At 60.8% G+C, this 44219-nt stretch carries 40 protein-coding genes; 16 read left to right on the top strand and 24 right to left on the bottom strand.

What is annotated here, in order from left to right; genetic code table 11:
• The 7 genes from NJC38_RS27040 to NJC38_RS27070 form a co-directional block, all read left to right on the top strand.
• On the top strand, positions 1-287 hold a 287-nt coding region (locus tag NJC38_RS27040; RefSeq protein WP_253117924.1), incomplete at its 5' end, for a transposase.
• 375 nt (positions 288-662) lie between these two features.
• The gene (fadB, locus tag NJC38_RS27045; protein ID WP_253117925.1) at positions 663-2828 is read left to right on the top strand and encodes a fatty acid oxidation complex subunit alpha FadB; all 2166 of its coding nucleotides are present in this window, start codon (positions 663-665) and stop codon (positions 2826-2828) included.
• A gap of 6 nt (positions 2829-2834) precedes the next feature.
• A complete protein-coding gene (gene fadA, locus NJC38_RS27050; RefSeq protein WP_045493312.1) occupies positions 2835-4010 on the top strand; it encodes an acetyl-CoA C-acyltransferase FadA in 1176 nt (391 codons plus the stop codon).
• A gap of 100 nt (positions 4011-4110) precedes the next feature.
• Positions 4111-4347: a DUF1653 domain-containing protein gene (locus NJC38_RS27055; RefSeq protein WP_253117926.1), complete on the top strand. Its 237-nt coding sequence runs from the start codon at positions 4111-4113 to the stop codon at positions 4345-4347.
• A 115-nt stretch (positions 4348-4462) separates the two neighbouring features.
• Positions 4463-7075 (top strand): type I DNA topoisomerase, encoded by a 2613-nt coding sequence (gene topA / locus NJC38_RS27060; RefSeq protein WP_253117927.1) that lies wholly within the window; start codon positions 4463-4465, stop codon positions 7073-7075.
• Positions 7076-7159: 84 nt separating this feature from the next.
• Entirely contained in the window at positions 7160-7687 is a 528-nt protein-coding gene (locus NJC38_RS27065; protein ID WP_253117928.1) for a DUF6586 family protein, read from the top strand.
• Positions 7688-7754: 67 nt separating this feature from the next.
• On the top strand, positions 7755-7991 hold the full coding sequence (locus NJC38_RS27070; RefSeq protein ID WP_253117929.1) for a hypothetical protein: 237 nt from the start codon (positions 7755-7757) through the stop codon (positions 7989-7991).
• 14 nt (positions 7992-8005) lie between these two features.
• On the opposite strand, the gene sulA is transcribed toward NJC38_RS27070, so the two are convergent.
• On the bottom strand, positions 8006-8476 hold the full coding sequence (gene sulA, locus NJC38_RS27075; protein WP_045493299.1) for an SOS-induced cell division inhibitor SulA: 471 nt from the start codon (positions 8474-8476) through the stop codon (positions 8006-8008).
• 11 nt (positions 8477-8487) lie between these two features.
• The gene (gene lexA / locus NJC38_RS27080) at positions 8488-9099 is read right to left on the bottom strand and encodes a transcriptional repressor LexA (RefSeq protein WP_045493296.1); all 612 of its coding nucleotides are present in this window, start codon (positions 9097-9099) and stop codon (positions 8488-8490) included.
• A gap of 229 nt (positions 9100-9328) precedes the next feature.
• On the opposite strand from lexA, the gene NJC38_RS27085 reads away from it, so the two are divergent.
• Together NJC38_RS27085 and nagZ are read left to right on the top strand one after the other, a co-directional pair.
• Positions 9329-10048 carry a TetR/AcrR family transcriptional regulator gene (locus tag NJC38_RS27085; RefSeq protein WP_253117930.1) on the top strand — a complete coding sequence of 240 codons (720 nt, stop codon included), beginning with the start codon at positions 9329-9331 and terminating at the stop codon, positions 10046-10048.
• A gap of 83 nt (positions 10049-10131) precedes the next feature.
• A complete protein-coding gene (gene nagZ, locus NJC38_RS27090; protein ID WP_253117952.1) occupies positions 10132-11127 on the top strand; it encodes a beta-N-acetylhexosaminidase in 996 nt (331 codons plus the stop codon).
• Between the two features lie 87 nt (positions 11128-11214).
• Here the strand turns inward: nagZ and pssA are convergent, their stop codons facing one another.
• Together pssA and NJC38_RS27100 are read right to left on the bottom strand one after the other, a co-directional pair.
• Positions 11215-12558: a CDP-diacylglycerol--serine O-phosphatidyltransferase gene (gene pssA, locus NJC38_RS27095; protein WP_253117931.1), complete on the bottom strand. Its 1344-nt coding sequence runs from the start codon at positions 12556-12558 to the stop codon at positions 11215-11217.
• 152 nt (positions 12559-12710) lie between these two features.
• Complete coding sequence (locus tag NJC38_RS27100) at positions 12711-13844, bottom strand: glycerophosphodiester phosphodiesterase (protein ID WP_253117932.1); 1134 nt, start codon at positions 13842-13844, stop codon at positions 12711-12713.
• Between the two features lie 169 nt (positions 13845-14013).
• On the opposite strand from NJC38_RS27100, the gene NJC38_RS27105 reads away from it, so the two are divergent.
• Positions 14014-15276, top strand: coding sequence for a GGDEF domain-containing protein (locus NJC38_RS27105; RefSeq protein ID WP_253117933.1), 1263 nt, complete (start codon positions 14014-14016; stop codon positions 15274-15276).
• Positions 15277-15348: 72 nt separating this feature from the next.
• Positions 15349-16284: a 2-hydroxyacid dehydrogenase gene (locus NJC38_RS27110; RefSeq protein ID WP_253117934.1), complete on the top strand. Its 936-nt coding sequence runs from the start codon at positions 15349-15351 to the stop codon at positions 16282-16284.
• A gap of 43 nt (positions 16285-16327) precedes the next feature.
• Here the strand turns inward: NJC38_RS27110 and NJC38_RS27115 are convergent, their stop codons facing one another.
• From NJC38_RS27115 to NJC38_RS27125, 3 genes are all read right to left on the bottom strand, one after another.
• Positions 16328-17749 carry a TIGR00366 family protein gene (locus NJC38_RS27115; RefSeq protein ID WP_253117935.1) on the bottom strand — a complete coding sequence of 474 codons (1422 nt, stop codon included), beginning with the start codon at positions 17747-17749 and terminating at the stop codon, positions 16328-16330.
• 66 nt (positions 17750-17815) lie between these two features.
• Positions 17816-18472, bottom strand: coding sequence for a CoA transferase subunit B (locus NJC38_RS27120; RefSeq protein ID WP_253117936.1), 657 nt, complete (start codon positions 18470-18472; stop codon positions 17816-17818).
• A gap of 15 nt (positions 18473-18487) precedes the next feature.
• Positions 18488-19186, bottom strand: a complete 699-nt coding sequence (locus tag NJC38_RS27125) for a CoA transferase subunit A (RefSeq protein ID WP_045493272.1) — start codon at positions 19184-19186, stop codon at positions 18488-18490.
• Between the two features lie 150 nt (positions 19187-19336).
• Here NJC38_RS27125 and NJC38_RS27130 point away from each other — a divergent pair, with 150 nt between their 5' ends.
• The 3 genes from NJC38_RS27130 to NJC38_RS27140 all read left to right on the top strand — a co-directional run bounded on the left by NJC38_RS27130 (position 19337) and on the right by NJC38_RS27140 (position 21331).
• Positions 19337-20227, top strand: coding sequence for a LysR family transcriptional regulator (locus NJC38_RS27130; protein ID WP_253117937.1), 891 nt, complete (start codon positions 19337-19339; stop codon positions 20225-20227).
• A gap of 87 nt (positions 20228-20314) precedes the next feature.
• Complete coding sequence (locus NJC38_RS27135; RefSeq protein ID WP_253117938.1) at positions 20315-20590, top strand: hypothetical protein; 276 nt, start codon at positions 20315-20317, stop codon at positions 20588-20590.
• A 138-nt stretch (positions 20591-20728) separates the two neighbouring features.
• Complete coding sequence (locus NJC38_RS27140) at positions 20729-21331, top strand: LysE family translocator (protein WP_253117939.1); 603 nt, start codon at positions 20729-20731, stop codon at positions 21329-21331.
• Positions 21332-22007: 676 nt separating this feature from the next.
• On the opposite strand, the gene ssuE is transcribed toward NJC38_RS27140, so the two are convergent.
• The 15 genes from ssuE to NJC38_RS27215 form a co-directional block, all read right to left on the bottom strand.
• A complete protein-coding gene (gene ssuE / locus NJC38_RS27145) occupies positions 22008-22589 on the bottom strand; it encodes an NADPH-dependent FMN reductase (RefSeq protein WP_045493261.1) in 582 nt (193 codons plus the stop codon).
• 196 nt (positions 22590-22785) lie between these two features.
• Positions 22786-23874, bottom strand: coding sequence for a polysaccharide biosynthesis/export family protein (locus tag NJC38_RS27150; protein WP_045493258.1), 1089 nt, complete (start codon positions 23872-23874; stop codon positions 22786-22788).
• Positions 23875-23913: 39 nt separating this feature from the next.
• The gene (locus NJC38_RS27155; RefSeq protein WP_253117940.1) at positions 23914-25317 is read right to left on the bottom strand and encodes an undecaprenyl-phosphate glucose phosphotransferase; all 1404 of its coding nucleotides are present in this window, start codon (positions 25315-25317) and stop codon (positions 23914-23916) included.
• A 10-nt stretch (positions 25318-25327) separates the two neighbouring features.
• Positions 25328-26533 carry a glycosyltransferase family 4 protein gene (locus tag NJC38_RS27160; RefSeq protein ID WP_253117941.1) on the bottom strand — a complete coding sequence of 402 codons (1206 nt, stop codon included), beginning with the start codon at positions 26531-26533 and terminating at the stop codon, positions 25328-25330.
• A 70-nt stretch (positions 26534-26603) separates the two neighbouring features.
• Positions 26604-27689, bottom strand: a complete 1086-nt coding sequence (locus NJC38_RS27165; RefSeq protein ID WP_253117942.1) for a glycosyltransferase family 1 protein — start codon at positions 27687-27689, stop codon at positions 26604-26606.
• A gap of 65 nt (positions 27690-27754) precedes the next feature.
• Positions 27755-28984 (bottom strand): glycosyltransferase family 4 protein, encoded by a 1230-nt coding sequence (locus NJC38_RS27170; protein WP_045493249.1) that lies wholly within the window; start codon positions 28982-28984, stop codon positions 27755-27757.
• Positions 28981-29982, bottom strand: a complete 1002-nt coding sequence (locus tag NJC38_RS27175) for a glycosyltransferase (protein WP_045493247.1) — start codon at positions 29980-29982, stop codon at positions 28981-28983. Before NJC38_RS27175 ends, NJC38_RS27170 begins: the two co-directional genes overlap by 4 nt.
• Before the next feature lie 162 nt (positions 29983-30144).
• A complete protein-coding gene (gene rfaH / locus NJC38_RS27180) occupies positions 30145-30630 on the bottom strand; it encodes a transcription/translation regulatory transformer protein RfaH (protein ID WP_045493245.1) in 486 nt (161 codons plus the stop codon).
• 4 nt (positions 30631-30634) lie between these two features.
• Positions 30635-31417 (bottom strand): WbqC family protein, encoded by a 783-nt coding sequence (locus NJC38_RS27185; protein WP_253117943.1) that lies wholly within the window; start codon positions 31415-31417, stop codon positions 30635-30637.
• A gap of 30 nt (positions 31418-31447) precedes the next feature.
• Entirely contained in the window at positions 31448-33664 is a 2217-nt protein-coding gene (locus tag NJC38_RS27190) for a polysaccharide biosynthesis tyrosine autokinase (protein ID WP_253117944.1), read from the bottom strand.
• Entirely contained in the window at positions 33661-34116 is a 456-nt protein-coding gene (locus NJC38_RS27195; protein ID WP_045493236.1) for a low molecular weight protein-tyrosine-phosphatase, read from the bottom strand. The genes NJC38_RS27190 and NJC38_RS27195 overlap by 4 nt, the downstream gene beginning before the upstream one ends.
• A complete protein-coding gene (locus NJC38_RS27200) occupies positions 34106-35041 on the bottom strand; it encodes a glycosyltransferase (protein ID WP_045493233.1) in 936 nt (311 codons plus the stop codon). Before NJC38_RS27200 ends, NJC38_RS27195 begins: the two co-directional genes overlap by 11 nt.
• A 3-nt stretch (positions 35042-35044) precedes the next feature.
• Positions 35045-36541: an oligosaccharide flippase family protein gene (locus NJC38_RS27205; RefSeq protein ID WP_253117945.1), complete on the bottom strand. Its 1497-nt coding sequence runs from the start codon at positions 36539-36541 to the stop codon at positions 35045-35047.
• A 5-nt stretch (positions 36542-36546) separates the two neighbouring features.
• Positions 36547-37659: a DegT/DnrJ/EryC1/StrS family aminotransferase gene (locus NJC38_RS27210; RefSeq protein ID WP_253117946.1), complete on the bottom strand. Its 1113-nt coding sequence runs from the start codon at positions 37657-37659 to the stop codon at positions 36547-36549.
• Positions 37652-38455, bottom strand: a complete 804-nt coding sequence (locus NJC38_RS27215) for a hypothetical protein (protein ID WP_253117947.1) — start codon at positions 38453-38455, stop codon at positions 37652-37654. The genes NJC38_RS27210 and NJC38_RS27215 overlap by 8 nt, the downstream gene beginning before the upstream one ends.
• Positions 38456-39250: 795 nt before the next feature.
• On the opposite strand from NJC38_RS27215, the gene NJC38_RS27220 reads away from it, so the two are divergent.
• Positions 39251-40429 (top strand): aminotransferase class V-fold PLP-dependent enzyme, encoded by a 1179-nt coding sequence (locus tag NJC38_RS27220; protein ID WP_253117948.1) that lies wholly within the window; start codon positions 39251-39253, stop codon positions 40427-40429.
• Between the two features lie 100 nt (positions 40430-40529).
• Positions 40530-42338 (top strand): aminopeptidase P family protein, encoded by a 1809-nt coding sequence (locus NJC38_RS27225; protein ID WP_253117949.1) that lies wholly within the window; start codon positions 40530-40532, stop codon positions 42336-42338.
• An 18-nt stretch (positions 42339-42356) separates the two neighbouring features.
• On the opposite strand, the gene NJC38_RS27230 is transcribed toward NJC38_RS27225, so the two are convergent.
• Both NJC38_RS27230 and rhtA read right to left on the bottom strand, forming a co-directional pair.
• Positions 42357-42647: a hypothetical protein gene (locus NJC38_RS27230; protein ID WP_253117950.1), complete on the bottom strand. Its 291-nt coding sequence runs from the start codon at positions 42645-42647 to the stop codon at positions 42357-42359.
• A gap of 162 nt (positions 42648-42809) precedes the next feature.
• The gene (gene rhtA / locus NJC38_RS27235) at positions 42810-43697 is read right to left on the bottom strand and encodes a threonine/homoserine exporter RhtA (protein WP_253117951.1); all 888 of its coding nucleotides are present in this window, start codon (positions 43695-43697) and stop codon (positions 42810-42812) included.
• Positions 43698-44219: the final 522 nt, after the last annotated feature.

Raw genomic sequence — 44219 nt, forward strand, 5'->3', positions numbered from 1 at the left:
TGGACTACAAGCTGGCGTGGCGCGGCGGCTGGCTGATTGCCGTGCCGCCGCGAGATACCAGCCGCACGTGCCCCAGTTGCGGCCATGTGTCGGCGGCCAACCGCCAGACGCAAGCGCTGTTCAGGTGCGTGGGATGTGGTTTTGAAGGCAACGCCGATGTGGTTGGCGCGATCAATGTACTAAGGGCGGGACACGCCCGGTTAGCCTGTGAAGTGAGCGCAGAGGTCATGGCGCCAGCAGCAGGAACCCACCGAAGCGACTCGGGGGCGGCTCGATGCCGCGCCTGAGCGCCGTAGGAATCTCCGGCCTTCAGGCCGGGGAGGATGTCAACCATACTTCGTCGCGCCGCCCCTCGAACAGGGGAATGCGACTGGCAGCGACTATTCTGTTTTCCAGGCAAGGCTGGCATCTGGCCGAAGCACGGTATTGATGACCGGGGCGGCGAATTGACAATTAACCGGTTTTGCATGAAGGTGTGCGTACCCAAGTCAAACGGGCGTATGAATTGAGCGTTTGGTGTCAGACGGCTCTTACAGAATTCGGACTGCCACGTCGGCGGTGAGCCTGTGATCTGGTGTGTTCATTGACGGCGACGTCGTGGTCTCGTCGGGCTGTAAGGCCCGGTGTGTATTGTTCAGCTTCCATATCGTGGAGATCAGTTGATGATTTACGAAGGTAAAGCCATCACGGTTACGGCTCTTGAAGGTGGCATCGTCGAATTGAATTTCGATCTCAAGGGTGAGTCCGTCAACAAGTTCAATCGCCTTACCCTCGACGAGTTGCGTCAGGTGGTCGATACCCTCAAGGCCGATGCGTCGGTCACCGGGGTGATCGTCACCAGCGGTAAGGATGTCTTCATTGTCGGCGCCGATATCACCGAGTTCGTCGACAATTTCCAGTTGCCCGATGCCGAGCTGATCGCCGGCAACCTGCAGGCCAACCGGATCTTCAGCGACTTTGAAGACCTGGGCGTGCCGACTGTGGCCGCGATCAATGGCATTGCGCTGGGCGGTGGCCTGGAAATGTGCCTGGCGGCCGATTATCGAGTCATGGCCAGCGGTGCCAAAGTCGGCCTGCCGGAAGTCAAGCTGGGCATCTACCCAGGGTTTGGCGGCACAGTGCGCCTGCCACGTCTGATCGGTGCCGACAACGCCATCGAATGGATTGCTTCGGGTAAGGAAAACACCGCCGAAGATGCGCTGAAAGTCGGTGCAGTCGATGCCGTGGTCGAGGCCGACAAGCTCCGTGCAGCGGCGCTGGATCTGATCAAGCGCGCGATCAGCGGCGAGTTCGATTACAAGGCCAGGCGCCAGCCCAAGCTCGAAAAGCTCAAGCTCAATGCGATCGAGCAGATGATGGCCTTCGAGACAGCCAAGGGTTTTGTGGCCGGTCAAGCCGGCCCTAACTACCCGGCGCCGGTCGAAGCGATCAAGACCATTCAGAAAGCTGCCAGTTTCGGTCGTGACAAGGCACTTGAAGTCGAGGCCGCAGGCTTCGTCAAAATGGCCAAGACCTCGGCCGCGCAGAGCCTGATTGGCCTGTTCCTCAACGATCAGGAGCTCAAGCGCAAGGCCAAGGCCTATGATGCGCAAGCCCGCGAGGTCAAGCAGGCGGCGGTGCTGGGCGCGGGCATCATGGGCGGCGGCATCGCCTACCAGTCAGCGGTCAAGGGCACACCGATCCTGATGAAGGACATTCGCGAAGAGGCCATCCAGCTGGGTCTCAACGAAGCGTCCAAGCTGCTTGGTAACCGGGTCGAGAAAGGCCGCCTGACGCCGGCAAAAATGGCCGAAGCGCTCAATGCCATTCGTCCGACCCTGTCTTACGGCGACTTCGGCCACGTCGATCTGGTGGTCGAAGCTGTGGTGGAGAATCCCAAGGTCAAGCAGGCGGTGCTGGCTGAGGTGGAAGAACAGGTTGGCGAAAACACCATCCTGGCGTCGAACACCTCGACCATCTCCATCAACCTGTTGGCCAAGGCGCTCAAACGCCCGGAAAACTTCGTCGGCATGCACTTCTTCAACCCGGTGCACATGATGCCGCTGGTGGAAGTGATTCGTGGCGAGAAGTCCAGCGAACAAGCCGTGGCAACCACCGTTGCCTATGCCAAGAAAATGGGCAAGAACCCGATTGTGGTCAATGACTGCCCGGGCTTTTTGGTCAACCGGGTGCTGTTCCCGTATTTTGGCGGTTTCGCCCGGCTGGTCAGTGCCGGTGTCGACTTCGTGCGCATTGACAAGATCATGGAAAAATTCGGCTGGCCGATGGGCCCGGCGTACCTGATGGACGTGGTCGGTATCGACACCGGTCACCATGGTCGCGACGTGATGGCTGAAGGCTTCCCGGATCGGATGAAAGACGACCGCCGCTCGGCTATCGATGTCCTGTATGACGCCAAACGTCTCGGGCAGAAGAACGGCAAGGGTTTCTATGCGTATGAAACCGACAAGAAGGGCAAGCCGAAGAAGGTCACCGACCCCGAGGTGCTCGACGTGCTCAAGCCGATTGTCTACGAGCAGCGCGAGCTGAGCGATGAGGACATCATCAACTGGATGATGATCCCGCTGTGCCTGGAGACTGTCCGCTGCCTTGAAGACGGTATCGTCGAGACGGCCGCCGAGGCTGACATGGGGCTGATCTACGGCATTGGCTTCCCTCCGTTCCGTGGCGGGGCACTGCGTTACATCGATTCGATTGGCGTAGCTGAATTCGTGGCCCTGGCTGACCGCTATGCCGAACTGGGCGCCCTGTATCAACCGACCGCGAAACTGCGTGAGATGGCCCGCACCGGCCAGCGTTTCTTCGGTCAAGCGCCAGTCAAGGAGTAACAACCCATGAGTCTGAATCCAAGAGATGTGGTGATCGTCGACTTCGCGCGCACACCCATGGGCCGCTCCAAGGGCGGCATGCACCGCAATACCCGCGCCGAGGACATGTCGGCACACCTGATCAGCAAGCTGCTGGAGCGTAACGACAAGGTCGATCCTGCAGAAGTCGAAGACGTGATCTGGGGCTGCGTCAACCAGACCCTGGAGCAGGGCTGGAACATCGCCCGCATGGCCTCGCTGCTGACCCAGATTCCGCATACCTCGGCAGCCCAGACGGTCAGCCGTCTGTGCGGCTCGTCGATGAGCGCGCTGCACACGGCCGCTCAGGCAATCATGACCGGCAACGGTGATGTCTTCGTGGTCGGCGGTGTCGAGCACATGGGCCATGTGGGGATGATGCACGGGGTGGACCCTAACCCGCACCTGTCGCTTTACGCTGCCAAGGCTTCGGGGATGATGGGGCTGACCGCCGAGTTGCTGGGCAAGATGCATGGCATCAGCCGCGAGCAGCAGGATGCATTCGCCCTGCGCTCTCACCAACTGGCCCACAAGGCCACTGTGGAGGGGCGTTTCAAGGACGAGATCATTCCGATGCAGGGCTATGACGAAGACGGTTTCCTCAAGGTGTTTGCTCAGGATGAAACCATTCGTCCTGAGACCACTCTGGAAGGCCTGGCGGCCTTGAAGCCAGCCTTCAACCCCAAGGGCGGCACCGTGACCGCCGGTACCAGTTCGCAGATTACAGACGGCGCGTCATGCATGATCGTCATGTCTGCCCAGCGTGCCAAGGACCTGGGGCTGGAGCCGTTGGCGGTGATCCGTTCGATGGCGGTGGCCGGCGTAGACCCCGCGATCATGGGCTACGGACCGGTGCCGGCGACCCAGAAGGCGCTCAAGCGTGCTGGTCTGTCGATTGCTGACATCGACTTCTTCGAGCTCAACGAAGCGTTCGCCGCGCAGGCGCTGCCGGTGCTCAAGGACCTGAAAGTGCTCGACAAGATGAACGAGAAGGTTAACCTGCATGGCGGCGCGATTGCCTTGGGTCACCCGTTCGGTTGTTCCGGTGCGCGGATTTCGGGCACCTTGCTCAACGTCATGAAACAAAATGGCGGCCGCCTGGGTGTGGCAACCATGTGTATTGGTCTGGGTCAGGGTATTTCCACCGTCTTTGAGCGGGTCTGATTCATTCTGATTGCATTGGCCGGGGCCTTGTGCCCCGGCTTTTGCGTTTTATCGACGGCATTTTTTTCAAAATATGTAATTTTTTTCCGGGGATTACAGCATGCAGTTACAACCAGGACTTTACCGTCATTACAAAGGGCCGCAGTACCGCGTTTTCAGCGTCGCGCGGCACTCTGAGACCGAAGAGTACGTGGTCTTTTATCAAGCGTTGTACGGGGACTACGGTATGTGGGTAAGACCTCTGACAATGTTTCAGGAAACTGTCGAGGTTGACGGCGAGCGCGTGCCGCGCTTTGCTTTGGTCCAGGCCGAAGAAAGTCTTTTTTCCAGGCCGTGAGGCGCAACGCTGGCATTGGCGCGGCTTGACCTCACTCTGTAGCCACTATATATAGCGATGCCTTTACAGGCTCGCGTCTGTCTTTCATTTATCGTATTCAGGAATTTTCTGATCCATGGGCAAATCGCTGGTCATCGTGGAATCCCCGGCTAAGGCCAAGACCATCAACAAGTATTTGGGCAACCAGTACGTGGTGAAGTCGAGTATCGGCCATATCCGTGACCTGCCCACCAGCGGTTCGGCCAGTGCCTCCAAGGAGCCTGCTGCCAAGCGTGGCAAGGCGGTTGCCGGCGAGGCTCCGGCGCTGAGCCCCAAGGAAAAGGCCCGTCGCCAGCTGGTGGCGCGCATGGGCGTTGATCCCGATCAGGGCTGGAAAGCCAAGTACGAGATTCTGCCGGGCAAGGAAAAGGTCATCGAAGAGCTGCGCAAGCTGGCCAAGGATGCCGACACCATTTACCTGGCAACGGACTTGGACCGCGAAGGGGAAGCCATTGCCTGGCACCTGCGCGAGGCCATCGGTGGTGATGATGAGCGCTACAAGCGCGTGGTGTTCAACGAGATCACCAAAAAAGCCATCCAGGAAGCCTTCTCCGAGCCTGGCGAGCTGGATATCGCCCGGGTCAATGCCCAGCAGGCGCGTCGCTTTCTCGACCGTGTCGTTGGCTACATGGTTTCGCCGCTGCTCTGGGCCAAGGTTGCTCGCGGCCTGTCGGCCGGCCGGGTCCAGTCGGTAGCGGTCAAACTGGTGGTCGAGCGTGAGCGCGAAATCCGCGCCTTCAACCCGGAAGAGTACTGGGAAGTGCATGCCGACCTGGGCACCGCCAAGGGCGCCAAAGTGCGCTTCGAGGTGGCCCGCGAGAACGGCGAGGCTTTCAAGCCGCTTAACGAAGCCCAGGCCATGGCGGCACTGGAGAAGCTCAAGGCCTCCAGCTACAGCATTGCCAAGCGCGAAGACAAGCCGACCAGCAGCAAGCCTTCTGCGCCATTCATCACCTCGACCCTGCAGCAGGCTGCCAGCAACCGCCTGGGCTTCGGCGTGAAGAAGACCATGATGATGGCCCAGCGTCTTTACGAAGCGGGCTACATCACCTATATGCGTACCGACTCGACCAACCTGTCGGCCGATGCGGTGAGCATGGCGCGCAGCTACATCGAGAGTGAGTTCGGCAAGAAATACCTGCCTGATGCGCCGAATGTCTATAGCAGCAAGGAAGGCGCCCAGGAGGCGCACGAAGCGATCCGCCCTTCGGACGTCAACACCCACCCCAGCAAGCTGTCGGGCATGGAGCGTGACGCCGAGCGCCTGTATGAGCTGATCTGGCGCCAGTTCGTGGCCTGCCAGATGCCACCGGCGCAATACCTGTCGACCACTGTCAGTGTGACTGCCGGTAGCTTCGAGCTGCGGGCCAAGGGGCGTATTCTCAAGTTCGACGGTTACACCAAGGTCTTGCCACAGATCGCCAAGCCGGGTGACGACGGCGTGCTGCCTGACATGGGTGAGGGCGAGAAGCTCGACTTGCTGGGTATCGACCCCAGCCAGCACTTTACCAAGCCGCCGGCACGCTTCTCTGAAGCCAGCCTGGTCAAGGAGATGGAAAAGCGCGGTATCGGTCGTCCATCGACTTATGCGGCGATCATCTCGACCATTCAGGATCGCGGCTATGTGACCCTGCACAACCGGCGTTTCTATTCCGAAAAGATGGGCGATATCGTCACCGAGCGCCTGAGCGAAAGCTTTTCCAATCTGATGGACTACGGCTTTACCGCCGGTATGGAAGAGAATCTCGACGACGTTGCCCAGGGTGAGCGGGACTGGAAAAACGTGCTGGACGAGTTCTACGAGGACTTCCAGACCAAGCTGAAAGTCGCCGAGGCGCCTGAGGGCGGCATGCGTGCCAACCAGCCGGTGATGACTGATATCCCTTGCAAGACTTGTGGCCGCCCGATGCAGATCCGCACTGCGTCCACCGGCGTGTTTCTTGGCTGTTCGGGCTACAGCCTGCCGCCTAAAGAACGCTGCAAGGCAACCGTCAACCTGACGCCGGGTGATGAGATTGCCGATGACGATGAGGGTGAGTCGGAGTCGCGGGTACTGCGTGGCAAGCACCGTTGCCCGATCTGCAGCACGGCGATGGATGCCTACCTGCTCGATGAAAAGCACAAGTTGCACATTTGCGGTAACAACCCAGATTGCACCGGCTATGAAATCGAAGAGGGCACTTACCGGATCAAGGGCTACGAAGGCCCGAGCCTGGAATGCGACAAGTGCGGCAGTGAAATGCAGCTCAAGACCGGCCGCTTCGGCAAGTTCTTCGGTTGCACCAACGCCGAGTGCAAGAACACCCGCAAGCTGCTCAAGAGCGGCGAGGCGGCGCCGCCGAAGATGGACCCGGTGAAGATGCCGGAGCTCAAGTGCGAGAAGGTCGACGACACCTACATCTTGCGCGACGGTGCTTCAGGTCTGTTTCTGGCTGCCAGCCAGTTCCCGAAAAATCGCGAAACCCGTGCGCCATTGGTGCTGGAGCTGGTGCCGCATAAACAGGAAATCGATCCGAAGTATCATTTCCTGTGTGATGCGCCGGTCAAGGACCCTGATGGCCGTCCGGCGGTTGTGCGCTACAGCCGCAAGACCAAGGAGCAGTATGTCCAGACCGAAGTGGACGGCAAGCCGACGGGCTGGCGCGCGTTCCACGATGGCAACGCCTGGAAGGTCGAAGACAAGCGTTGATCGAAATCCCCTTGCCGGCCGAGGCGGGCAAGGGGGTTATTGCTTTGATCGGTTTTTCGCCAACGCTGCAAGGGAGGCTTTGACATGGCCCAAGAACTTTACACCCGCACCAACCAGAAGATTTTCTTCGCCGGCCTGGCTCTGGAAACCCTGGGCAAAGCTGAACAAGGCCAGGCCATGAATGCCCAGGCGCAGATCCAGGCTGGCCGTGAAACCGTGCTGTTTCATCTGTACGGCGCTTTGCTGGGTCTGTGTCACGAGATCGCCGGTTACTACCGCCTGCCGCAAGCCGGGGCTCCCCGCGCCGAACTGTTGCTGGCGCCAGAGGTGCTGGAAAACGTTGCCATCCCTGAGCTGGGCGAGTTGATCGAGCTGGCGCAGAACCGGCATACCTGGCTAGGTCAATTGTTGGCGGCCTATGCAGCGTTGTTCGAGCCGCCACGTGCGCCGGTCAAGCCCAAGGGCGATGTCACCCAGCCGATCATCCAGGCCGTGAATCTGGATGATGAGCCAGAGCCGGAGCAGGGCTTGACCCGTGACGAGCTTGAAAGCTGGCGGCAATCAATCAAGTCACTGGCGGTGCGTTTTCGCCAGGGGATGAACGAGTTCTGATACAAGCTTGATGTACGCATCAGTACAGGCTGTTACACTGCCCGCCTTTCGCGGAGTATTTGTACTGATGCCTACCTCTTTTCTTGAAATTGTCGAGCTTCCTGACGGCCGTATCGAGCTGCGTCGTGCCGAGGATGAGGGCTCGCTGGTCACTCTGAACTTTTCGGAGGACGCCAAGGTGTTTCTGCAAGGTCAGCACGTTGAAGTCGCCAAGGCCATGTTGAGCGTCGGCGTGCAGATGGCCGGCCGTCTGGCCGAAGGTGTGCCGGAAAAAGAAGAAGACGGACCCCGGGTTCTGCATTGAGGCCCGTCGGGCGATCAGCCCAATCGGATATTCAGGCTTTGCGCTTCACCGATCCGGGCCGCAGCCGTCAGCTGTTGCCGTGCAGCCGCGCTGAGGGGATTGAGCCAGCTCACCACTGTGTGACTGCGCCCCAGCCGTAATGCCTCGCGAGCAAGTGCCAGAGCGGTTTGTGTGCCGCGGGGCTGCAGAATCAGGATTCTCTCCCGGTTCAGGCCCGCCTCACGTAACCATGCCTGGGTCAGGCTGGCAGGCGGAGCGATCAGGCTGAGCCAGCGGGGATCCTGCTCCTCACTCAAATCTCTAAGAATTGGCGCCAGCAGGCTCAGGCAGCTTCCGGCCGCTCCACGCAATGACACTTCGCTGAACACCTGCGGTGCCGTCTCCCGGAATGCCTGGGGCAGCTCCTGCAGGGAAGGGGCGATGGGCTGGGCCAGGAATGCTTCGAACAGTGGTAATTGGGTGTGAGGGGCCGGATGAAACTGCATGGTGTTCTCCCTTAGCGGCGCAGCACGCCGACGCTCAAGCCTTCGATGACCAGTTCCTGCTCCTTGAGATCGACCTCGATAGGCGCGAATTCAGGGTTTTCAGCAATCAGCCAGACCTTGTTGCCTTCGCGTTTGAAGCGCTTGACTGTGACTTCGTCACCGATCCGGGCTACCACGATCTGCCCGTTGCGTGCTTCGCGAGTGGTGTGTACCGCCAGCAGGTCGCCATCGAGGATGCCGACGTCCTTCATGCTCATGCCGTGGACGCGCAACAGATAGTCGGCGCTTGGATGAAAGAAGGTCGGGTTGATGTTGCATGACTCCTCGATGTGCTGTTGGGCGAGGATCGGTGCGCCGGCAGCAACCCGGCCGATGATCGGCAGGCTGCTGTCGTCGGCCTGGCGGGCTTCGAAACCTGGGATGCGGATGCCTCGCGAGGCGCCCGGCGTCATCTCGATGGCGCCTTTGCGGGCCAGGGCCTTGAGGTGTTCTTCAGCGGCATTGGGTGATTTGAAGCCGAGCTTCTGGGCTATCTCCGCCCGGGTTGGCGGGTAGCCGTTGTCTTCGAGGCAACGTTTGATGAAGTCCAGGATTTCGGCCTGGCGGGGCGTCAGTTTGATCATGTCGTGCGCTCTGTCTTTTTGTACAGTGCCTGGGATTATATACAGTGAAGGCGGCTTGGCAATCATGCTTTTGAATCTTTGTGCCGAACGGCCAGGCGCCTGGCTGGATGGATCGCTCGTCGGTCTGGCTTGAATGCGTGACTGTTCAGCCACAAAATGAACCGCCCGCTTGACAAACCGCCTCCCTGAAACGTATGTTTCAAACGATTGTTTTGTCAGGCAGAGAGCCATGGCCCAGTCGGAAACCGTAGAACGTATTCTTGATGCTGCCGAACAGTTGTTCGCCGAAAAGGGCTTCGCCGAGACGTCCTTGCGCCTGATCACCAGCAAGGCGTCGGTCAACCTCGCAGCGGTCAATTATCATTTCGGCTCCAAAAAAGCCTTGATCCAGGCAGTGTTCTCGCGCTTCCTCGGGCCGTTCTGCGCCAGCCTTGAGCGTGAGCTGGAGCGCCGTCAGGGCCAGCCGGAGCACAAGCCTGACCTTGAGGAACTGCTGGGTATCCTGGTCGAGCAGGCCATGGCGGTACAGCCGCGCAGCGGTAACGACCTGTCGATCTTCATGCGCCTGCTGGGCCTGGCGTTCAGCCAGAGCCAGGGGCATCTGCGGCGTTACCTTGAAGACATGTACGGCAAGGTGTTTCGCCGGTATATGGTGCTGGTCAATGAGGCCGCGCCACGCATTCCACCGATCGAACTGTTCTGGCGCGTGCACTTCATGCTCGGTGCTGCGGCATTCAGCATGTCGGGCATCAAGGCGCTGCGGGCCATTTCCGAGAATGACTTCGGCATCAATACCTCGATCGAGCAGGTCATGCGCCTGATGGTGCCGTTTCTGGCGGCCGGCATGCGTGCTGAAACCGGCGTCACTGATCCGCAGATGATCGCCGCCCAGCTCAGGCCACGCAGCAAGGTCGCTGCGGTAACCAACACTGCCGCGGTCAAGGCCTGAGTACGGCTGCATTGCACCGGGCTGCAGGATCAAGCACCATGCCGGCTTGATCCAAGGTAATGGTGTTTTCTATGAGTTCTGGCCTGCAAGGCTCCTTGATGGTCGATGTCGCCGGTACCTGGCTGACTGCTGAAGACCGTCATCTACTGCGCCAACCGCAAATCGGTGGCCTGATTGTTTTTGCCCGCAATATCGAGCATCCACGCCAGGTTCGTGAACTGAGTGCCTCGATTCGCGCTGTGCGCCCTGACCTGCTGTTGGCGGTGGATCAGGAAGGCGGACGCGTTCAGCGTCTGCGTCAGGGGTTCGTGCGTCTGCCGGCGATGCGCGCCATTTCTGCCTGTCCGGATGCCGAGGCACTGGCAGCCCATTGCGGCTGGCTGATGGCGACCGAGGTGCTGGCGGTGGGCCTGGACCTGAGCTTCGCCCCTGTTCTGGACCTGGATCATGAGCGCAGTGCGGTGGTCGGCACCCGCTCGTTCGAAGGTGATCCAGAGCGTGCCGCGCAACTGGCAGGTGCCTTTATCCGGGGTATGAATGAAGCGGGTATGGCGGCGACCGGCAAGCATTTTCCGGGGCATGGCTGGGCTGAGGCGGACTCGCACGTCGCGATCCCCAACGATGAACGCAGCCTGGACAGTATCCGCGCCCAGGACCTGGTGCCTTTTGCTCGCCTGAGCCGGAAATTGGCCGCGGTGATGCCCGCCCATGTGATTTATCCGCAGGTCGACAACCAGCCGGCGGGCTTTTCCCGGCGCTGGCTGCAGGACATTCTGCGCGGTGAGCTGGGCTTCGATGGGGTGATTTTCAGTGATGACCTGTCGATGGCTGGCGCCCATGTGGTGGGCGACGCTGCCAGCCGTATCGAAGCGGCGCTGAGCGCCGGTTGTGACATGGGACTGGTGTGCAACGACCGCGCCAGCGCCGAACTTGCCCTGAGCGCCGCGCAACGCCTCAAGGTCAAGCCCTCGCCCCGGCTGGCGCGCATGCGTGGCCAGAGTCATGCCAGCACCGACTACCGCAGCCAGCCACGCTGGCTGCAAGCGCTACAGGCGCTGCGTAGCGCAGGGCTGCTGTAGGAGCGGCTTCAGCCGCGATGCTCGGCACCGTTTTTCGCGGCTAAAGCCGCTCCTGCAGGATGCACGGGGCAGGCTGTACCGGATTGGTCAAAGAATCCGGTACAGCAACCGCTCGATCTTCACCCGGCTGACCCGGCGCAGGAACTTGTGCACGCCTTCGGGATACTCGGCCAGGGTCTGCAATTGCTCGAAGTTGTCGACCCGCCGGGTGTGTTGCATCAGGCTGGCCAGCTCGGCTGCGCGCGGGTCGAGCCACTGCCCCTTGGGGTCATCGATCAGCAGGCCGTTTTCAAGATCCAGATTGAACGCACGCGGGTTGAGGTTGTTGCCGGTCAGCAGGGTATAACGCTGATCGACCCACATGCCCTTGAGGTGGTAGGTGTTGTCGCCATGCTTCCACAGGTGCAGATTCAGCCGCCCCCGGGCGATTGCCGTCTGGTGCTTGCGGGCAAAACGGCGCAGGCTGATTTCGTAAAGATAGGGCAGGGCAGAGATCACCTTGAACGGCTCTTCAGGTGCAATGAAGAAGTCGTTGGCGGTCTTGTCGCCGACGATGATGTCGACCACCACGCCACGCTTGAGTGCGCGGTTGATTTCACGGGTGACGGCGACCGGCAGATTGAAGTACGGCGTGCAGATGGTCAGCTGGCTCTGGCTGCTGGCGATCAGATCGCAGATGGTGCGGTTCAGGCGGTTGCGCGGGCCGACACCCAATAGCGGGATGACGCGCATTTCGCCATTTTCCAGGCTGCCTGCATCGGTGTTGTAGCTGGCGCGTTTGAGCTGGCTGCGCAAGGTGCGGATCTCACCGCGCAGGCTTTTTGAGCTGGGCGGTTGCGGCAGGTCCAGGCGGTGCACTGCCGGCGAGCCGATGATCTCCTGTTGTACCAGCGTGACAAAACTGTCTGCCAATGGCGCGTTGCGGATCAGGTGGTAGCGGTCCAGCCGGTACTTGTCCAGCTTGTGCAGATAGACGTTATTGATGCTGGCGCCGGTATAGAGCACCTCGTCATCGATGACGCTGCCCTTGAGGTGCAGCACGCCGAACAGCTCGCGGGTCTGCACCGGTACACCATAGACCGGAACTTCGACGTCGTATTCCAGGTGCTGCGCCTGATACCAGGTGCTGTTGCCCGGCTGGCGACCGGCGCCAATCAGCCCGCGCTGGGCACGGAACCAGTCGACCAGGACCCGCACTTCAAGACCGGGGCGGGCGACCTTGGCGGCATACAGGGCATCGAGGATTTCCTGACCGGCTTCATCCTGTTGCAGATACAGGGCGATGATATAGATGCGCCGGGTAGCGGAGGCGATTTTCTCCAGCAGGCAACGACGATAGTCGGCGGCCGTGGGCAACAGAGTGATTGCCTGGTCTTGCAGGGCGAATCCGCACAGCGTGGCAAGGGTCGAGCGTCTGAAGGGGGACTGCATAAGCCTCTCGTTCGGTTGGCGACGACCTGCGAGCTTACACCAGGCTTGCCATGAAAAGTCGCTGGGTTAAAAAAAGCTGTGTGATGGTTGGGCAAGCCAGTGTCCACCTGCCGATTGCGGCAGGCAGACTACCCGGCGTGCAGGACAGTAACTCAATAGCCGTTGCGTTTGAGTAGGCTATCGACCGTCTCTTTGGCCGGGCGTGCGTAGAACTCCAGCAGTTGCGCCGGGCGATTGGTGAAAAAGCCATCGACGCCGGCAGCGCTGATAGCGTTGAAGTCCACGGCATTGTCTACGGTATAAGGATGAATGATCAGCCCCTTGGCGTGGGTCATGCTGTTCATCCACGGCTTGACCAGATCCATGTAGCTCTGCTCACCGCCGTCGGCCAGCCGGCTTGCAGGGCCGGTGCCGATTGCACCATTGGCCTTTGCCCAGTCGATCCAGGCGGCAAACTCGGCTTCTGATTTGACCTCCTGGCTGGCGTACCAGGCCGCTTTGTCCTTGAACCCCGAGTCTTTGAACGCCACGCTGGATTTCGGCGCGATGGCACCCTGGCCTATCCACAGCAGCAAGACCTTGGGCACCTGGGGCATTTCCTTGTGCAGCAGTTGCAGGCTGGTTTTGTCGAAGGTTTGCAGCACGACCCGGCCGGGCAACTGCGCGACGTTGACCTGACCGGGCGCAGCGGCGGGGCGCTCACGCAGCCAGCCGCGTTTCTCCAGCGCTTGCTTGAGGTCGGCTTCGATGCCGGGAAACTGCTGCGGCTGTTTGGTTTCGATGTACAGGCCGGGCTTGTTGGCGCCACCTTCGGCGATGTCGATCACCTCATCCAGAGTCAGGATCTTCAGGCCCGCATAACTGTCCCGCGCCCGCGCCGGGTAGGCCTTGTTGAACCACGAGCCGGCATCCAGTTGCTTGAGTTCAGCCAGGGTAAAGCTGCTCACCGGCTCCTGGGCACGGGCCGGGAACACCTCGGCGATGTTGGTGGTACGCACCAGGCTGTCGTCGTGCAGGGCAAGCAGGACCCCGTCCTTGCTGCGTTGCAGGTCCAGTTCCAGGTAGTCGGCACCCAGCTCGCGGGCCAGGATGAAGGCCGGCAGGGTTTCTTCGGGGGCATCGAATGAGGCGCCGCGATGGGCAATCACTGCCGGCCAGGGCAGGCCGGCCTTTTCGCTCAGCGCTTTGCCAGGTGATTCAGTGGCCATGGCGGTTGCTGACAGCAGCATGGCACCGGTCAGGGTGGTAACCGTCAGTAATCTGGTCAGCGAAGCAAATGAACTCATGCACGCGATTCCTTATCGGTAACTCGCCGTCCGTCACCCTCGCAGGCGGCTGATGGCAAAAAGCCTTTTAGTTGGGCACTATTGGACTGAAACAGAACAATATCGGCTGTCAGTCTGGGCAGCAAATGCGTCGCGGGTATGACCGTCCCACATCTGCGGGTATTTCCCTATGGTAAATATCGCCAACCAGGCACTGGAGGGATTCGTCGACAGGCTCATGGATGCGATTTGCGTAGTGGACACAGAGGGACGCTATGTCTACGTCAGCGCGGCATTCGAGCGGATTTTCGGCTATCACCCTCAGGAACTGATCGGTGCCCAGATGCTTGATCTGGTGCATCCCGATGATCGGGCGCGGACCCTTGAGGCCGCCGCCGACATCATGGCCGGCAATCCCCAGTTACACTTTGAAAATCGCTACCTGCACAAGAGCGGCCATGTCGTGCATGTGATGTGGTCGGCGTGCTGGTCGCCGGCGGACCGCCTGCGTATTGCTGTGGCCCGGGATATCACTGAACTCAAGCGCGCCGACAGCCTGCGCGCCACGCTGCTGGAAATTTCCGAGGCGGCCAATGGCAGTACCGACCTTGCCTGCCTGTTCGAGCGCATTCATAAGATCCTCGGTAATTTGCTCGGCGCTCGCTATCTGTCGATTGTCCTGTGTGAAGGCGAGCCTGCGCGTTACTCGTTTGTCTATCCCGACGATGAACCGCACGATGCTGCCCGCGCCCTGGCCACGGAGGTCTTCAGTCGCGGTCGGCCGGTGCTGCGTTGCGACCGGCTCGGCGTACCCCTGCAAACCGCCAGCGGGATTATCGGCGCGCTGCTGATCAAGGGTGAGCTTGATGCGCCGCTTTATACCCCGCGTGATCAGGACTTGTTGCAATTGGTGTCCAGCCACGTGGCCACGGCCATCGAGCGTCAGCAGCTCTATGAACGGCTGCATGCGATGGCCCGCTATGACCCGCTCACCCAACTGGCCAACCGCACCTTGCTCAACGAGAGTTTGCAGCATGCGGTGCAGCAGGCTGACCGGCACGGTGACCGGTTGGCGGTGCTGTATCTGGATCTGGACAAGTTCAAGCAGGTCAACGACACCCTCGGGCATGCGGCTGGCGACACCTTGCTGCAGGCAGTCGCCCGGCGCCTGAAAGCCTGTGTCCGGGCCATCGATACCGTTGCGCGGATCGGCGGCGACGAGTTTGTGGTGCTTCTTGAACGCATTCATGACGATGCTGACGCCGATCGGGTGGCGCAAGTCATTGATCGTGCGCTGAAGGCTCCGGTGCTGCTGGAAGGGCAGAGCTGGCGTATCTCATCAAGCATCGGCATCGCCCGCTACCCTGATGATGCCAGTGATCTGGCGCAGTTGTTCCGGCATGCAGATCAGGCGATGTATGCCGCGAAAAAGCGCAGTCGGCGTCCGGGCTAGCGATCCGTTGCTGTGCAGGCAGAGCCTCTCGGGTTACTGTCAGTGTTTTCTCTGGACCGAGGACTGATTCCCATGACGACCCTGCTGGTACTGGTCGAAAACCTCAACGAGTATCTGTCGATACTCGAAGACAGCGGTTTTCGGTTGATCCGTGCGCAGACCCCCGAGCTGCGTGCCGAGGCGATCGCCCGACATGGGGACGAAATCCAGGCCGTGGTGACCCGTGGGCCGCTGGGGCTGTTTGCCGAAGAAATGGACGCCCTGCCGAACCTGCGGATCATCTGCGTCAGCGGGGCGGGCTATGAAAAGGTCGATGTGGCGGCCGCCCAGGCCCGTGGCATCGTGGTCACCAACGGTGCCGGGGTCAATGCATCGACCGTGGCCGACCATGCCATGGCCCTGCTGTTGGCGGTGATGCGCGACATCCCCCAGGCCGATGCTTCGGTGCGTCGTGGCGAGTGGCGCAAGGCGATGCGCCCCTCGCTGGCTGGCAAACGCCTGGGCATCCTTGGCCTGGGCGCAGTGGGCCTGGCCATCGCCCGGCGCGCAGCCGCCTTTGACATGTCCATCGCTTATCACAATCGGCGCGCACGCAGTGATGTGGATTATGTCTGGTATCGCTCGGTGCGCGAACTGGCCGAGGCCTCGGACGTGTTGGTTCTGGCCACGCCGGGTGGCGCCAATACCCGCCATCTGGTCGATGACGAAGTGCTTCAGGCGCTTGGCCCGCAGGGTTATCTGGTGAATATCGCCAGGGCCAGCGTGGTCGACACCCAGGAACTGCTCGGCGCCTTGCGCGAACAGCGCATCGCTGGCGCTGCGCTGGACGTATTCGATGACGAACCGAACGTACCGGATGCGTTCAAGAGCCTCGCCAATGTCGTGCTCACCCCCCACGTGGCGGGCCTGTCGCCGGAGGCTTCGCATGATTCTGTGCAATTGGTACGCGATAACCTGCAGGCGTTCTTTGCCGGCCAGCCGGTGTTGACCCCGGTTTCGGCAGATTGAGGGCAACACCGCATAACTTGGTGCTTATCTCGTGCAACTGCCCTCAAGGCATGACCGGTGGGGTGTAGCTCAAGGTTGTGCCCAGCGCCCAGAGCAGAAACAGCACCACTGGCGCATGCACCAGCAACTGCACGAACGAGAAGCCAATCAGCTCCCGGGCCTTGAGGCCCAGTACGCCGAGCAGCGGCAACATGTAGAACGGGTTGATCAGGTTCGGCAATGCCTCGGCGGCGTTGTAGATCTGCACCGCCCAGCCCAGGTGGTACTGCAGTTCATTGGCCACCTGCATCACGTAGGGTGCTTCGATGATCCACTTGCCGCCACCGGAGGGGATGAAGAAGCCCAGCACGGCCGAGTAGACGCCCATCAGCACCGCATAGGTATCGTGGGTGGCGATGCTGGTGAAGAACAGCGAGATATGGTGCGCCAGGGTCTGCGCATCGCTGCCTTTGACGGTGGTCATCAGCGCGGCGATCGAGCCGTACAACGGGAACTGAATCAGCACCCCGGTGGTGGTCGGCACGGCACGCGCCACCGCATCAAGGAAGCTGCGCGGGCGCCAGTGCAGCAGGGCGCCGAGCATGATGAACAGGAAGTTGTAGGTGTTCAGGCCCGAGATGGCGGTGATCGCCGGTTTGCTGCTGAACTCGTTGATCAGCCAGCCGACTCCCAGCGCCACCATCACGATGATCAGCAGCGGGCTGTATTCCAGCCACTCGCCAGGACGGGTGCGCGGCGCCAGCGGTGGCAGGTTGAAAGCCGGGTCGACGCCACAGTCCTCGGCACTGCGGGCATTGGCCGGGCCTGGCGCGGTGGCGTAGGCGACGATGATCGACAGCACGATCAGCACCAGCAGGATCACCCCGGACTGCCAGAGGAAGATGGTTTCGGTGAACGGGATGACCCCGGTGATGGCCAGGATCGATGGCGGCAGGCTGCCGGGGTTGGCCTGCAATTGCGCAGCCGACGACGAGATGCCCAGCGCCCACACTGCGCCCAGGCCCAGATAGGCGGCGGCACCGGCGGCGCGGTAGTCCATTTTCAGGTCCTTGCGCCGTGCCAGTGCGCGTACCAGCAGGCCGCCGAATACCAGCGACAGGCCCCAGTTGAGCAAGGAGGCGAGCATCGAGATCAGCGCCACCCAGGCCACCGCACTGCGGCCATTGGACGGCAGGCGTGCCAGGCGGTCGATCAGACGCACCGCCGGTGGCGAGCTGGCGACCACGTAGCCGCTGATCACCACGAACGCCATTTGCAGGGTGAAGGGAATCAGGCTCCAGAAGCCATCGCCAAATGCCTTGGCGGTGTCGGCAGGCTTGGCGCCCATGCCCAGCACCGCAAGCGTGACGATCAGTACGGCCAGGGCGGCGAATACCCAGGCATCGGGAAACCAGCGCTCGGCCCAGGCCGAGCAGCGCAGGGCAAAGCGCGCGGAGCGGCTTTCCTGGAGGGAAGCGGACGACATAGCAATACCTCTTTATTGTTTTTTTGAAGGCACAACGTTCGAGGCCCCTGACGGGGCCTCGAAGATTCAGAAACGCATTTCAATCACATCGTCGGGCACGATCAGCCGGCCGGCGGTCTTGGCGACGATTTCCTCGACGCTGATGCCCGGCGCACGTTCGCGCAGGATGAAGGCACCGTTGTCGATCTCCAGATAAGCCAGGTCGGTCAGCACCCGGCGAATGCACCCGGCGCCGGTCAGCGGCAGTTCGCAACGATCCAGCAGTTTCGACTCGCCGTCCTTGGAGGCGTGGGTCATGGTGACGATGATGTTCTCGGCACCGGCGACCAGGTCCATGGCACCGCCCATGCCTTTGATCAGCTTGCCGGGGATCATCCAGGAGGCGATGTTGCCCTGCACATCGACTTCGAATGCGCCCAGCACCGTAAGGTCGACATGCCCGCCGCGAATCATCGCGAACGAGTCGGCGGAGTGGAAAATCGATGCGCCGCGGCGGGCTGTGACGGTCTGTTTGCCGGCATTGATCATGTCGGCGTCGACGGTCTGCTCGGTGGGAAACTCGCCCATGCCCAGCAGGCCGTTTTCCGATTGCAGCATCACGTCAATGCCGTCTGGTACGTAGTTGGCGACCAGGGTCGGGATGCCGATGCCCAGATTGACGTAGTAGCCGTCCTTGAGTTCGCGGGCGACCCGTTGTGCCATTTGTTCGCGGGAAAGTGCCATGGTGCAACTCCTTTCTCAGGCCTTGAGGGTGCGCTTTTCGATGCGTTTCTCGAAGCTGCCGAGGATCAGCCGGTCGACGTAGATACCCGGGGTGTGGATATGCGCCGGGTCGAGCTCGCCGGGCTCGACGATTTCTTCGACCTCCACCACCGTGATTTTCCCGGCGGTGGCCACCAGTGGGTTGAAGTTCTGCGCGGTATGCCGGTAGATCACATTGCCGAAGTGGTCGGCCTTCCAGCCTTTGACCAGGGCAAAATCACCGGTGATGGCTTCTTCAAGAATGTAATCGCGGCCGTTGAACTGACGGCTTTGCTTGCCCTCGGCCACCGGCGTGCCGAAGCCGGTGGCGGTGTAGAAGGCCGGAATCCCGGCACCGCCGGCACGCAGTTTCTCGGCCAGGGTGCCCTGCGGGGTGAGGTCGACTTCCAGCGCGCCACTGAGCAACTGTTGCTCGAACAGCGCGTTCTCACCGACGTAGGAAGAGATCATTTTGCGGATCTGCCGGTCTTCGAGCAGGATGCCCAGGCCAAACCCGTCGACCCCGCAGTTATTGGACACAACGGTCAGGCCACGGGTGCCCATGCGCTTGATCTGGGCAATCAGGTTTTCCGGTATGCCGCACAGCCCGAAGCCGCCACACAGCACGGTCATGTTGTCGGTCAGCCCTTCGAGGGCTTGCTCGTAGGTCGCCACTCGTTTGTCGAGTCCAGCCATGATGTCGGCCTCTGGTCATTGTTGTTGTCGTTGTCGCTGCAATGAACAGGCTAGTTGCTCTGTCACTTAATCGCGTTGTTGACATCTTCTGTCTTGGCGAATGATTTGTTAATTTTGTTTTTCTGATGGTTTGATAAGAAAGACAAAACAATGAACGTCAAACACCTGCGCGCCTTCGTGGCGGTTGCCGAATGCCTGAGCTTTGCCCAGGCCGGTGAGCGCCTGCACCTGTCACAACCGGCCCTGAGCCTGACGATCAAGGGGCTTGAAGAGTCGCTGGGAGGGCAGTTGCTGATTCGCACCACACGCAGCGTCAACCTCACCCCGGAAGGCGAAACCCTGCTGCCGCTGGCTCGCCAGTTGCTGGCTGACTGGGACAACACCGAAGAATTGCTGCACCAGCGTTTTACCCTGCAAATGGGCAAGGTTTCATTGGCGGCGATGCCTTCGTATGCCGGCAACCGTTTGCCGGGGGCCTTGAAGGTGTTCCGTGAACGTTACCCGCGGGTCAATATCGCGGTGCACGATGTGATCAACGAAGAGGTGCTGGAGATGGTCCGCCAGCGGCGGGTCGAACTGGGCATCGGTTTCGAACCGGAGCCTGGCCACTCACTGCATTTCACGCCGTTCTGCGTGGACCGTTTCGTTGCCGTGGTGCCTGCCGATTCCCCCTTGGCCGGATGTGCCGAGTTGCACTGGAGTGAATTGCTCAAAGAGGACTTCATCGCCTTGCAAAGACCTTCGGCGGTGCGCCTGCTGCTGGAGCAATCGGTGGCTGCGCAGCATGGACGGTTGGCGGTGGCCTTCGAGAGTCATCAGTTGGCGACAGTGGGACGGATGGTTGCCAGTGGTCTGGGCGTCAGCGCCGTGCCGGCACTGTGTATCGAGCAGATGCACGAACTGGGCGCCTGCTGCATCCCGCTGGTGGGGCCACGCATCGAGCGGCGCATTGGCCTGATGACCTTGGCCGACCAGCAATTGTCGGTGGCGGCCCAAGCCCTGCGTGAGGTGTTGATCGAACAGGCATCAATGCACCGATAGTCACTATCAGTTGCGGTGATTTCTGCTGGAAGCGGGGCGGGATTAACCTTTGTTCATTCCCGAATCGAACCTTCCAAGGAGGTCACCATGCACCGTTTTACTGCTCTTGCCCTGTTGTTCTCTGTTGCCGTGATCAGCGGCTGCTCGACCCACCATGCCGTCGAGCAACGGCCTTACAGCGCTGAAGAAACCCTGCAACTGGCGCTGGAAGACCTTAATCGTCGCGGCCTGTCGTTCGACGAATATCACGCTCGCAAGGCCCGGTTGCTGGCCAACCCGCAGCTGCAGCAAGTGCGCGAGTTTGACCACAGCGCCGAAGTCAATGTTGACGTGGGTGTCGTCAGCCGGGATCGTCAGGGCTAATGCGACTCTGACAGTTCCACTGATTTTCTGATTTGCGAAAACTGTACCGGTAAAACTTTCTTCTAGCTGTCCGTGTGTTTCCAGACGCCGTCTGGGTAGGGTGAGCGACCTGTCTCACTGGTTTGCACGGATTGCCGTATGTCTTTCGATCTGCTTCTGGCATTTGCCCTGTTTGCGCTGGTCTCCTCGATCACGCCGGGCCCTAATAACATGATGCTGCTGGCCTCGGGGGTGAACTTCGGTTTGCGCCGCACAGTGCCGCATATGTTCGGTATCAGTATCGGCTTTATGGTGTTGGTGCTGGCGGTAGGCTTTGGCCTGGGCAGTGTGTTCCAGAGCTGGCCATGGTTTTATACCTTGCTGCGGTATGTCGGCGGTGCGTATCTGTTGTACCTGGCCTGGAAGATCGCGACGTCCGGGCCGGTGGGTGACAACGGGCCGTCACGCGGTGAGCCCATGACGTTTTTTGCCGCTGCGCTGTTTCAGTGGGTCAACCCCAAGGCCTGGGTGATGGCAGTGGGGGCAATCACGACCTATACGCCGATGCAGGGGTATTTCACCAATGTGTTGGTGATCACTGCAGTGTTTGGTCTGATCAACCTGCCGGGGGTGGGGATCTGGGCGGGGTTTGGCAGCCTGCTGCGTAACGTATTGCGCGACCCGCGCCGGGTGCGGGTGTTCAATGGCGTGATGGCGTTGCTGCTGGTGTTGTCGTTGTATCCGTTGGTGGTGCAACACTGATCGTTTGGTGGTTTGGTGGTTTGGTGGTTTGAGTGGCGTGCATTCGCCGCAGCGGTGGTGGGTTTGAGTCACTTTCCGCTTTTACAGCGGGTCACTTTTGTCTTGGTGGCAATTAACCAAAACCGTTTGCTCCTGCCTTGGCCCCGCCCTTTGGCCGATTTGGCGGTCGGCGCGATGGGCGTCCTGCCCAGCGCACCTGCTCCTTACAGAAAGAGCAGCGGCTTCCCTGCCGGCTTTCCCACCAAATCGACACCTGCGTTCGGCCTGCGCCCAAGTCGCGTTCGGCGGCGTCTGTGAGATTGCATTTCAATTGGTCCGCGCATGACGTTGTCTCGTTGTCGTAGCTTTTGATCTTGATCTTGATCTTGATCTTCGAACGGAGATGGCACAGGCGCCGCAAATCGCGACTTGGGCGCTGGCCGAGGGTAGGCGTCGATTCGGGGGAGAAACCGACATGGATGTCGGTTTCAGGTGCGCTGGGCAGGGATGCCCATCGCGCCGGCCCCCGAATCGATGCCGGACGGAGGGAAGTTCGCCCGCAGGGCGGACCCAAGCCAGGAGCAATGCCTTTGGTTACTTTGGGCGAAACCAAAGTAACTCGCCCGTCAGGGGCGAAACCCGCAGTTCAGGCAACTGCGGCAATGATCTTTCATCGCCCGAAAGGGCAACGATCAAGCTACAGCGCCAGCTGCAAATGCGCGCCAACCGCCTTTTTGCGCGTGTGCAACCGATGCTGCAAGCCGCGTAGAAAATGCTCCAGCCCTTCATGGAGTCGCCCGGTCAGTACCTCATCCAGCACGCCGCCCTCAGGCACATCGCCGTAGCTGATCTGGCTGTCGATCGCGAAGATCCCGTGCAGGACCTCCTGGGACTTGAGCGCTGACAGCACCGGCTTGAGCGCGTAATCCACCGCCAGCATATGGGCAATACTGCCACCGGTCGCCAGCGGCAACACCACCTTGCCCAACAGCGCCCGCTCCGGCAACAGATCCAGCAGCGTCTTCAAGGCTCCGGCAAACGATGCCTTGTACACCGGGGTGGCAATCAACAACCCGTCCGCTTGGCGCACGGCCTCGATAAAGGCCTGCACCGGCGGGCTGTCAAAGCGCGCCCACAGTAGATCTTCAGCATTGAAGTCACGCACCCGTACGGTGGTGACATCCACGCCGTGGGCTTTGAGCCAGTTACCGGCATGTGCCAGTACCACGCCCGAACGCGAAGTAGGAGAGGGACTGCCTGAGAGTGAAACAACCAACATCGAGAGATTCCTTGCAATAAGCGTCCATACGCAAAGCAGCTTGTGTGCCAGCTTGCGAGACTCATTGCCACTGAGCTAACACAAGGCATTTCATGACCGCTGGAGGGTTGTTTGCAGGCTGGATTGGTGCTGGAGCAACACAGCAGTGTCGAAGCACTGTTGCCTCAGCAACACTTGCGCCTAACGCAATGCCCGGTCAGTTACGAAACGCCGCGCCGGTCTGCACGACACTCGCCGAGCCGAGCAACTGGCTGATGAAGCGGCTCCAGCGGGTAATGTTCGCCGGGCCTACGAACACCACATCCTGGGCCTTGAGTTCGAACTGGCGGGCCAGCAGGTACGCGGTAGGCTTCTTGGCGTTGAGGTGGTAGACCGTCGATTCGGCATTGGCCTGATTGTCCACGCCGCGAATCACATACACCGCATCACCGTCGGCGCTGTCCGGGCTCAGGCCGCCGGAGTTGCCCAAGGCTTCCAGCAAGGTCACCTGGGTGGTGCCGAATGACAGCACCTGCGGGTTGCGCACCTCACCCAGCACATAGATGCGGTTTTTCGAGTTGCTGTTCAGGTGCAGATGATCGCCGTCTTTGAGATAGATGCGCCCCAGTTGCGAGCCCTTGCGGTTGAGCGCGTCGATGTCGATCTGATAATCGGTGCCGTCACGGCGCAGGGTCAGGCTGGCCAGGTCGGCATCGCTGCTGTCGATGCCTGCGGTACTGACCGCCTGCACCAGGCTCAATGGAATATTGGTGATCGACTGTTGCCCTGGATTGCGAAACGAGCCGGACAGCAGCACCCGCTGGCTATTGTAGCGCAGCACCTTCACATCGACCTTGACCTCGGTGTACTGCGGTGACAGGCCCATGCGCAGTTGATCGCGGATCTGCCGCACGGATCTGCCGGCTGCCTGGATACGCCCGACATACGGGAAGTACAGAGTACCGTCGCCCTGGACTTCACGGGTATTGGCATCGAGCTGGTCTTGCGAGCCCGGCGCGGTCAGTTCCGGATGTTCGAACACGGTCACCAGCAAGGTATCGCCCGGCCCCACCAGGTACTCCGGGGTGGTGTAGTTCAACAGCTGCGCCGGTAGCGGCTTGCCATTGGCCAGGGCGACCTGTTGCTGCTGCGCCAGGCTCTGCGGGGTGATGTTGACCAGTCTGGCCTTGGGGCCGTCAGGGTCATCGGCTTCAACATCACTGAGGCTCATATGCTGGCCGGGAGCGAATGCGCAACCTTGCAGGAGCAGGGCAAACAGCAGTGCGGCGACGGGCGATCGATACATAGGGAGGTTTCCTTCCTGAGAATACGCGGTGGGGTGGGGTCAGAAGGCGTTCTTGTTGAGAAAGCCCTTGAACAGGGTCAGCAGGATGATTTTCAGGTCCAGCCACAGCGACCACTGCTGGATGTACTGCAGGTCGAACTCGACGCGCTTGCGCATCTTGTCCAGGGTGTCGGTTTCACCGCGCCAGCCATTGACCTGAGCCCAGCCGGTGATGCCCGGCTTGACCTTGTGGCGCAACATGTAACGGCTGACCTGCTTGCGGTATTGCTCGTTGTGCGCCACGGCATGGGGGCGCGGTCCGACGATGGACATGTCACCGCGCAGGACGTTGAAAAACTGCGGCAGTTCATCCAGCGAAGTGCGCCGCAGAAAGCCGCCCAGCGGCGTGACACGGGCGTCATTGCGGGTTGCCTGGCGGACTTCGTCGCCGTTTTCCTGGACGGTCATGCTGCGAAACTTCCAGACCATGATCGGCCGGCCGTCCAGCCCGTAGCGGCGCTGGCGAAACAGCACCGGGCCTTTGGAGGTGAGCTTGATCGCGGCGGCGATGACCAGCAGCGGCAGCGCGATCAACAGCAGGATCAGGCTGGCCAGGATCACGTCTTCGGCACGTTTGACCAGGCCCAGCGCTCCCTCCATGGGCGAGTCGAAAATGCTGATGGTGGGCAGGCCGTTGATGCTCTCGCTGCGCGCATGCAACAGCTCGAACGTGAACACATCCGGGATCAGGTACACCGAGACGGTGGTGTCGGACAGCCCGGTAATCAGCTCGCGCAGGTGGGGTTCGGCCTGGGTGATGTAGACCTTGTCGATGCGGCCCTGGCGGGCATCAATGATCAATTGCTCAAGGTCACCCAGCACCAGCAGCCGCGAACCCTTGCTGTCGAGGTCCATCTGTTGCGGATGGCTGTCATAGAAGCCCAGCAGTTTCAGGCCCATCCACGGCGCATCGGCAATCGAGCGGGCCAGGCTGGCACCGACCTGGCCGGTGCCGACGATGGCCACCCGGCGGGTATTGAAACCGTGTCGGCGCAAGGCGTGCAGGACTTGGCGAATCAGCACCCGATAACCGCACAGGGTCGCCAGCACCAGGGCGAACCAGGTCATTTGCTGAGGCGTTGGCAATGCCTGGCGGTCGAGCAACAGGTAATCCATCGAGAGCAAGCTGACAAAGCTCAGTGACCACCAGGTGAAGACCTTGGCCAGTTCGCCGAAAATGCGCTCGCCACGCCAGGATCCGTACAACTGGTGAAATTCGCTGAGCCAGTGAAAGCCCAGCACCGCCATGAGAATCTGCAGCCAGCTTTCGGTCGGCCCGAACAACGCTTGCTGCTGGTGTTGCCAATAGCCGATCAGCACGATGACCAGCAGATCCAGCAGGCGGTGGGCGACTGACAGCAGCGATTGATGGGCATGTAAGATGCCGCGAAGCGGAGTGTCCATGGTTCAGCCCTCAGACCGATTTGATCGGTACGACGCGGGCGGCCAGCTCGCTGTCAGGCGAAGCTGCTCGCCAGTCCAGCAGATTGGGGCGCTGTTGCCGGGCACTGGCCAGACGGGCGTCAACCAGGGCCTTGATCTGCTGTTCAAAGCGCTCCGTGGAAAAACGCTCGGCATTGAAGCGGCAGGCGCTGGCGCTGATCCGCCCCTGAGTGCTTTCGAACTGGCCAACGGCGGCTATCAGTGACGCGGCGTCCTGGCGGTCATACAGCACCCCGGTCGGGGTTGGATGGTCCAGCCCCAGCACGGTTTCCAGCACCCCGCCCTTGCCGTAGGCGATCACCGGGGTGCCGCAGGCCTGGGCCTCGACCGGGCTGATGCCGAAGTCTTCTTCGGCGGCAAACACAAACGCTTTGGCGGCGCGCATGTGCTCCAGCATTACCGCCGCCGGCTGGTAGCCGAGCAGCGTGACGTTGGGGGCGTTGATGGCCTGGCAGCGGGGCATTTCCGGACCGTCGCCGACCACCACCAGACGTTTGTCCGGCATGTTGGCGAATGCCTCGACGATCATCGGCAGGCGCTTGTAAGGCACCATGCGCGAGGCGGTGAAATAGTAGTCATCGCGCAGCCCCAGCGGGGTGTAGTGCAGAGTGTCCACGGGCGGATAAATTACAGTCGACGAGCGCCGGTAGGCTTTGTCGATGCGCGCGCCGATGAACGCCGAGTTGGCAACGAACTCATCGACCCCGGCAGCGCTGCGCTGGTCCCACATGCGGATGTAGTGCAGGACCATCCGCGCCAGAGTGCCCTTGAACCCCTTGTCGAGGCCTGACTCACGCAGGTATTGGTGTTGCAGGTCCCAGGCATAACGAATCGGTGAATGCACATAGCTGACGTGCAACTGATCCGGGCCGGTCAACACCCCTTTGGCGACCGCATGGCTGCTGCTGATCACCAGATCGTAGCCAGACAGGTCCAGTTGCTCGATGGCCATCGGCATCAGCGGCAGATAGCGCTGGTAGTGCTTGCGTGCACCGGGCAGTTTCTGGATGAAGCTGGTGGTGGCGACTTTGCCGCCCAGTTGGGCACGGTCCCGGTCGCTGAGGAAGTCGATCACGGCGAACAGATCGGCTTGCGGCCAGACCTTGAGCAGCGAGGCCAATACGCGTTCGGCGCCGGCGTAGGTCACCAGCCAGTCGTGGACGATTGCGATTTTCATGGGTCTTCCTTGAGCGGTGGCGAGTGAGCGGCGATGCGAACAGCGTGCAGCCGGATCTCAGGGCTGGGGGTCAGGTGCGCGGCAGGCTGCTGCGTTGCAGGCCAGGTTCGGGGAGCTGGTCGAGCCGTTGCGACAGCCGCAGCGCTGAGTGCCGCCAACTGAAGCGGGCAACGTTGGCCAGGCCCTTGCGACGAAGGAACTGGCGCAGATCCGCCTCATTGAGCAGCCGCTGCATGGCGGCGGCCATCTGCTGGACATCCAGCGGGTCGAAGTACAGCGCGCTGTCGCGCAGCACTTCCGGAATCGACGCGGCGCTGGACGCCAGCACCGGGCAGCCACAGGCCTGGGCCTCAAGTGGCGGGATGCCGAAACCTTCGTACAGTGAAGGAAACACGAATGCCGTGGCACCCTGGTACTGGGCGATCAGCTCGGCATCGTCGAGGCGGCCGAGAAAACGGATGCGTGGGTCGCGGCAGGCCAGTTGTTGCAGGTCCGGGTCAGCGAACAGGCTGTTGGCGCTGCCGACGATGTGCAGTTGCAGATCTGGCTGACCGCGCAGGCTCAGGAACGCCTGGATCATGCGCCTGAAGTTCTTGTGCAGATTGGGTGAGGAGACCGCCAGCAGGTAGGGCTGTTCCGGTTGGCTGGCGGCGGGCATGAACTGCTCGCTGACGGCGGCTGACAGAATCAGGATGCGCTCTTTGGGCAGCCGGTAAAATCCGGCTATTTCGCTTTTGGAGAACTCGCTGTTGGTGACCAGTGCGCGGACCCGTGACAGCAGGATCGGCATGATCGTCCGGTAGGCTGCGCGATAGCGCCAGCTGTAGCTTTGCGGATGGCGAACGTAGGTGATGTCGTGGTGGGTGGCAACCTGATTGCGGTAGAACATCGGGTTGCTGTTGCTCAGTGACAGCAGCAGCGGATTGCCGTTGCGGCGCAGGTACAGCGGCAGGTCAAGCTGTTCCCACAAATGGCCTTGGTGGCGGCCGATGCACTGCACCTGCAAGGCCTGGGCGCTGGCGTGGTTTTTGATACCGTGCGGGGCGACGAAGACCAGATCGTCGCGCAGTTGGCGCAGCGCCAGGCAGATCTGCTCGGCGTAGCGTTGCACACCGCAGGTGTCCTGGGTCAGAAAACGGGCATTGATAACGATCATCGCAGGGGCCTGCAAAGTGATGAAACGGATGAATGTCAGAGCCTTGACGGGCTGTGTCGCGGGCGTCAGATCGGATGTGGCTGGGGCAGGGCCATGCGCCCTTGCAGGGTCTGGATGAACAGGCGTTCGTAGCTGTCGAGCATCAACTCCAGGTCGAGTAGCGCGGCAACGCTGCTGCGCGCCTGAGCGCTGAGGCGGGCCAGTAGTTGCGGTTGCTGGTGCAGTTTGAGCATCGCCAGGCCCAGTGAGTCGGGGTCGTCCGGGCTGCACAGCAGGCCGTTGAGCTGGTCCTGGATGATCTCCGTCAGGCCGCCCATACGACTGGCGATCACCGGCCGCGAATGAGCGCAGGCTTCTACGGCGACCATGCCGAATGGCTCGCTCCAGGTCGAAGGCACCACCGCCACATCGATTCCGGCGTAGAACCGTTCCGGTTGCTGATAGCCGACAAAACGGATCCTCTCGCTATTGCCGGCCATGGCCTTGAAGCGCTGTTCATCGGCCACTTGGCCGCGCCCGGCGATATCGAGCGTGGCGTCGAACGGCAGGCGCTTGAACTGCTCGATCAGCCAGCCCACGCCCTTGGGCTCTGACAGCGTGCCCAGATAACCGAAGCGCAGCGGTGCTTGCGCACTGCGGCTCGGCGACCAGGCCGGCAAGGGCGCTGGAAACGGGCTGGCGTTATAGATCACCTGACAGCTCGCGCCCTTGAAGTAGCCATGGTTACGCAGCCGGTCGAGCATGAAGCGGCTGACCGCGACCACGCTGTCGACCTGCGTCGAGCGTTCGGCGTGCCCCTTGCGAAACTGCACGCACATTCCACAGCGCTGCTGGCAGTCACGGCCTTGCTTGAACATGGTGCTGCTCGGGCACAGCAGGTACAGGTCATGTAACACCTGAACGATGGGCAGGTTGTTATGGCTGATTTCATCCCAGGCCGAGACCGACCAGCCGGTGAGGTTATGGCAGACCACCAGGTCGGGTTGTTCGAGCTTGATGACCCGCTTGAGGTGCTCGCGCATGCCGCTGTTGTAGCGGTCACGCAGGTGCCAGCCAAGGCGTGCCAGCCGACCTGGACGGCGCTGAGTGAAGTGCCAGTAGAAATTGCGCAGGCCGGCGCGGTAGACCCTGACCTGATTGACCTCTTCCTGATACAGGCCGGCTTTGGCACCCGTGACCAGCACCCGTACGTTATGGCCGCGCGCCTGCAACCCTTCGACAGTGCGTTGCAGGATGATTTCTGCACCGCCGCCAATGTCCGGGGCATACAGGCTGCTGAGAAACAGAAGCTTCATAGCGGATAGGACCGGTTCAGGCCCAACAGCCCCGACTCGCCATCGGCAATCGCCTGTTCGAGCAGTTTCAGACGCGGGCCGGCATCGCAGCGGCGGGCGAAGACCCGCAGCAGGCGCAGGAACAACCAGCGATTGAGCTGGTAGAGCAACGGCGAACTGACCCAGATGTTCTTGTCAAACCAGGCCTGATTACGTGCACCGTAGTAGGCGCGCAGGTCGGAATCGCCGAGCAGGTAACTCTCGTAGACATTGCTGGTGCGTTGCTTGATGTTCCAGGAATGCTCCAGGTCGTCGAGCAGCGCTTCGGGCACCAGAAACAAGCGTCCGCCATTGGCGGTGATGCGCCAGGTGTATTCGTTGTCGTCGGCGTACAGCTTCAAGGCATCGAGCGGCAGACCGATCTTGCGGTACAGGCTGTGATGGGCCAGCAGACCGCCGTACGTGGCAAACGGCAGTTGCACCAGCGAAGGCAGGCCAGCACTGAGCCGTGGTCGTCCCCACGGCAAGCGCCGCCAGAGTTTGTACGGCACCTGAGCGATATGAAAACCCAGAAAGCTTGAGCGCTTCTGCAGGGCAAAACGCTGCGGCACGCCGGTGGCAATGTCGGCCTGATGGGTAGGGCGAAAGCCGAGCACTGCGGTGTTGTCGGCGTCGTGCGCCTGGATCAGGCGTTGCAGCCGGTCATGCAGCACTTCCACGGCATTGGGCGTCGGCGCATTGTCGTCGTCCATCAACCACAGGTACTCGCCACCGGCCTGCAGCGCGGCCTGAATCCCTATGGCATAGCCGTTGGCCGAGCCGGTGTTGTGCTCAAGGTGGATCACCCGAACCTGCTCGGGCCACTGTTCGGTCAATTTGTGCAGCGGCGCCGTCGAGGCGTTACTGACCACAATGACCCGCTCGATCAAGGGGTTTGCCAGCGAGCGGCTGATCAGCGTATGCAAATAGCTGTAGCGATCCCCGTAGGTCAGGGTCACCAGCGTGGTCTGCTTGGACATGGGACATTCCGTTGTAAAGGCGAGGGTGGTGATTTGCCTGTAGGAGCGAACTTGCTCGCGAAGAGGCAATTGCAGTCACGACATTTGTGGCGCCTGGCCAATAGCATTCGCGACCAAGGTCGCTCCTACAGAGAAGCAATCCAGCCGACAAATCCGCAGGCTTCAGGCCGGTACACGCGCCAACTCGTTGAGCGGCAGGACGACCCGGTGCTGGCGCTGCATCAGGTTAAGCAGGATCACGGCCCGTTCGGTGCCGTCGAAGGCCAGAAAAATGGCTTCCACGTCACAGAAGCTGCGGCTGCGGATCAGCACCGGGTCACCTTGGTTGAAGCTTGAGTGCGGTGTCTGACCGGCCAGGCGCTGGCGGATCTGTTCGATCAGTTCATCGCTTACCGGGGTCGGCTGGCTACCGAACGTCACGATTCGCGACACGCCACGGGTGGAGCGAATCGGGTACCAGTTGTCCTGCATCTGGTCCATGCGGATGAACAGATAGCCGGGAAACAGGGTTTCGGGGCGGGCCGTGTTATTGGTCAGCGGCTGATAGCACTCGAACTGCTGGCGCTGCAGATGCTCCAGGGCACGGGCTTCCTGGCGTGGGCGGGTCTGGATCAGGTACCAGCGGGCGGGGACGGCGAGAGTCGTCATGCAATCACTCCCCGGCAAGCTGTGAGCTGAACGGCACGATATCGGCGTCCATGCACGGGTCGTTGGCAGCACCGCCCTCACTCACACTGAAGTTGCCGAGCAGCGCCTGCACCTGCTCGACGCTGTTGAACATCAGCACATCGATGATCGACAGGTTGGGCACGAACTCATGCTTGAGCTGTGCATAGCTGATCGGGTTCATGGTGAAGAAGCGCAGTTGCAGGCCGTTGCGGGCGAAGCGCTCACGGTCGTACAGCTCAAGGCCGCCAATCGGATTGAGGAAGGTGCCTGCCGAAAAGGTGTGGGCGATGTTGATGACCCGCTCCTGCTTGTCCGTGCAGGCGCTAAGGGTGAGGTTTGAGCCGCGCAGGATCGGCGTGCTGATCTGTAGGTAAGCGCAGATTTCACGCAGGGCGTTTTCTGCATACAGGGCCAGATTGTGTTGGGGGAAGCGGATCAGCCGCTCCAGCAGCGGCATGATCTCACTGAAGTAAGGTGCCTTGCGGTAGCTGTGAACGAGCAGGTTGACCAGCCGCGGCGCGTCGTTCTCGAAAAAACTGTCGGCCAGTTGGCGCTGCATGATGGGCAGCTCGAAGCGGTCCTTTTTGACTGCAAAAGTCATCAGCCGTGGCTGGCCTTCGCAGAGGATACGGTTACGGTTGACCCAGCCGGCGCGGATGTATTGCAGGTCATCGCCCAGTACGAATACATCGGCGGTGGCGATGAGCTGGAAATAGCCCAGATAGGGAAACAGGTACGGCTGCATCATTGCGATGGTCCTGGTCATGGTAAAGCTCCTTGTTCGTCGCAGGCCGGTTTATTTTTGAACCGGGTGGTAGCTGTAGCCGTAGGTCGTGCAGTCGTATTCGGCGGTGGAGGCCTTGCGCACCACTGCGTTGAAAATCGCGCCCTTGATGACGATGCCGTTCTGGTTGAGGCGGCGTTTGCAGGCTTCCAGTTCGCGGGTGGTGGTCAGGCCGAAACGTGCCACCAGCAGGCAAGTGCCGGCCTGGCGGCCGACCAGGGTGCCGTCGGTCACGGCGAGGATCGGCGGGGTGTCGATGATGATCAGGTCGTACTGCGGCGATAGCTCGCCGAGCATCCGGTTGAAGTTGTCGTGCATCAGCAATTCCGACGGGTTGGGCGCCGCGAAGCCACAGGAAATGAAGTCCAGGTGACGGACTTCGGTGTGATGAATGACCTCGGTGTACTTGAGCCTTGCTGCCAGGGTGTCAGACAACCCGTGGCGCGGTTGCAGGCCCAGTACCTTGTGCAGGTAGCCCCTGCGCATGTCGGCGTCGATCAGCAGGACCCGCTTGCCGGTCTGGGCAATGATCACCGCCAGGTTGGCGGAGACGAACGACTTGCCGGCGCCGGGCAGGGGGCTGGTGATCATCAGCACATTGTTGCGCGCTTCGAGCATCGCAAAATGCAGGCTGGTGCGCAGGCTGCGCAAGGATTCCAGGGCCAGTTCTTCCGGGGCGCGGGTGCTGAGCAGGCGCGACTCGCGGGGCAAGCCCGCCGCGTTGGCGGTTTTATCCAGACGCTCTTGCTGGCGCGAGAACGGCAGCGAGGCGTACACCGGCATGCCGAGGTTTTCGATCAGGTCGGGGTTTTCGATGCCGCGATAGAACGCCTGGCGGATAAAAATGATGATCACCGCCAGCAGGGCGCCACACAGGGTGGCGACCAGCACCAGCAGTTTCTTCATTGGCTTGACGGGTTTCTCGATATTGGTGTCGGCATTGTCGATGATGCGTACGTTGCCGATGCTGCCGGCGCGCAGGATGTCCTGTTCCTGGCTCTTGTTGAGCATCAGGGTGTAGGTCTGACTGATGACCTGCATGTCGCGGGTCAGGCGCAACAGTTCTTGCTGTGACTGGGGCAGGCTGTCGATCTTTTTCAGCAGGATCTGCTTCTGGCCTTCCAGTTGGCCGATCTGGCTCATCAAGCTGCGGTAGGTGGGGTGCTCGCGGGTGTAAAGACGCTCCAGCTCGACGCGTTTGAGCTTGAGCTCCGAGAGCCGGTTGTCCATCTCCACGACCTGATCGAGCACGCCTTTGGTTTCAATGGACAGGTCCACCGAGCGGGCGCTGGTCTGGAATTTCTGCAGAGCGGTCTCGGCTTCTTCGAGTTGCTTGCGCACCATCGGCAATTGCGAGCGAAGAAACTCCAGCCGCTGCGCGGCTTCGGCCGAACTGCGCTCGACATTCTGGCGCACATACAGGCGGCTGACCTCGTTGAGAATGCGGTTGGCTTTCTCGGCGTCCGGGTCTTGCAGAGAGAGGTAGATGATGCCCGAGTCTTTGCCGGCCTCGATGATCTTCAGGCGATCCTGCCAGAGCAGCGCGCTGCTCAGGGTGCGCTGACGCGACACGCTGAACTCGGTGCCGGGACGGGCGTTGAGTTCGGCGACCTGCATGATCACACCATGGCCCAGGCTGGTGCGTCGTACCGCGCCATTGAGCAGCAGATTGCCGTCGGCGTCATACAGGCTGTACTCACCGGTTTTGCCGGCCACCAGTTTCAATGCCTCACCCAGCAACGCCTCGGGCACTGTGAGCTGGAAAATATCGAGCTTCTCCCCGCCCCATGCATAGCGGTCCAGGCCAAACAGCGGTTCGGCCAGTTGCCCCTGATACTCCGGCTGGAAATTACGCGCCAGCCAGGCGCCGATGACCGGCACGTGGTCGGGGGTTGCCTCGATGTTCAGGCGCAGGTCATCGACCACCTTGACCAGCAGCGCGCGGGATTTGATCAGCTCGATCTCGGTGGTGGCCTGGGAGGCCGACATCGGTTTGTTGCTGACCTCCGGCACGCCTTCGATACCAACCTTGCGCGGTTCGATCTGGATCATCGCCGAGGCCTGGTACACCGGTGTGGCGAGCACCACGTACAGTACGCCGAGCACGAAGAACATGCCGGTCAGCCAGAAAATCAGGCGCTTGTGGTCGAGCAACAGGTGTAACAGGGTGGTCAGGTCGATCCGGGTGTCCTGGTAGTGGTCCAGGGTGGAGCGGTTCATGACAGTCATTGGTTCGGATCTCCTGACTGAATATAAGGAAGCCAGTCATCGACGCAGCGCGACAGATGCGTGTAGGTCTGTTCGAACGCCGCTCTGGGGCGCTTATAGGGGTCGACGATTTCTGCCGCGTGCTGCCACTGGCCGATCAGGAAGGTCTTGCCGCGCACCTCCGGGGCCAGACGAAACAGACTGGCCAGGTGCGGTTGCTCCATCGACAGGATCAGGTCGGCACGGCGCAACATTTGCCGGTCCACCTGCTGCGAGCGATGGCCGGGCAGCTCAAGGCCGTGAAGGTCCAGTACTTCCCTGGCCAGGCCATCGATCGGTGCGCCGGTCAGCGCGTGCAGGCCGGCCGAGCGGATCGAGATCGGCCGGTCTGCCAGCCGGTCACGCAGAATGGCCTCGGCCATGGGGCTGCGGCAGATGTTGCCGACGCAGACCACCAGCAGTTCACTGAACATGGGCTTTGGCCGGTTGTGGACGCAGGCGCCGGCCAAGGTTGACAACGAAGTTGCGTGCCACCCGCAGCAGGGCCTGGACCTTGTGGCGCGGCGACAAGGCAGACAGCGACAGGCAGACACTCTGGATCAGGAAGTGCTCATACAGCGCCTGGTTGCCGAGGCGGTGGTAGTAGTTGGCCAGGCTTGAGCTGGTCTGCAGGCTCATGTGCAACTTGCGCTTGTCGCTGCGCATCGAAAAGATCCCGCCAGGGTGCAGGCGGTAGGCCGCCGGTTTGATTTGCGCCATGAACTTGCCTTTGCCATAGGCGCCGAGCAGCGACCACCAGCACAGGTCGTTGAGCGGTGCGACGCGCATCTGCAACTCTGGCGGCATGCTGCTCAGCACATTGCGAAAACAGGTGGTCAGGGTCGATATGGGCCGGGCCTTTTGCAGCTCCAGCGCAGTGGCATCGCCGCGCAATTTACCTTGCAGTTGCACGCCGTACTGGCCCTTGTCATCGAAGGCAATCGCGTCGTGGTAGGTGATCACGTAGTCGGGGTGGCGCTCCAGAAAATCCACCTGCAACTGCAGTTTGCGCGGGTCGGTCCAGTAGTCATCACCTTCACAGAACGCGATATAGCGGCCCCGCGCTTTGACAAACAATTCGGGCACACAGGGCTTGCCGAGCCGAAACTGATTTTCGCTCTGATAAAACGGCCGGATGATGTGCGCATAGCGCTCGGCGTATTGCGCGATGATCCGCGCGGTGTTGTCAGTCGAGGCATCGTCGTTGATGAGGATCTCGAAGTTGAAATCGGTCTGCTGCGCCAGGAATCCATCCAGGGTCTGGGCGATGAACGCTTCCTGGTTATAGGTCGGGCAGACAATGCTCAACAACGGTGGCTGGGACGATTCGTGGCGCGTATGACGGGCAATGGCATCCATGGCTCAGGTACTCGGTTTGCTCAACGTTAGATAGATCTTGTGCAGCAGCGGGCGATGACTGAGGGTCACCGGCAACAGGGTCAGCAAACCGCTGAGCGCCAGCGCAAGGACCACGCTGAAACGATCAGGGCCGGCAATCAGTTCGAACAGCGGCGCACTCAGCGTCAGGCCGAGCAAGGTCATCAGGCTGATCCGCAGCAGGTCGCGCAGCCACGGCCCATGCAGGGCAGGCGCCAGGCGGCGGTGGACGATCAGCGGCCAGATCGCCAGTGACACCAGACGCAGGCCGGCCCAGCTCAGCGCTGCACCGAGCACGCCCAGTTCATGGATGGCCCAGACCGTCAGCGGCACGCTGATGACGGCGCAAACCAGGCTGTAGGTGACGTGCAGGCGGATCTGCCCGTAGGCGTATTGCAGGTAAAACTGAAAGCCGCTGATGGCCATGATCGCGCTGCCCAGCACGTACCAGCCCAGCACCGGCTGGCTCCAGCGGGCGGCCTGCAGGTCGCCGGTCCAGGCATAGATCAGCGCCTGGCCATGCAGGGCGATGATCCCGGCCAGAGGAAACAGCAGGGTGCAGACAAACCGGTGGGCATCAAGAAACAGCCGGTGCATGTCCGCTTCGCGGTTCTCGGCCATCAACCGTGCCAGGCGCGGCAGCAGGGTCTGCACCAGCGGGTTGGTCAGGGTCAGCAGGCCGGTGGCGATCAGTGCGATCAGCGCGAAGTAGCCGTATTCATCGAGCGGCAGACGCTCGGCCAACAACACCTTGTCCAGTTGGGTCAGCACGATCCACAGGATCGCGGTGAACGACAGGCTGGCGGCGAACGGCATGAGCGGCCTGACCAGCGCGGCATCGAAACCGGCCAGGCCGGCAGGCATTTGCCGCCAGGCGCGCACCGCGAACAGCAAGCTTTCCAGCAGGCTGACCAGCACCTGGAACAGGAAAAAATCGCGTACCTCTTGCGACCACAGGCTGACCAGCAGCAGGGCGCCGAAGTAACGCAGGGTCGCGACCAGCACATTGGCGGCGTTCAGCCAGGCGTGCTGTTCCAGGCCCTGTAGCCCGCTGCGATAGAGGGTCGCGTACAGGCGCAGCGCGATAATCACGCCCATCAGGCTAATGCAGTCGCTGACAGTCTGCGCCGAGAGCACTTGTGCGTTCAGCCATTGGCTGGCCAGCCACGCACTGACCAGGTGCACGGCCAGCGCGCAACCGACGGTCAGCGGCACGAACAGCAGCTCGAACGAGCGCAGCAGCCGCCCGCTTGCCTGGCGACCGGCAGCGTCTGCCGGTTGTTGGGTGACGGCGCGTACCAGGCTCGGTGACAGGCCGGCGTCGAGCAATTGCAACCAGGCTTGCAACACCGTGAAGAAGCCGATCAGGCCATAGGCCTCTGCCCCCAGATGCGCCAGGTAGAACGGCATTACAGCAATGCCGACCAGCAGCACGTAGGCTTGCCCGGCATAGTTGAACAGCGTATTGCGCATGACCGACATGGCTGTCACCCGACCTGGGCCACGGCGGAGCCGGCAGCCTCTGGACTGCAGGTTTCGAGCAGTGTCTGAATCACTTGTTGCTGATCTTGCGGGTGCAGGCCTGGGTAGATCGGCAGGCATAGCACCCGCTCGCTCAGGGCGCGGGCGATGGGTTGGCCGGCTTGTGGCTGGAGATATTCCAGCGTGTCGAGGCTGGGGTAGAAGTAACGGCGCGGATTGATGCCGTTGGCGTTGAGCGCCGTACGCGCCTTGAGCAGTTGCTGCTCGTCGCGCAGGGCCACCGGGAAGTAGCTGTTGTTCAACTGGCTGTCGGCCTGGGCGCTCTGCAGGTCCATGTAGTCGCGCAAGCGGCTGTTATAGCGCCAGGCGATTTCGGCACGGGCTTCAAGGATGTTGTCGATATCGTCGAGGATGCACAGGCCCATGGCGGCGGAGAATTCGTTGAGCTTGGCATTGATGCCGATGCCCTCGATGCGGTCGACATTGGCGATGCCGAAGTTGCACAGCAGCATGACCCGCCGCGCCACCTCGTCATCGTCAGTGACGATGGCGCCGCCTTCGATGGTGTGAAACAGCTTGGTGGCATGAAAACTCAAGGTGCTGATGTCACCCCAGCGGTACACCGATTGCCCGGCGTGGCGCACCGCGAAGGCATGAGCACCGTCGTAGATGACTTTCAGGTTGCGCCGGCGGGCAATGCGGTCAATCGCCTCGACGTCACACGGGTTGCCAAACACATGGGTGGCAACGATGGCGCTGGTGTCGGCTTCGATGGCTTGTTCGATGTGCGCCGGGGAGAGGTTCCAGGTCTGTGGGTCGATATCGGCGAATAACGGGCGGATGCCTTCCCACTGTAATGAGCTGGTGGTGGCGACGAAGCTGAACGGGGTGGTGACGGCACTGCCGGTCAGGTTCAGTGCGCGGTAGGCGATTTGCAAGGCCAGGGTGCCGTTGTTGGTGAGGATCACGTGACGCACGCCCAGGTAGTCGCGCAGCCGGGCTTGCAGTTCCATCAGCAGTGGCCCGTGATTGGTCAGCCAGCCACGGCTGTAGATCCCTTCGACGTAGCGCTTGAACTTGTCGATGTCGCCAAGGTACGTCTTGGTCACGTTAATCATCTGAACCTCCGTGTTGTCGGGCTGAAGAAGCGTCAGGCGTGAGGGCCTGAGCGCTGACCCGCATGGCCCGGCGTTCGGTAATGCGCCGGATCAGACGGGTAATGAGGCTGCCGTGGTGCGGGTCGCCGAAGTGCAAAATGGCGGTGGCGCGGATAACGCCGGGGCTGCACGGCTGGTTGGCATGCAGCGATCGGTAGCCCCAGAACAGGTAAATGCTGCCGGGGACCAATTGCACGATCAGCGGCTTGAGCCAGCCCAGGCGGATTGCCCATGCCAGCAAGCTGCGGGTTATGGCGTTTTGCAGCAGCATCTTGTGCAGCACATTGACCAGCAACGAACGCGAGGCGCTGCGCAGGTTGGGAAACATCATCAGGTCGCCACGCTGCTGGCCTTCATCCGGGATGTAGATGGGGATGAGCACCGTGACCAGGCTGGCATCGAAGTGAAAGCAGTTCGACTCCCGACGCCCTTGGTTGCCTTGCACGCAACGCAAGACCGGAAAGATGCTCTGGCCTACGCTTTGCTGGCCGGCAGCCAGGCAGTAAAGGTCGGCGAGCAATTGTTGCAGGGTCGGGCTGGAGCACATCTGCAGCAGTGAACAACCTGCCAGTGCCTGGTCTCCATGACAGGCGAAATACTCCCCGGCATGCCGCTGGGCCTGCTGGTCGGTAAAGGCGCGCAGTTGTGTCAGGTCATCGTGGCTCAACAGATTCTCGATACAGGCGTAGCCCTGAGTATCAATGCTGCGGGCCAATTGTCTGATCGGTTCAGAAACAGCTGCAAAAGTAGACGGCATTCGTTCACACCTCTGGGTAGGAGGAGGCGAAAAACCAAATACATTGGCGCCATGGCCTGGTTCATCGAGCATTTGTCTGGGCACGCTACCGCCCGAAGCTCAATGCTTCGGGGGGAGGCGTGAATAGGTGTAACCAGTCCTTGTCAATCGCTCAGAAATGTCCGAGCAATGGGAAAACTCCAGGCAAAGCTACCGCCACACCGAACAGAGTCAGCAGTTCAATAAGGGGTATGCGAGTTGACAGACATCCAGTGGCGCCAATAGCACCCTGGAAACAACCGGAATACGGGAATACAACCATGTAGGGGTCAATACGACCACATCAATGCAATGCTCTGTGGCATTGGCATACAAGCCAGGTGTGGTCAGACAGACCTATATATTGGGGCCGTCTGAGGATCTGTCAAATTATTTCGTCAAAATCCTGTTTTGTTTCTGATAAAAAACATGACTTTCAGGTAACCGATTGATTTTAAAGGTGTCAAAAAACATGTGTTGTTTTTTTGGCGCCCCTGTGTCGACTTTTAACTGTCCGGTTTACTGCCGGTTTTATTGATGACTTGACAGTCTTGCGGTACGCCTTGAATCGGTCTGTTGATCAAGTTGGCGGGATAATGAGTATTTTTATATGTGATTTGGTTATTAATTAATTCAAATTAATAATTTTTAGTTCTATTCGGTCTGGTGCATCATGAACCCATGGTTAGATGGGTCGGGTATCACGCAACCTCTGTAACGTGAGCCGGCCCAGGAAACGATCTGCCGAGCCAGATCGTGCATTCTAGAGGGATGTTCATGAGCGATAACGCACTGTATTTCGATTATGCCGCCACCACGCCTGTGGACGAGCGGGTCATTCAGGTGATTGTTTCGTGTCTGGGCCAATCAGGCACCTTTGGTAATCCGGCTTCCAGTTCTCACCGGTTCGGGCAGGCAGCACGGCAAACGGTCGAACTGGCCCGCCAACAGGTCGCGACACTGGTGGGCGCCAGCGCCGGCCAGATCATCTGGACCTCCGGGGCCACCGAATCCAACAATCTGGCACTTAAGGGCGCAGCGCAAGCCTGGCGTCAGCGCCAGGGTCGCGCCGGCGGGCATATCATCACCAGCCAGATTGAGCACAAAGCCATTCTCGATACTGCCCAATACCTTCAGGGGCAGGGCTTTGAGGTGACTTACCTGGTCCCTGACGCGGACGGGCTGATCACTCCCGAGGCGGTCAGCGCCGCGCTGCGTGAAGACACGCTGCTGGTCTCGCTGATGCTGGTCAACAATGAACTGGGCACGGTCAATGACATCGCCGAGACCGGTCGCCGGGTGCGCGCCCATGGCGCCTTGCTGCACGTCGATGCGGCTCAGGCGGCGGGCAAGTTGGCGATTGATCTGAGCGTACTGGAGGTCGATCTGATGTCGTTTTCAGCGCACAAGATTTACGGGCCCAAAGGTATCGGCGCGCTGTATGTCGGACCGCGTGCCGAGCAGCGGGTACTGGCGCAGATTCACGGTGGCGGCCATGAGCAGGGCTTGCGCTCCGGTACTCTGGCGACCCACCAGATTGCCGGAATGGGCAGCGCTTTCGCTCTGGCTGGCGAACATCTGGAGCAGGAGATCGCCGACACATGGCAGTTGAACCGGCGCTTGTGCGAGCTGCTGGCAGACGTTCCAGGGCTGGTCATTAACGGCAGCCGCGAGCAACGTATACCGCATACCTTGAGCTTGACCTTCACTCATCTGGACCTGGATGTCGCCGCACTGGGGCAATCGTTGGCGTTTTCTTCGACCTCGGCGTGCAATTCGGCCAGCAGCGCTCCGTCCCATGTCTTGTCGGCGCTGGGATACGATGCGCAGCGCGCTGCACAGACCATCCGCCTGAGCCTGGGACGTTTTACCCAGGCGGCGGATATCGATCGGGCCGCCGGGCTGATTCTCGGTGCATTGCGGCCGGCGCCGTTCTGGGCGGTTGCCCACGCCTGAGCGTGAGGCTACAGAATCGGCGAGCGCAGCCATTTGGTAGACACCCTCTGAGACCTGCTCCATTATCTGACCTGAATCGAACGGGTCAGCAGGAGTAGCAATGAGTACACAAACCCATGCCAAGGGAGTGGCGGCGCAACGTCTGGCCAGCGCGCGGGCGTTGATGAGTCGTGAAGGAATCGACGCGTGGTTGGTGCCGTCGGCTGATCCGCATCTCTCTGAATACCTGCCGGGCTACTGGCAAGGCCGGCAATGGCTTTGCGGATTCAACGGTTCGGTTGGCACGCTGGTTATCACCCATGATTTCGCCGGGTTGTGGGTCGACAGTCGCTACTGGGAGCAGGCCGAAAAGGAGCTGGCTGGCAGTGGCGTCGAACTGGTCAAACTGTTGCCCGGCCAGCAAGGCCCGTTGGAGTGGCTGGCTGATCAGGCGGTCGCCGACAGTGTGGTAGCGGTCGACGGCACGGTGCTGGCGGTGGCCTCTTCGCGGGCGCTGGCCAGCAAACTCTATGACCGTGGTGCCCGCCTGCGTACCGATATGGACCTGCTCAACGAGCTGTGGCGGGATCGCCCGGCGCTGCCGGCCAACCCGGTGTATGAGCATTTGCCGCCCCAGGCCAGCGAGAGCCGTCGCGACAAGATCGAGCGGTTGCGCAAGAGCATGCTCGAACGCGATGCCGACTGGCATTTCATTGCGACCCTGGATGACATCGCCTGGCTGTTTAACCTGAGGGGTTCGGATGTCTCCTATAACCCGGTGTTCATCTGTTTTGCGCTGATCGGACCGAACAGCGTCACGCTGTTTGTCGCAGGCGACAAGGTCAGCAAGTTTGTGCGCGAAAGCCTGGAGCGCGACGGTGTGTCGTTACTGGAGTACACCCAGATTGGTGCGGCCTTGCGTGAAGTGCCGGGCGATGCGCGGTTGCTTTTGGACCCTGCGAAGGTGACCTGCGGTCTGCTCGACTATCTGGATGCACAAGTCAGTCTGGTCGAAGCGCTGAACCCGACCACCCTGTTCAAGGCGCAGAAGAACGCTGAGGACACGCGGCATATTCGTCGAGTCATGGAGCAGGACGGCGCAGCACTGTGCGAATTCTTTGCCTGGCTGGACGGTGTGCTGGGGCGTGAGCCGGTCAGTGAGCTTGATATCGATGAGCAACTGAGTCTGGCCCGTAAGCGTCGTCCTGGTTACATCTGCCCCAGCTTCGCCACGATTGCCGGATTCAATGGCAATGGGGCCATGCCGCATTACCGCGCTAGCGAGGCGGCGTTTGCGCAGATCGAAGGCGATGGCCTGTTGCTGATCGACTCGGGTGGTCAGTATCTGGGGGGCACCACCGACATTACCCGGATGGTTCCTGTCGGTCGGCTGAGTGCCGAACAGAAGCAGGACTGCAGCCGAGTACTCAAGGGGGTGATTGCCCTGTCACGGGCGCATTTTCCCAAAGGCATCCTGTCGCCTTTGCTGGACGCGATTGCGCGGGCGCCCATCTGGGCTGATGAGGTGAACTATGGTCATGGAACCGGGCACGGGGTCGGGTACTTCCTGAACGTTCATGAAGGGCCGCAAGTGATCGCCTACCAAGCACCGGCGACGCCGCAGACCGCCATGCTGCCGGGCATGATTACCTCCATTGAGCCAGGTACTTATCGGCCGGGGCGGTGGGGCGTGAGAATCGAGAATCTGGTGATTAATCAGCCGGCGGGGCAAAGCGAGTTTGGTGAGTTCCTGCGTTTTGAAACCCTGACCCTGTGCCCGATCGATACCCGTTGCCTGGAGCTGGGTATGCTCAGCACTGAAGAAAAAGGCTGGCTCAATGCCTACCATGCTCACGTTAACGAGCGCCTGAGCCCCTTGCTGCAGGGAGCTGGGCTGACATGGTTGAGGGCGCGTACTGCCGCTGTCTGAGACAGCGGCACCGCCAGACTAAAGGCGGGGTTTCTTGCAGATGATGATCATGCTGCGGCTGGTGTAGCCGGCTGGATTGATGCCGAAGGGGTAATCGCCTGGATCTTCGACGGCATCGCCAGACTTGGCGATGACTCGGTACTCGGTCGACTCGCAGACATTGGTCGCTTGTTCGTAGCACCTGTCCCAAGAGGATGACAGGCCCGAGCAATTGATATGAATGCCGCGCTTGGTCTTCTTGACCGGTGCGCTGGTGGCTGCGCAGCCTGCCACGGCCACGAGCGCCAGTACGATAACGATGTATTTCATCCCGCTCCTTAACCGGTCACCTGGTTGAGCCTGCATTGAAGCTGGCGTGGACATTCGATGGCTTTCACCGTGGTCAGTTCACCCCATATGAATGAACCGTACCAGAGATGGCCTAAACATGTCTCATGTGCGAGGTAAATACCAGCCCTGCATGCTCAGCACTCAGTCAGCTGGTACCAGTTTGGGCTGGTCCGGGGCCGTCGACAGCGTGACGCCTATAGAAGCCAGGATAATCGCGCCGATGGCCAGCCATTGCAGCAGTGACAATTGCTCATGGAGAAAGACCATGCCGGAAAGCGCGGCAAATACCGGCTCCAGACTGGCCAGGGTGCCAAAGGTTCGCGCCGACATGCGGGTCAGGGCGACCATCTCCAGACTATAAGGCAGGGCTGTGGAGAGGATGGCCACTCCGATGGCCGCAGGCAGTAGTGATATATCCAGTAATGCAGAGCCGGCATGCGCGATACCGAACGGGGCAACGAACATCGCGGCCACAATTACCCCAAGTGCGGCAGTCTGCACGCCGTTATGCTCACCGGCCTTCTGGCCGAACACGATATAAGCTGCCCAGCAGGCGCCGGCACCCAGTGCGCAGGCGGCGCCGAATGGATCAAGGCTGGCGGCTGACTCGCTACCCGGTATAAGCAGCAGCAAGCCAAGAATCGCCAGGCCGATCCAGAGAAAGTCGACCAGCTTGCGTGAAGCGAGCAGCGCCACAGTTAGCGGGCCGGTAAGTTCCAGTGCCACGGCAATACCTAGCGGTACGCTGCGCAACGACATATAGAAGAGCAGGTTCATGCCGCCCAGCGCCACGCCATAAAGAATAATGGCCGGAATGGATTGGGCGGTAAGACGCGCACGCCAGGGGCGCAGCACCAGGATCATGATGATGGCGGCGAATATCAGGCGCAGAGTCGTTGTGCCTTGTGCGCCTACAGCAGGAAAAAGACTCTTGGCCAGGGATGCGCCGGTCTGGATCGAAGCCATCGCGATCAACAGCAATCCCAGCGGGAAGAGTAGGGGGGCGAGGCTACGGGATGAAGTGGTCATGACAGGCTCGAACAGGATAAGGATGGATCACTGATGAGCATGATGCGTAACAATGCAGAAGTGCGCAATATAATGCGCAATTATTTAATTTTGAAACAAAATGGAATTAACGGTTGACGGGGTTTCAGATGTCCTTATAATGCGCACCACTTCCAACGCGGAATGAACGAGAAACTCCTTGGTAATCAACGAGTTAGCAGTTCAGAAAGGGTTGGAGGCGGTGCGAGCCTCGTGGCTCCGGCGGTGAAAAAGGCAGTTGACAGCAACTTAGGATGCTGTAAGATTCGCCTCCCGCTGACGAGTTAATCGAAAGATGCTCGGCGCGCTGTTCGGTTCTAGCGTTTCGAAGTTTTGAATGAGTTTGAAGCTTCTGAAAATAAACGCTTGACAGAACAAGAGGTTGGCGTAGAATGCGCGCCTCGGTTGAAGCGAAAGGCTCAACCAACCGCTCTTTAACAATTGAATCAAGCAATTCGTGTGGGTGCTTGCGCTGTCAGACTGAGAGTCAACAGATTATCAGCA

Source organism: Pseudomonas sp. 21LCFQ010, assembly GCF_024129905.1.
In the GTDB taxonomy this organism is placed as follows: domain Bacteria; phylum Pseudomonadota; class Gammaproteobacteria; order Pseudomonadales; family Pseudomonadaceae; genus Aquipseudomonas.

What these genes read in the sequence shown, in the direction of transcription:
- NJC38_RS27065 (WP_253117928.1), top strand. Translation starts at nt 7,160, where the DNA reads ATGGCCCAAGAACTTTACACCCGCACCAACCAGAAGATTTTCTTCGCC.
- NJC38_RS27105 (WP_253117933.1), top strand. Translation starts at nt 14,014, where the DNA reads ATGGTAAATATCGCCAACCAGGCACTGGAGGGATTCGTCGACAGGCTC.
- lexA (WP_045493296.1), bottom strand. Translation starts at nt 9,099, where the DNA reads ATGATCAAACTGACGCCCCGCCAGGCCGAAATCCTGGACTTCATCAAA.
- rhtA (WP_253117951.1), bottom strand. Translation starts at nt 43,697, where the DNA reads ATGACCACTTCATCCCGTAGCCTCGCCCCCCTACTCTTCCCGCTGGGA.
- pssA (WP_253117931.1), bottom strand. Translation starts at nt 12,558, where the DNA reads ATGCAGTCCCCCTTCAGACGCTCGACCCTTGCCACGCTGTGCGGATTC.
- NJC38_RS27115 (WP_253117935.1), bottom strand. Translation starts at nt 17,749, where the DNA reads ATGTCGTCCGCTTCCCTCCAGGAAAGCCGCTCCGCGCGCTTTGCCCTG.
- NJC38_RS27125 (WP_045493272.1), bottom strand. Translation starts at nt 19,186, where the DNA reads ATGGCTGGACTCGACAAACGAGTGGCGACCTACGAGCAAGCCCTCGAA.
- NJC38_RS27210 (WP_253117946.1), bottom strand. Translation starts at nt 37,659, where the DNA reads ATGATTAACGTGACCAAGACGTACCTTGGCGACATCGACAAGTTCAAG.
- NJC38_RS27220 (WP_253117948.1), top strand. Translation starts at nt 39,251, where the DNA reads ATGAGCGATAACGCACTGTATTTCGATTATGCCGCCACCACGCCTGTG.
- fadB (WP_253117925.1), top strand. Translation starts at nt 663, where the DNA reads ATGATTTACGAAGGTAAAGCCATCACGGTTACGGCTCTTGAAGGTGGC.
- NJC38_RS27120 (WP_253117936.1), bottom strand. Translation starts at nt 18,472, where the DNA reads ATGGCACTTTCCCGCGAACAAATGGCACAACGGGTCGCCCGCGAACTC.
- NJC38_RS27150 (WP_045493258.1), bottom strand. Translation starts at nt 23,874, where the DNA reads ATGTATCGATCGCCCGTCGCCGCACTGCTGTTTGCCCTGCTCCTGCAA.
- sulA (WP_045493299.1), bottom strand. Translation starts at nt 8,476, where the DNA reads ATGCAGTTTCATCCGGCCCCTCACACCCAATTACCACTGTTCGAAGCA.
- NJC38_RS27140 (WP_253117939.1), top strand. Translation starts at nt 20,729, where the DNA reads ATGTCTTTCGATCTGCTTCTGGCATTTGCCCTGTTTGCGCTGGTCTCC.
- NJC38_RS27100 (WP_253117932.1), bottom strand. Translation starts at nt 13,844, where the DNA reads ATGAGTTCATTTGCTTCGCTGACCAGATTACTGACGGTTACCACCCTG.
- NJC38_RS27160 (WP_253117941.1), bottom strand. Translation starts at nt 26,533, where the DNA reads ATGAAAATCGCAATCGTCCACGACTGGCTGGTGACCTACGCCGGCGCC.
- NJC38_RS27165 (WP_253117942.1), bottom strand. Translation starts at nt 27,689, where the DNA reads ATGATCGTTATCAATGCCCGTTTTCTGACCCAGGACACCTGCGGTGTG.
- NJC38_RS27195 (WP_045493236.1), bottom strand. Translation starts at nt 34,116, where the DNA reads ATGTTCAGTGAACTGCTGGTGGTCTGCGTCGGCAACATCTGCCGCAGC.
- NJC38_RS27170 (WP_045493249.1), bottom strand. Translation starts at nt 28,984, where the DNA reads ATGAAGCTTCTGTTTCTCAGCAGCCTGTATGCCCCGGACATTGGCGGC.
- topA (WP_253117927.1), top strand. Translation starts at nt 4,463, where the DNA reads ATGGGCAAATCGCTGGTCATCGTGGAATCCCCGGCTAAGGCCAAGACC.
- ssuE (WP_045493261.1), bottom strand. Translation starts at nt 22,589, where the DNA reads ATGTTGGTTGTTTCACTCTCAGGCAGTCCCTCTCCTACTTCGCGTTCG.
- rfaH (WP_045493245.1), bottom strand. Translation starts at nt 30,630, where the DNA reads ATGACGACTCTCGCCGTCCCCGCCCGCTGGTACCTGATCCAGACCCGC.
- NJC38_RS27055 (WP_253117926.1), top strand. Translation starts at nt 4,111, where the DNA reads ATGCAGTTACAACCAGGACTTTACCGTCATTACAAAGGGCCGCAGTAC.
- fadA (WP_045493312.1), top strand. Translation starts at nt 2,835, where the DNA reads ATGAGTCTGAATCCAAGAGATGTGGTGATCGTCGACTTCGCGCGCACA.
- NJC38_RS27175 (WP_045493247.1), bottom strand. Translation starts at nt 29,982, where the DNA reads ATGTCCAAGCAGACCACGCTGGTGACCCTGACCTACGGGGATCGCTAC.
- NJC38_RS27205 (WP_253117945.1), bottom strand. Translation starts at nt 36,541, where the DNA reads ATGTCGGTCATGCGCAATACGCTGTTCAACTATGCCGGGCAAGCCTAC.
- NJC38_RS27155 (WP_253117940.1), bottom strand. Translation starts at nt 25,317, where the DNA reads ATGGACACTCCGCTTCGCGGCATCTTACATGCCCATCAATCGCTGCTG.
- NJC38_RS27230 (WP_253117950.1), bottom strand. Translation starts at nt 42,647, where the DNA reads ATGAAATACATCGTTATCGTACTGGCGCTCGTGGCCGTGGCAGGCTGC.
- NJC38_RS27070 (WP_253117929.1), top strand. Translation starts at nt 7,755, where the DNA reads ATGCCTACCTCTTTTCTTGAAATTGTCGAGCTTCCTGACGGCCGTATC.
- NJC38_RS27225 (WP_253117949.1), top strand. Translation starts at nt 40,530, where the DNA reads ATGAGTACACAAACCCATGCCAAGGGAGTGGCGGCGCAACGTCTGGCC.
- NJC38_RS27200 (WP_045493233.1), bottom strand. Translation starts at nt 35,041, where the DNA reads ATGGATGCCATTGCCCGTCATACGCGCCACGAATCGTCCCAGCCACCG.
- NJC38_RS27130 (WP_253117937.1), top strand. Translation starts at nt 19,337, where the DNA reads ATGAACGTCAAACACCTGCGCGCCTTCGTGGCGGTTGCCGAATGCCTG.
- NJC38_RS27085 (WP_253117930.1), top strand. Translation starts at nt 9,329, where the DNA reads ATGGCCCAGTCGGAAACCGTAGAACGTATTCTTGATGCTGCCGAACAG.
- NJC38_RS27185 (WP_253117943.1), bottom strand. Translation starts at nt 31,417, where the DNA reads ATGACCAGGACCATCGCAATGATGCAGCCGTACCTGTTTCCCTATCTG.
- NJC38_RS27215 (WP_253117947.1), bottom strand. Translation starts at nt 38,455, where the DNA reads ATGCCGTCTACTTTTGCAGCTGTTTCTGAACCGATCAGACAATTGGCC.
- NJC38_RS27135 (WP_253117938.1), top strand. Translation starts at nt 20,315, where the DNA reads ATGCACCGTTTTACTGCTCTTGCCCTGTTGTTCTCTGTTGCCGTGATC.
- NJC38_RS27110 (WP_253117934.1), top strand. Translation starts at nt 15,349, where the DNA reads ATGACGACCCTGCTGGTACTGGTCGAAAACCTCAACGAGTATCTGTCG.
- NJC38_RS27190 (WP_253117944.1), bottom strand. Translation starts at nt 33,664, where the DNA reads ATGACTGTCATGAACCGCTCCACCCTGGACCACTACCAGGACACCCGG.